Source organism: Pseudomonas sp. TE36184, assembly GCF_054060055.1.
This window is the reverse complement of record NZ_JBSSCU010000001.1, coordinates 3524887-3582557: the sequence shown is the minus strand read 5'-3', so window position 1 is coordinate 3582557 and position 57671 is coordinate 3524887. Positions and strand designations below refer to the sequence as shown.

Here is a 57671-nt window from a genome sequence, read left to right as displayed (position 1 = left end):
GCTGGAAGCTCCAAAGCACGTCGTCGGCGTTCAGGTTGCGCGTGGGTTTGAAATAGTCGGTGGTGTGGAACTTGATGTCGTCACGCAGGTGGAAGGTGTAGGTCAGGCCGTCGGCGCTGATTTGCGGGAGGTCTTTGGCCAGCGCGGGGACCACTTCGGTGGTGCCGGGCTTGAAGTCCACTAGGCGGTTGAACATAGTTTCGGCGGCGGCGTCGGCGGTGACGGCCGTGGTGTACAGGACCGGATCGAAACCTTCCGGACTGGCTTCGGTGCAGACCACCAGCGGTTTGGCCGAAATGCCGACCGCCACGCTCAACAGCGCAGCGGCAATGGCAGCTTGTAACGGGAGCATGTTCATTCGGAGCCCTCTGCAATCGATGGGACCAGACGAGCATAGAGGGCGGGCTCGTCCTGAGCCCGCCGTCTACCTGGCGCTGATTAAAGGATGTTGAACGGGATGGTGGTGACCAAACGGAACTCTTTGATGCTGCCGTCGGACTGGAACTCACTGCCACGGTGCTCAACGTAGGTCGCACGAATGGCCGTGGCTTTGAGTGGGCCGCTCTGGATTGCGTAAGAGGCGCCTACACCGTATTCCTGGTGTTTTTCGCCGTCTTGGCTCTGGATGCCGTCATAGGCGAACTTGGCCCGACCACCATTGCCGGTGTAGTGGGTGCCGTCGATGCCCCAGCCGCGCGCCGAGTAAGCGTTGAACTTCAGGCCTGGCACGCCGTATTCGGCCATGTTGATGGCGTAGGCGATCTGGAAGGACTTCTCGTTCGGGCCGTTGAAGTCCGAGGTCAGGGAGTTGGCCAGGTAGATGCCGTTGGTTTCGTGCAGGTAGTCGAAGTACTCGTTACCGTTCACTGCCTGGTACGCGAAGGTCAGGCTGTGCGCCTGGTGGGTCAGGCCGAGCGACAGCGAGTAGGTGTCGTTGTCGATTTCGCCCATCAACTTTTTGCCTTCGTCGACGGTCTTGTAGTAGTTCAGGCCGGTGGTCAGGCCCAATACCGAGCTGTCGCCCAGTTCATGGGTCGCGCCGAAGTAGTACTGGTTCCAGAAGTCTTTGACGTTGGCGGCGAAGATGCTGGTTTTCAGGCTTTTCAGCGGCTGGTAGTTCAGGCCCAGGGTCGACACCTTGTCGGTTTCAGCGCCGTTGCCGTATTCACTGCGGAATTTCGACAGGCTCTGTTCGGTACGTGGCGAAACGCGGTCGAACACGCCGCCCTGGAACGACAGGTTGCTGAACTCTTCGCTGTTGAAACTCACCCCTTCGAAGCTCGAAGGCAGCGCACGGTTGCCGATGGTATCGACGATGCCGCTGCTGAAGTTCTGGCGACCGGCGGTCAGGGTGGTGTTGGAGACGCGGAACTGCACGTTGGCCAGGCCCAGTTTGCTCCACTGGTCGACTGCATCGCCGTTGGAGTCGGCCAGGGTACGGTTGGAGCCGCCCTTGATGTCACGCTTGCTGCGGTCCAGGACCAGTGCGTTGTAGACCGCCAATTCGGTCTTGACGCCCACGGTACCCTGGGTGAAACCCGAGCTGGCGTTGAGGATGGTGCCCTGTACCCAGTTGGTACGATTGCGGTCGGTGCGGGTTTCGCCGTGCTTCTTGTACTCGAAGGTGCCCCCACGGTACTTGCTTTCATGGGAGTACCAGTTACGCGTGGTGCCGCCCAGGCTGAAGTCCTCGATAAAACCCTTGGCTTCGCTTTGAGCGCTGGTGCCGGCCAGTGTGGTGGGAACGAAGTCCTGGCTCTGGGTTTCCGCGTAAGCGGTCACCGTGATGCTGCTGATGGCCAGGGCCAGAAGCGCTTTGCTGCTCAGTTTCATGGGTGAAGCTCCTTTGGTTCTCTTTTTTTATGCCGGTCTTTTAGGTGATCCGGCTATTGGTGTGTAACTCGTTCAAGCATTTGCAAACGTTTGCTGTAGGAAATTTCCCAACAGAAGGCTGCAAGTTTGCCGGAGAGTGTTATCCACTCCCCGCAATCCGGTTATTTTCTTATGGGGTGATACTGACGCCCGAGAACACGTTGCGGCCGAAGGGGCTCACTTGGAAACCTTCGACTTTGGCGCTTAACGGTTGGTTGACCGTCGAGTGGGCGACTGGCGTGATCGGCACCTGCGCTTTGAGCAGTTGCTGTGCCTGTTTGTACAGAACAGTCCGTTGTTCGCGGTCGGTGACGACCTTGGCTTGCTTGATCAGCTTGTCGTATGCCGGGTCGCACCACATGGAGTAGTTGTTCCCGCCGATGGCGTCGCAGCTGTAGAGGGTGCCCAACCAGTTGTCCGGGTCGCCGTTGTCGCCGGTCCAGCCGATCAGGCTGATATCGTGCTCACCGTTCTTGGTGCGCTTGATGTACTCGCCCCACTCGTAGCTGACGATCTTGACCTTGAGGCCGATCTTGGCCCAGTCGTTCTGCAGCATCTCGGCCATCAGCTTGGCGTTGGGGTTGTACGGCCGTTGTACCGGCATCGCCCACAGGGTGATCTCGGTGCCTTCCTTCACGCCGGCGGCCTTGAGCAGTTCCTTGGCTTTTTCCGGGTTGTAGGCGGCGTCTTTGATGCTGTCGTCGTAAGACCACTGCGTCGGTGGCATGGCGTTGACCGCCAGTTGCCCCGCGCCCTGGTACACGGCGTTGAGGATGCTCTGCTTGTTCACCGCCATGTCCAGCGCCTGACGTACTTCGAGCTGGTCGAACGGTTTGTGGCGCACGTTGTAGGCGATGTAGCCGAGGTTGAAACCTGGCTTGGTCAGCAGTTGCAGCTTGGGGTCGGCCTTGAGAGCGTCGACATCCGCCGGACGCGGATGCAGGGTGATCTGGCATTCGCCGGCCTTGAGCTTTTGCACGCGCACCGACGCGTCGGTGTTGATGGAGAAGATCAACTGGTCGAGCTTGACCCGGCTCGGGTCCCAGTACTGTTTGTTGCCGGCGTAACGGATCTGCGAGTCTTTCTGGTAGCGCTGGAAGACGAACGGGCCAGTGCCGATCGGCTTCTGGTTGATGTCGCTGGGCTTGCCCTGCTTGAGCAACTGCTCGGCGTATTCGGCCGACAGAATGGAGGCAAAGCTCATGGCGATATTCTGCACGAACGCCGCGTCGACCGTGTTCAGGGTCATCACCACGGTGTACGGGTCGTTTTTCTCGACCTTGGCGATGTTCTTGTTCAGGCTCATCCCGTTGAAGTACGGAAACTCGGTGGGGTAGGCCTTGCGAAACGGATGGTCGGGGTCAAGCATGCGGTTGAAAGTGAACAACACGTCGTCGGCGTTGAAGTCCCGCGTGGGCTTGAACTCTTTATTGCTGTGGAATTTCACCCCTTCGCGCAGGTGGAAGGTGTAGGTCAGGCCATCTGGCGAAATATCCCACTTGGTTGCCAGCCCCGGTACGACGCTGGTCGCGCCCTTTTCAAACTCAACCAGGCGGTTGTACAGCGGCTCGGCCGCATCGTTGTCGGTGGCGGTGGTGTACTGCGCGGTGTCAAAGCCCGCCGGGCTGCCTTCAGAGCAAAACACCAGGCTCTTTTTTTCGGCGGCGTGGCCCATCGTGGCCACAGCCAGCAGGCTGGTGCCAAAAATTGCGGATAGAACGGTGGTATGGCGCATGACGATCCCGATCCTTGTTTGTAGTTGTCATCAGCGAGCAATCCCCCCGGCATACGGCCAGGGGGACATCACTGATTCCACGCACAGCAAGTGCCCATCAGATTGGAGCCTCTGCTGTCCTACGACGTTAGGGGTCGAGGACTTCGCAGTAAATGCGCAAAATCTGACTGACCTTGTAGGCAACGGAGCCGCGAATCGAAGTTCATTGCCGTAGGACGGCAGCGAGCGCGAATGTGGTCTGTTTCCTACTGGCCTGGCGGATGCAATAACGGCGACGTTATGAAACGTCGCCGCCATCGTTCCTTACTTGCCGCTCACGCTCACGCCGTAGAACGAGTTCAGGCCAAACGGGCTGATCTTGAAGTCCTGTACGGTGTTGCGCATGGGTTGATACACCGTCGAGTGCGCGATAGGTGTCATCGGGACTGCATCTTTGAGGATGTGTTGCGCCTGCTTATACAGCTCGGTGCGTTTGGCCACATCCGAAGTGGCCTTGGCTTCTTTCACGATGCCGTCGAATTTCTTGTCGCACCATTTGGAGAAGTTGTTACCGGACAGCGAGTCGCAGCCGAACAGCACGTTCAGCCAGTTGTCCGGGTCCCCATTGTCGCCGCTCCAACCAATGATCATGGCTTGGTTCTCGCCGCCTTTGGAACGCTTGATGTACTCGCCCCATTCGTAGCTGACGATGTTGACCTTCAGGCCGATCTGTTTCCAGTCGTTCTGCAGCATCTCGGCCATCAGCTTGGCGTTCGGGTTGTACGGACGCTGGACCGGCATGGCCCACAGGGTGATCTCGGTGCCGTCCTTGATCCCGGCTTCCTTGAGCAGTTCCTTGGCTTTGGCCACGTCGTGCGGGGCATCTTTGATGGTGGTGTCGTAGGACCACTGGGTCGGCGGCATGGCGTTGACCGCCAATTGGCCCGCGCCTTGGTACACCGAGTCGATGATCTGCTGCTTGTTCACCGCCATGTCCAGCGCCTGGCGCACGCGCAGGTCGGACAGCGGGTTAGGCGCGGTCTGGCCCTTGAGCACCGGCATGACGTTGTAGGCGATGTAGCCCAGGTTGAAACCGGCCTGGTGCGGCAGTTTCAAGTCCTTGTCGTCGCCCAGTGCCTTGAGGTCGGCCGGACGGGGGAACAGGGTGATCTGGCATTCGTTTTTCTTGAGCTTCTGGATACGTACCGACGGGTCGGTGGTGATGGCGAAGATCAGGTTGTCGATCTTCACGTCTTCAGGTTTCCAGTAGTCCTTGTTGCCGGTGTAACGAATGTTCGAGTCTTTCTGGTAGCTCTTGAACACGAACGGGCCGGTGCCGACAGGTTTCTGGTTGATGTCCTGCGGCGTGCCGTTTTTCAGCAGTTGCGCGGCGTACTCGGCCGACTGGATCGACGCGAAGCTCATCGCCAGGTTCTGGATGAAGGCGGCGTCCACGGTGCCAAGGGTGAACTTGACGGTGTGGGCATCGACTTTCTCGATGTTCTTGATGTTGGTGTCCATCCCCATGTCCGTGAAGTACGGGAACTCGGTGGGGTAGGCCTTACGGAACGGATCGTCTTTGTTGATCATCCGGTTGAAGGTGAACAGTACGTCGTCGGCCGAGAACTCGCGAGTGGGCTTGAAGTACGGGGTGGTGTGGAACTTGACGCCTTCGCGCAGGTGGAAGGTGTACGTCAGGCCATCCGGGGACACGTCCCAGCTGGTGGCCAGGCCAGGAACGACGGCGGTGCCGCCACGTTCGAACTGGCTCAGACGGTTGAACATGGTTTCGGCCGAAGCATCGAAGTCTGTTCCGGTGGTGTACTGGCCTGGATCAAAACCGGCCGGGCTCCCTTCGGAGCAGAACACCAGGTTAGTCGCCGCTTGGGCGAAAGGCGCTGCGGCCATAAGGCCAGCGCTAACAAGTAACGGAATGACTGCGTGTTTAAGCATGTTGGCCTCATGATTTGTTGTCATTTTTGGTAGTGAGGGCGACCTCGTGAGTCGGCCTGCGGATACTTATGCAGGGGCCATACCCATTGCAAGATGCTGAACGGTTGCAAGGATGAAAGAGTGGTACGAACGTACAGGAATGTCGCAAATATGAAAGTTTCGACATAAATGCGTACATTTGGAGGGCTTTTTCGGTGCCGCACGAGCACCAAAAAGGCCCAATCGAGGCGTGTCATGCACTCGATTGGGGCGTTGCTGTTACTTATCGAGACTCACGCCGTAGAACGGCGTCAGGCCAAAGGGGCTGATTTTGAAGTCCCGCACTTCCTTGCGAAGTGGCTGGAAAACCGTCGAGTTCGCAATAGGCGTTATAGGTACTTGTTCTTTAAGGATTTTTTGTGCCTGCTGATACCACTTGATACGCTGCTCGCGGTCGCTGCTGACCTTGGCCTGTTGCACCAGCTTGTCGTAGGCCGGGTTACACCATTTGGCGTAGTTGCTGCCCTTCACCGCGGCACAGCTGTAGAGCACGCCGAGCCAGTTATCCGGGTCGCCGTTGTCGCCGGTCCAGCCGTAAATCATCGCATCGTGCTCGCCATTCTTGGCGCGCTTGATGTATTCGCCCCACTCATAGCTGACGATGTTGGCCTTGATGCCGATGTTGGCCCAATCCTGTTGGATCATTTGTGCCGACATTCGCGCATTCGGATTGGACGCGCGCTGTACGGTCATCGCCCACAAGTTGATGGTCGTACCGGGTGCAACCCCTGCTTCTTTTAGTAGCGCCCGCGCTTTGGCCGGGTCGAACGGGGCATCCTTGATCGTCGGGTCATAAGACCACTGCGCCGGAGGCAAGGCGTTCTGCGCCAGTTGCCCGGCGCTCTGGTACACGGCCTTGATGATCGCCGGTTTATCGATGGCCATGTCCAGGGCCTGGCGCACCTTGAGTTGATCCAGCGGCGGATGCGTCACGTTGTAGGCCAGGAAACCCAGGTTGAACCCTGCTTGCTGCAACACGCGCAGGTTGGGGTCTTGTTTCATCACCTCGATGTCGGCAGGGCGCGGGTAACCGCTGACCTGGCATTCGCCGGCCTTGAGTTTCTGCAGGCGCGACGCGGCGTCCGGGGTGATCGCGAACACCAGGTTGTCGAGCTTCACATCCTCGGGTTTCCAATACTGTTTATTGGCGACGTAGCGAATCTGCGAGTCCTTTTGGTAACGCTTGAACACAAAAGGCCCGGTGCCCACCGGTTTTTGGTTGATGTCTGCGGCGTTGCCGGTCTTCAGCAGTTGCGCGGCGTACTCGGCCGATTGCACTGAGGCGAAACTCATTGCCAGGTTCTGTACGAACGAGGCATCGACGTTGTTCAGGCTGAAGCGCACGGTGTGCTCGTCCAGTTTGTCGACGCTTTTGATCGTGGTGTTCAAACCCATGTCGGTGAAATACGGCGACTCGGACGGGTAGGCCTTGCGAAACGGGCTGTCGGCATCCAGCAGGCGGTTGAAGGTGAACAACACGTCATCGGCGTTGAAGTCGCGGGTGGGCGTGAAGAAGTCGGTGGTGTGGAACTTGACGCCATCACGCAGGTGGAAGGTGTACGTCAGGCCGTCGTTGGAGACCTCCCAACGGGTCGCCAGGCCGGGTTCGACCTCGGTGCCGCCGCGCTTGAACTGGGTCAGGCGGTTGAACACGGTTTCGGCGGAGGCATCGAAATCGGTGCCGCTGGTGTACTGGCTGGGGTCGAAGCCGGCGGGGCTGGCTTCGGAGCAGTAGACCAGGGTGCTGGCCGCCTGGGCCATGGGCATAAAGGCCAGCAGGCCGGCAGCGAGGAGCAGCGGTTTGAAGATGGTTCTTTCCATGGAGACCCCTGAAGTGGCGGCATATGGCTGCCCAAACGAAAACGACGGTCCCCGAGGTTACCGCCGTTCAGGTTTATCAGGTAGGGGCTCACTTATATATGTGTTGGCGTCGACACTTCAATCAGGGTTGGCGCGGACGGGGCGATGGTGTAAGTGTCACCACTCAGTTCATTACTTTCACGTATCGTGAATGCCCGCGTGCTGGTGATATCCAAGTCTCGATTAGGTACTGTGCCGTCTTCGGTTCTGAGTTTAAGAACCCATTTGGTCGTGGCCTTGACAGTGTGCGTATTCAGTGAGGGATCATACTCTATGATGAAATGTTTTTGACCTGCCGAAACACCGTAGTTGTCTTTAAGCTGCGGTGGCATTAATTCCAGATAGGCTGGATGCGTGGCGCCTTGGTGAGCCACCTCTGAAATACGCGCTCTCAGATCAGCGTCGGGAATAGTCTCTTCAAGTACGGCCAGCCTGCTTTGTATGGTTTCATGTGCTTCGCCTCCCCTGAAATCAAGTTCGGTTCGCACGATATGACCATTCTCTCTTTTTATGATGGAGTAAATTTCTCGGTTCAAGTCAGGCGCAAAACTTTCGGAGTATCCAGTGTCAGGTTTGGCTCTCTCTCCTTCGGTGACGGCGAAATTACCGTCGTCGATTGTCCAGGAAACAGACAGTTTTCTTTTTATGTTTGAGCCTTCTTCGTACACGTCGTCGTAGAATCGGTAGTTTTTGCTTTCGTCCAGGTTCAAGTAGTCGTCAAACTTCTCGGCGCCGAGAATTTTCGAGCCCTTATCATCAACAAAGCGCTCTGAGAACTTGGGGGTGGATGTTGATTCGGTGCTGGGGGTTGGCGAAGGCGAGCGCTGCCATGGCCATTTCACTCCGCCATCGCCACTCGCGGACTTCCACTGCCCAGCACCTGCAGCATGGACCGTCAGCACGGGTTTGCGAGTGCCTGGGTTAATGACTTGCACATAATTGTCGCTGAGTTTGAAATCGCTTCTGATCTCATACACGTTGCTCGAACCTGTGCCGTCGGTATAGCGGATAAACCATTGATCCTCACCGCTGGTTTCATTCTTGACCTGATAAATACCTTTCGCATTGGGTTGGATATGTTCAATGAGTTGCTCACCGTTCGGCATTGCATGCTCGCTGATATTCTCCGATTCGCTGGGGCGCAACAAGTTGACCTCAGGCTCTAGAGTATGGGGCCGCGGAACTTCAGCGTCATTGCTCGATACCTTGGGGGTTCGCACCAAATCAATGTCGTTCGAACGCTCGTTATATTCCCAGCTGTAGCGTTCAACGACCGGGGTCTTGCCTAAACCAGACTCCAGCCCTATTGTCGCAAGTTCGTGTCCCAGTTGCAGAGTTGATATCACCGCTGCGGCAGTGCCGCCAACCCGATCATTGGCGGTCATGCCATAGATCGAGTCATGGGCGCCGAAAAAAATATTGCCTGCGTTGCCGACGACGGGGATGTAACCGAAAGTATTACCCCAAAAGTCCTTCGCAGCCTTCCAGCTTTGTTGCGTGAAACCAAACACCTCAGTTTGGTCGGACCATACCGAATTGTTTGTGTTCACCTCTTGGTATTTACCTGCAAGACCCGAATCCAGATTGCCGTATTTCAACCGGTAATCGCCACCTCGCGATTCGGTATAGTTGAATGTCTCTGCCACTGGCACGGCTTTATCGGCGAAAATACTGGAATACCCTGGGTAGGTTGCATGAGGGTCGACAATCAAATTGTTGAGTACGTCCCCCGCCTTGGGCCAATGTGCATCTGTGCCGCCTTGCCGGTCGCTGGCGTTGAAACTGCGCTGCACATTTTCCTGGTTGTCTTTTGCCCAGTTGGCAAAATCCGCATCGCCGTGTATTTCACGAACTGCGCCGTTCTTCAAATCAAGCATCAAACCCTTGTTGGGCCGATGCTCATAATTGCCGTCAAAAGGGGTATGAGGAATAAATGCATAGCCTGCCAGTGGATAGCCGTAGATGTTGGGAATAATGACTTGTGCATTATTTTCTAATGTACGCTTTACGGCCGCTTGGCTGGCAGGCGTGAGTTTTTCAAAACTGTCTTTATTATTCGCCAGGCTCTGCAAGGTGCCCCGTACAACATAGGCGTCTGCTTTCCCTGAACGTATCGCCAGTGCTCCCGACTCGTGGCTCATGGGCTTGGCTATTTCATGTGTCCAATGATTTTGAAGATTCTGCCCGTGCAATTCCAAGTCGGCGACCTTGCTGCGGTCTTGTGGCGCGATCTCCATGAACTGGAAGTTGAGCGGGCCTCCTCGCTGCACTTTGTCGTGCGCAAAAGCACCCGCCGCGATTTCCCATGCAAAGTAAGTGCGTTTTTCGGTGTCGGTCAGCACCTCGGGTTTTCCGACCCCTTTGTAGGAGGTGAACGTCACTGTGATTTTTTCATGCGGGTCGTACCCGGCCGCCATTAACCCTCCGCTAAAGTAACCGGCAGGTTCGAGGAACTGGCGAGTCTTCTGAAATTTGATGTTGCGTTCGCCTTCGTTACCACGTTCTATCGTATTTGTCTGCGTGACGACGCGCCCGGCATAGGCATCAATGCGCTGCGTGCGCTCCCGCTGCGTATAACTCGCCGTTGGTGGAGAAGGGGAGACTGATCCAAAAATGACTTGCTTGGAAAAATCAAATTCGTTTTCAGGCGTAGGACCTTTAATCGGTGTGTCGCCCGCTGAAACGCCAAGCGTTCCCTGAGGCGTATTAGTTTGTGACGAAGTTGAGGTCTCAACTTCTCGTTTTTGACGATTATGTACAGGAGTAGGCGGGATAAACGGAGCGTTGGTAGTGACGGCAAGTGGCGGTAGGGATGACGGACACATATTTATTCTCGGCTGATTTTATTCATGAGTTTCATGAGGTTAATTATCTGGCGCGAAGCAATAGCATTCGATACGCGACACTGCTTTATGGCGCCTTTCAGTGGTTTGGTTTTTCTCTAAGTGCTGTTGAGTTACATGAGTGCTGTAGGGCGGCGGATGAAGTCTTTATAACTGGGTGGCGGCATGGCTACTAAAGGTTCCCATGCCTGCTTTATGCTCCGTGACGTAATGACAGTAGCTTTATGGGGGGGCTACAACTTTAGAAAGAAGTCTTATGCCAAGATATGAGCGACCCACTTCTGATTCAAAATGTTTAGATGAGTTGAATGAAACTGCGCGCGAAAAAAAACGGCGCCAGCCTTGTCGGGCCGCGCCGTTTTTTTGTTGATAAGACTTATTGCAAGACTTCGATGACCCCGTCGGCGCTCATGCTCACTTGACTGGTCCCCGCCTCAACTTCCGGCGTCGGCGCCGAATCCATCATGGCGGCTTTCATCATCATCCCGCCGCGTGCGTAAGGTTGTGGATAACCATTGGTGTTGAAGTTCAGGTTGACGATCTTATAACCCTTGCCGCCCAACGCATCGGTGGCCAGTTGGGCGCGAGCCTTGAATGCGCTGACCGCGTCCTTGAGCAGGGCGTCTTCGCTGGACCTGCGCGTGGTGTCAGCGATGGCGAATTCCATGTTTTGCATTTTCAGGGTGTTGAGCAACTCGCCGGTGAGCTTGGACAGCGCCGGGAAGTCTGCGCTCTCCAGGCGTAGTTCGGCGCGTTCACGCCAGCCGGTGATCTTCTGGTTCTTATTGTCGTAGATCGGGTAGCTGTTGCGGCTGCCCTGACGCAGGGTCACGGCCTTGACTTCGCGGGCCTGGCCCAGGGCCTGGTTCATGGTGGTGGTGATGTCGGCGGCGAGCTTGGCGGGGTCGGCGTTCTGGGATTCGGTATAGAGCGTCACGATCATCTTGTCGCGGGCCACTTCCTGGCTGACTTCGGCGCGCAGGGCGATCTGGTTGTAATGCAACTCATCGGCGGCGACGGCCGGGAGGCTGGCCAGGGTGCTGGCGCTGAGGGTGAGAGCGGCTGCGTTGCGAATGAAACGGGACATGGAAGCTCCTTGGATTGTTCGTATCGGTATGACTGTAGACGGTGGTGCCGGGTTCTTCGGGTTTACACATTCACTACAAGTTGTCGCAGTGCCGACGAACGGTCATTCAGCGCGCCTGCGTCAAAGAGCCACACGCGCCGTGTCTGCCGGTCGGCTTCGTTTATACTCCTGCCGATCCGCCTGCAGCGCTCACCGGGAGAGCTCATGCTCGCCGCCGTAAAACTGACTTCCGCCACCCGCCAGAACCTCTGGCGCCTGACGTTCATTCGCACCTTGGTATTGGCCGCGCAGGCCGGTTCCGTCGGGCTTGCCTATTGGTTCGACCTGCTGCCGCTGCCGTGGCTGCAACTGAGCGTGACCCTGGGTTTTTCCACCGTGTTATGTGCGTTTACCGCCATCCGGTTGCGTACCACCTGGCCGGTGACCGAGCTGGAATACGCCCTGCAGTTGGCCTGCGACCTGTTTATCCACAGTGTGTTGCTGTATTTCTCTGGTGGTTCCACCAATCCGTTCGTTTCGTATTACCTGGTGCCCTTGACCATAGCGGCCGTGACCTTGCCGTGGCGCTACTCGGTGATACTCTCCGGCATTGCCCTGACCCTGTACACCTTGCTGCTGGCACAGTTCTACCCGTTGCAGACGTTCCCCATCGCCCGGGAAAACCTGCAGATCTACGGGATGTGGCTGAGCTTCGCGCTGTCCGCCGCAGTCATCACCTTTTTTGCCGCGCGCATGGCCGAAGAACTGCGCCGCCAGGAAGAATTGCGCGCCATCCGCCGCGAAGAAGGCCTGCGCGACCAGCAACTGCTGGCCGTCGCGACCCAGGCCGCCGGTGCGGCCCATGAGTTGGGCACGCCCCTGGCGACCATGAGCGTGCTGCTCAACGAAATGACCCAGGACCATCACGATCCGGCGCTGCAAGAAGACCTCGGCGTGCTGCGCGAACAGGTCAAGCAGTGCAAGCAAACCTTGCAGCAACTGGTGCGCGCCGCCGAAGCCAACCGCCGCCTGGCGGTGGAGATGCAGGACGTGACCCAGTGGCTCGACGAAGCCCTGAACCGCTGGCACCTGATGCGCCCCGAAGCCAGTTACCGTTTCCACCTGCTGGGGCAGGGCAGCGTGCCGCGCATGGCGCCGCCGCCGGACCTGACCCAGGCCCTGCTCAACCTGTTGAACAATGCCGCCGATGCCTGCCCCGAAGGCCTGGAAGTGCAGCTGGACTGGGACACGGAAAACCTCACCATCAGCATTCGTGACCACGGCGCAGGCGTGCCGCTGGCTATTGCCGAGCAGATCGGTAAACCTTTCTTTACCACCAAGGGCAAAGGCTTCGGCCTCGGCCTGTTTTTGAGCAAGGCCAGCGTGACCCGCGCGGGCGGCTCAGTGAAGCTCTATAGTCATGAGGAAGGCGGCACGCTCACCGAGCTGCGCCTGCCCCGTGTCGCACGAGGAGATATCGATGAGTGATGAGATCCAAGTCGAAGGCGAAGAACTGCCGCACCTGTTGCTGGTAGATGATGACGCTACCTTTACCCGCGTCATGGCGCGTGCCATGAGCCGTCGCGGTTTCCGCGTCAGCACCGCGGGTTCCGCGGAAGAGGGCCTGAGCATCGCCCAGGCCGACCTGCCGGACTACGCCGCGCTCGACCTGAAAATGGACGGCGACTCCGGCCTGGTGCTGCTGCCCAAGCTGCTCGAACTCGATCCGGAAATGCGCGTGGTGATTCTCACTGGTTATTCCAGCATTGCCACCGCTGTCGAAGCCATCAAGCGTGGCGCCTGCAACTACCTGTGCAAACCGGCGGACGCCGACGACGTGCTGGCCGCCTTGCTCTCCGAGCATGCCGACCTCGACACCCTGGTGCCGGAAAACCCGATGTCGGTGGACCGCCTGCAGTGGGAACACATCCAGCGCGTGCTGACCGAGCATGAAGGCAATATCTCGGCCACCGCCCGCGCGCTGGGCATGCACCGGCGTACCCTGCAACGCAAGCTGCAGAAGCGCCCGGTACGGCGCTGAACGCCGGCTGAACAATCTACTTCAGGCCGCACGGCGCCTTGAACCGATGCTCTATGATCGGTTCAAACGCCTGCCATCTATTTCCTACCGAGCCTGAACGATGAATCAGAACGCTGAGTATTCCGCGGTCAACGACGCGGTGCGTGGGCACTTTTTTCGCCGAACCTGGGCGATGATCACGCCCTATTGGCGCAGTGAAGAAAAGGGCAAGGCATGGTTGCTGTTGTTGGCGGTGATTGGTTTGTCGCTGTTCAGCGTCGCGATCTCCGTGTGGATCAACCACTGGTACAAGGATTTCTACAACGCCCTGGAACATAAGGACACGGCGGCCTTCTGGCAACTGATCGGCTATTTCGGCGGCATCGCTGCGGTGGCCATCCTCGGTGCGGTGTATCGCTTGTACCTGACCCAGATGCTGACCATCCGCTGGCGGGCCTGGTTGACCGAAAAACACTTCGCACGCTGGCTCAGCGACAAAAACTACTACCAGCTGGAGCAGGGCGGTTACACCGATAACCCGGACCAGCGGATCTCCGAAGACCTCAATAACTTCACCTCCAGCAGCTTGAGCCTCGGCCTGGGCCTGCTGCGCAATGTGGTCAGCCTGGTGTCGTTTTCGATCATCCTGTGGGGTGTGTCGGGCAGCATCGAAGTGTTCGGTATCACCATTCCCGGCTACATGTTCTGGTGTGCATTGCTCTATGCCGCCGTGGGCAGTTGGCTGACGCACCTGATCGGGCGTCGCTTGATCGGGCTGAACAATCAACAACAACGCTTCGAGGCGGATTTGCGCTTCTCGATGGTCCGGGTGCGCGAGAATGCCGAGAGCATTGCCTTGTACAACGGCGAGCCCAACGAAAATCGCCGTTTGAGCCAACGCTTCGGCCGGGTCTGGCATAACTTCTGGGACATCATGAAAGTGTCCAAGCGCCTGACTTTCTTCACCGCCGGCTACAGCCAGATCGCAATCATCTTCCCGTTCATCGTCGCCGCGCCGCGCTACTTCACCGGCAAGATCGAGCTGGGCGAGCTGATGCAAATCAACTCGGCGTTCGGCAACGTCCAGGATAACTTCAGCTGGTTTATCGGCGCGTACACGGAGCTGGCCAGTTGGCGCGCCACCAGTGATCGTCTGCTGAGTTTCCAGCAGGCCATGGGCGATAACGAGCAGCGCCCTGCGGCCATCGACGTGCGCCCGGAAGGCGAGCGCCTGGTGGTAGAGAAGCTCGGCATGGACCTGGCCGATGGCCGCCACTTGCTCGCCGGCGCCGACATGGTCGTCGAGCCGGGCCAGCGCCTGATGCTCAGCGGGCGTTCCGGCAGCGGTAAAAGTACGTTGCTGCGTGCCATGGGCCAGCTGTGGCCGGCGGGCCATGGCAGCATCCGCCTGCCGGAGGCGCGTTACCTGTTCCTGCCGCAGAAGCCGTATCTGCCGATCGGCACGTTGAAGGCCGCGCTGAGTTATCCACAGGACGACGGCGTGTACATGGACGAACGTTATGCACAGGTCCTGGAAACCTGCCGCTTGCCGCATCTGGTCGCGCGGCTGGACGAAGCCAACCACTGGCAGCGCATGCTCTCTCCCGGCGAGCAACAGCGCCTGGCCTTTGCCCGTGCGTTGTTGTTCGCACCGCAGTGGCTGTACATGGACGAAGCGACATCGGCCATGGATGAAGAGGATGAGGCGACGTTGTACCAGGCGTTGATCGATGAGCTGCCGGGGCTGAGCATCGTCAGCGTCGGCCATCGCAGCAGCCTCAAGCGCTTCCATGGGCGGCATGTGCGGATCGAAAGCGGCCACCTGCAAGAACAACCCGTGTCCTGAGGCCGGACTCGGTCAGTGTGGGAGGGAGCTTGCTCCCGATAGCAGTGTGTCAGTCAGCCTATATATCAACTGATCCGCCGCTATCGGGAGCAAGCTCCCTCCCACAATGGCATCCCCGCTGGTCTGGAGATTGAGGCCCAACAAAAAGCCCGGCTGATCATCGATCAGCCGGGCTTTTTTACAGCGCCTGAAAAGACTTACTTCTTCAAGCCGTAATGCTCATCCAGCATGCCAGGGGCGTTCGGCGTTTTTGGCGCGTAGTCCCGTGGCGGCTCCTGGTTTTCCCGTGGCGGGGTCAGGCGTTCCCGTGGAGTTTGCGGTGCATCGGAATGCAGCGCGGCCAGCAGGCGCTGACGGGTGATGTCGTCGAGCGCCAGGCGGTTGGCGCCGTCGGCGAGGTGATCCTGTACTTCCTGGTAGCTCTGGGTGAGCTTCTTGACCAGGGTCGCGGTGCTGTTGAAGTGGGTAACAACCTCGTTCTGATAACTGTCAAAACGTTCCTGAATGTCATCCAACTGACGCTGCGTGCGGTTAGGCGCGGCATTCGGCAGCAAGCGAGCAACCAGGAATCCAATGGCGACACCGGCAACCAGGGCAAGAGTCGGCAACAACCAAACTAAGAGCGAGTGTTCCACGAGTCCTTCCTCTATAAACGGCTTTGCTTTACGTTAACGGCTCGGACCTGCGCTGTATACCGCGATTAAGCTCGCAATGATGCCATGCACAGACTTTTAGCTAGACGAGTCGACCCTTTGAGAGGTCACGGAGTTCATTCCTTGCTCATGCGTGAAACCCCTGTTTTGATCGATGGCCCGGTAGGCCAATTGGAAGCCCTGTACCTGGATCAGCCCGCGCCACGTGGCCTGGCGCTGATCTGCCACCCTAACCCGGTGCAGGGTGGGACCATGCTCAATAAAGTTGTTTCGACCCTGCAACGCACCGCCCGCGATGCCGGTTTGATCACCTTGCGATTCAATTACCGTGGCGTCGGTGCCAGCGCCGGCACCCATGACATGGCCAGCGGTGAAGTGGACGATGCCGAAGCGGCCGCCACCTGGTTGCGCAAGAAACACCCCGACCTGCCGATCACCTTGCTCGGTTTTTCGTTTGGTGGCTATGTCGCCGCCAGCCTCGGCGGTCGTCTGGAAGCCAAGGGCGAAAAGCTCGCGCACCTGTTCATGGTCGCCGCCGCGGTGATGCGCCTGGGCGATGCCGACCTGCTGCCGCAGAACTGCCCGCTGACCCTGATCCAGCCGGAAACCGACGAAGTGGTCGACCCGCAATGCGTCTACGACTGGTCCGCCGCCCTGAAACGCCCCCATGAGCTGCTGAAAGTGGCAGAATGCGGACACTTTTTTCATGGCAAGCTCACCGATCTCAAGGATCTGGTGCTGCCGCGCCTCTCGAATTGATAGCAGTCTGATAAGCGATTACCCATGACGACTCGTACCCGTATCCTCACCGGCATCACCACCACCGGCACGCCGCACCTGGGCAACTACGCCGGTGCGATCCGCCCGGCGATCCTTGCCAGTCAGGACGCCAATGCCGACTCCTTCTACTTCCTGGCCGACTACCACGCCCTGATCAAATGCGATGACCCGCAGCGCATCCAGCGCTCGCGTATGGAAATCGCCGCGACCTGGCTGGCCGGTGGCCTGGATGTGAACCGGGTGACGTTCTATCGCCAGTCCGACATTCCCGAGATCCCCGAGCTGACCTGGCTGCTGACCTGCGTCGCCGCCAAGGGCCTGCTCAACCGCGCCCATGCCTACAAGGCGTCGGTGGACAAGAACGTGGAAAACGGCGAAGACCCGGATGCGGGCATCACCATGGGCCTGTACAGCTACCCGGTGCTGATGGCGGCGGACATTTTGATGTTCAACGCGCACAAGGTGCCGGTGGGCCGCGACCAGATCCAGCACGTGGAAATGGCCCGCGACATCGGCCAGCGCTTCAACCACCTGTTCGGCAACGGTAAAGAGTTCTTCACCCTGCCCGAGGCGGTGATCGAAGAAAGCGTCGCCACCTTGCCGGGCCTGGACGGTCGCAAGATGTCGAAGAGCTACGACAACACCATCCCGTTGTTCACCAGCGCCAAGGACATGAAAGACGCGATCTCGCGGATCGTCACCGACTCCCGCGCGCCCGGCGAAGCCAAGGACCCGGACAATTCGCACCTGTTCACCCTGTACCAGGCGTTTGCCAGCAAGGCCCAGGAACAGGAATTCCGCGCCGAGTTGCTGCAAGGCCTGGGCTGGGGCGAGGCGAAGAACCGTCTGTTCCAACTGCTGGACGGGCAACTGGGTGAAGCCCGTGAGCGTTACCACCAATTGATGTCGCGCCCGGCGGACATGGAAGACCTGCTGCTGATCGGCGCCCAAAAAGCCCGCGCCGTGGCCGCGCCGTTCCTCGCCGAGCTGCGTGAGGCCGTTGGCCTGCGTTCGTTCGTCAACCAGGCCGCGGCGCCGGTCAGTACCAAGAAAAAGGCCGCGAAAGCCGCGCGCTTCGTGAGTTTCCGCGAAGACGACGGCAGCTTCCGCTTCCGCCTGCTGGCGGCCGATGGCGAGCAACTGCTGCTGTCGCGCAACTTTGCCGACGGCAAGGCGGCGGGCGCGGTGACCAAGCAATTGCAAAGCGGCGCCGCGCTGGACGTGCGCCCTGAAGCCCTGAGCTTCAGCGTATGGCTGGACGACGCTGCGGTTGCCGACAGCGCGCCATTCGCCGACACCGCGTCGCGCGATGCCGCCATCGCCGCCTTGCGCGTTGCGCTGACCCCCCTCGAGGATTAACCCGACCAAGGGTTGATTGCCATTATCCAGGGCCGTCGTTACAGTGACGGCCCGTTTTTGTTGCCTTGCTAACGAAATTATGACGCCCCTAGAACGATATCAAGCTGATCTGAAACGCCCTGAATTCTTCCATGACGCGGCCCAGGAAACGGCGGTGCGTCATTTGCAGCGTCTGTACGAAGACCTGGTCGCGGCCTCGCAGAGTAAGCCAGGGATGCTCGGCAAGCTGTTTGGCAAGAAAGATCGCACGCCGGTCAAGGGCCTGTACTTCTGGGGCGGCGTGGGTCGCGGCAAGACCTACCTGGTGGACACCTTCTTCGAAGCGCTGCCGTTCAAGGAAAAGGTCCGCACGCACTTCCACCGCTTCATGAAGCGCGTCCATGAAGAGATGAAAACCCTGCCGGGCGAGAAAAACCCGTTGACCATCATCGCCAAGCGGTTCTCCGCAGAGGCGCGGGTGATCTGCTTCGATGAGTTCTTCGTCTCCGACATCACCGACGCCATGATCCTCGGCACCCTGATGGAAGAGCTGTTCAAGAACGGCGTGACCCTGGTCGCCACCTCGAACATCGTGCCCGATGGCCTGTACAAGGACGGCCTGCAACGCGCGCGCTTCCTGCCAGCCATTGCGCTGATCAAGCAGAACACCGAGATCGTCAACGTCGACAGCGGCGTCGATTACCGCCTGCGGCACCTGGAGCAAGCGGAGTTGTTCCACTTCCCGCTCAACGACGCGGCGCAAGATAGCCTGCGCAAAAGCTTCCGCGCCCTCACGCCGGAATGCACCCAGGCGGTGGAAAACGACAAGTTGATCATCGAAAACCGCCAAATCATCGCGCTGCGTACCTGCGATGACGTGGCCTGGTTCGACTTCCGCGAACTGTGCGACGGCCCGCGCAGCCAGAACGACTACATCGAACTGGGCAAGATCTTCCACGCCGTGATCCTCAGTGGCGTGGAGCAGATGAGCGTCAGCACCGACGACATCGCGCGCCGCTTTATCAACATGGTCGACGAGTTCTATGACCGCAACGTCAAGTTGATCATCTCGGCGGAAGTCGAGCTCAAGGACCTCTACACCGGCGGTCGCTTGAACTTCGAATTCCAGCGCACCCTGAGCCGCCTGCTGGAGATGCAATCCCACGAGTTCCTGTCGCGGGCGCACAAACCCTAAGCACGACGCAGTAAAAAGTGTGGGAGGGGGCTTGCCCCCGATAGCGGTGTATCAGTGCCAGATGTACTGACTGATACACCGCTATCGGGAGCAAGCTCCCTCCCACATTTTGTCTCTGTACAGCCCTGATTACGCGGCTTGCTGGAATTGCTGGCGGTATTGGTTCGGTGACAGTTCGGTGTGCTGCCTGAACAGCCGCGCAAAGAAACTCGCATCGTCGTAGCCCACCTCATAACTGATGGTCTTGATGCTCTTGCGGCTGCCCGAGAGCAGCCCTTTCGCCGTCTCGATGCGCAAGCGTTGCAGGTAATGCAGCGGCTTGTCGCCGGTGGCGGTCTGGAAGCGGCGCATGAAGTTGCGGATGCTCATGCCGTGCTCCCGGGCCACGTCCTCGAAGCGGAACTTGTCGGCGAAATGCTCTTCGAGCCAGTGCTGGATCTGCAGGATGATCACATCCTGGTGCAGCTTCTGCCTCCGCCGAAACCGATCCGTCCCGGCGAATAGTTGCGCTGCACTTCGTAAAGAATATCGCGGGCCACGGCCTGGGCGATGTTGGCGCCGCAGAAGCGTTCGATCAGATAGATATAGAGGTCGCAGGCCGAGGTGGTGCCGCCGGCGCAGTACAGGTTGTCGGCGTCGGTCAGGTGCTTGTCCTGGTTGAGCTGGACCTTGGGGAAGCGCTCGCTGAAGGCAGTGAAGAAACGCCAGTAGGTGGTCGCCTCCTTGCCATCGAGCAGCCCGGCTTCGGCCAGCCAGAACACCCCGGTCGCTTCGCCGCAGAGCACCGCGCCGCGGGCGTGCTGTTCGCGCAGCCACGGCAGCACTTGCGGGTAGCGCGTACTCAGGGCATCGAAGTCATCCCAGAAGGCCGGCAGCACGATGATGTCGGCGTCTTCCAGGCCGCCGTCCACCGGCATGATCACATCACTGAAGCTGCGCACCGATTGCCCGTCGGGGCTGACCAGGCGCGTTTCGAACGCTGGGGTCAGGCCCAGGCCTTGTTGTTTGCCGTAACGCAGGCTGGCGAGGTGGAAGAAATCCTTGGCTTGCATGAGGGTGGAAGCGAACACCCGATCAATGGCCAAAATGCTGACGCGCCGCAAGGGCGTGGAGATTTGGTTAGACATAATTTCATTTATTCTTATAGGGGAAAGTGGTCACCAGACGGCTGGATCGTCTTATTTTTTGTCGCATGTGTCCAGTGTCCTGTGACGCCTTCGCGGCATAGGCTCTGTGGTTCGTCTTTGTCCGACAATCCACGCAGGTGACCTCATGATCCCCAGAACGTTGTTCAGCCCGGAACACGAACTCTTCCGCCAGAGCGTGCGTACCTTCCTTGAAAAAGACGCTGCGCCGTTCCATGCGCAATGGGAGAAGCAGGGCTATATCGACCGTGCGCTGTGGAACAAGGCCGGCGAGGCGGGGATGTTGTGTTCCCATCTGCCGGAGGAGTACGGCGGCCTGGGCGCGGACTTTCTCTACAGCGCGGTGGTGATCGAAGAGATCAGCCGCCTGGGCCTGACCGGCATCGGTTTCTCCCTGCATTCGGACATTGTCGCGCCGTATATCCTGCATTACGGCAGTGAAGCGCTGAAGCACCAATACCTGCCCCAATTGATCTCCGGCGAGAAGGTCACGGCCATCGCCATGACCGAGCCGGGCGCCGGGTCCGACCTGCAAGGGGTCAAGACCACGGCGGTGCTGGACGGTGATGAGTATGTGATCAACGGCTCCAAGACCTTTATCACCAACGGTTTTCTCGCCGATCTGGTGATCGTGGTCGCCAAGACCGACCCCAAGGCCGGCGCCAAGGGCACCAGCCTGTTCCTGGTGGAGGCCGCTACGCCGGGCTTCGACAAGGGCAAGCGCCTGGAGAAGGTCGGCATGAAGGCCCAGGACACTTCGGAGCTGTTCTTCCAGGATGTCCGTGTGCCCAAGGAAAACCTGCTGGGCCAGGCGGGCATGGGCTTCGCCTACTTGATGCAGGAGCTGCCGCAGGAGCGCTTGACCGTGGCGATTGGCGCGCTGGCGTCAGCCGAAGCGGCGCTGCAATGGACCCTCGATTACACCCGTGAGCGCAAGGCCTTCGGCAAGGCGATTGCCGATTTCCAGAACACCCGCTTCAAACTGGCGGAGATGGCCACCGAGATCCAGATCGGCCGCGTGTTCGTCGATAAATGCCTGGCGTTGCACCTGGAGGGCAAGCTCGACGTGCCCACCGCCGCGATGGCCAAGTACTGGGCCACGGACCTGCAATGCAAGGTGCTCGACGAGTGTGTGCAATTGCACGGCGGCTACGGCTTCATGTGGGAATACCCGGTCGCCCGCGCCTGGGCGGATGCGCGGGTGCAGCGGATTTATGCGGGGACCAATGAGATCATGAAGGAGATTATCGCGCGGGCGCTTTGATTTCGATGGTGTGGCTGAGAGCCTCATCGGGGGCAAGCCCCCTCCCACGTTTTACTGGGTTCACACGGCTAAGTGTGGGAGGGGGCTTGCCCCCGATAGCGGTCTAGCGATCAATCAAGGTGCTGGATTAGGATGATCCTTCTGAATCGCCTCAATCCCCTCCAGCACCTCTTTCGACAGTTTCAGGTCAGCGCTGGCAAGGTTGCTGTCCAGTTGCTCCAGGCTCGTCGCACCAATGATGTTGCTGGTCACGAACGGCTGTTGCGTGACGAACGCCAACGCCATCTGCGCCGGGTCCAGGCCGTGTTCGCGGGCCAGGGCCACATAACGGCTGCACGCTGCTTCCGACTGCGGGTTGAAATAGCGGCTGAAGCGGCTGTATTCGGTCAGGCGGGCTTTTGCCGGGCGCGCACCGCCTTCGTATTTGCCGCTGAGCATGCCGAATGCCAGGGGCGAATAAGCCAGCAGACCGCACTGTTCGCGAATGGCGATTTCCGCCAGGCCCACTTCAAAGCTGCGGTTGAGCAGGTTGTAGGGGTTCTGGATCGACACCGCGCGGGTCCAGCCGCGGGCTTCGGCCAGGGCGAGGAACTTCATGGTGCCCCACGGCGTTTCGTTGGACAGACCGATGTGGCGGATCTTGCCGGCCTTCACCTGCGCGTCCAGCGCTTCGAGGGTTTCCTCCAGCGGCGTCAGGTCGTCTTCGTCCTTGTGCTTGTAGCCCAGCTGGCCGAAGAAGTTGGTGCTGCGCTCCGGCCAGTGCAACTGGTAGAGGTCGATCCAGTCGGTCTGCAGGCGCTTGAGGCTCGCATCCAGGGCTTCGACGATGTGCTGGCGGTTGTGGCGCAGGTGGCCGCCGCGGATATAGTCGATGGTGTTGCCGGGGCCGGCGATCTTGCTGGCGAGAATCCAGTCGGCGCGGTCGCCGCGGCTTTTGAAGTAATTCCCGATGTAGCGCTCGGTGGTGGCATAGGTGTCGGCCTTGGGTGGCACCGGGTACATTTCCGCCGTGTCGAGGAAGTTGATCCCCGCGGCCTTGGCCCGTTCGATCTGCGCGAAGGCCTCTGCCTCGCTGTTCTGCTCGCCCCAGGTCATGGTGCCCAAGGCTATCGCGCTTACGTGCAGATCGGTACGGCCCAGCTGTCGATAATCCATCGGGTGCTCCTTCGGGGAAAACAATCATAAAAGCAGGTTGAATTTTTTTTCGCAATCTGCATAATTGCCCACCTCTTTCTGCAGTGGAAGTGATGCGCCGCCTGCCGAAGAATCTTGCCGTTGAACGGACGCGCCGACCCGAGCCCCCGATAGCGTCTGTATCCGGCTGCCTTTGACTTGTCAAAGTACGCACTATTCAGTAAGATCCGCCGTCTAATTTACAGGGCGGCCCCTGAGGCTATTAAAGAATGACAACTTTTACTGCAAAACCGGAAACAGTTCAGCGCGACTGGTTTGTCGTCGACGCCGCTGGTCAGACTCTGGGTCGTCTGGCCACTGAAGTCGCCAGCCGTCTGCGTGGCAAGCACAAGCCTGAATACACCCCTCACGTTGACACCGGTGACTACATCGTGATCATCAACGCTGAGCAGGTACGTGTTACCGGCAACAAAGCGCAAGACAAAATGTACTACCGTCACTCCGGTTTCCCAGGCGGCATCAAGTCTTCCAATTTCGAAGGTCTGATCGCCAAGAAGCCTGAGGCCCCGATTGAAATCGCGGTTAAAGGCATGCTGCCGAAGGGCCCACTGGGTCGCGATATGTTTCGCAAGCTGAAAGTCTATGCGGGCGCTGCTCACCCTCATGCTGCTCAGCAGCCCCAAGAACTGAAGTTTTAACGGAATAGTTCATTATGTCGGCGACTCAAAATTACGGCACTGGCCGTCGCAAAACCGCAACCGCACGCGTTTTCCTGCGTCCGGGCACTGGTAACATCTCGATCAACAACCGCACTCTGGACAACTTCTTCGGCCGCGAAACTGCCCGCATGGTAGTTCGTCAGCCGCTGGAATTGACCGAGACTGTTGAAAAGTTCGACATCTACGTCACCGTTATCGGTGGCGGTGTAAGTGGTCAAGCTGGCGCAATCCGCCACGGTATCACTCGCGCTCTGATGCAGTACGACGAAACCCTGCGTGGCGCTCTGCGCAAAGCTGGCTTCGTGACTCGTGATGCTCGTGAAGTTGAACGTAAGAAAGTCGGTCTGCGTAAAGCGCGTAAGCGTCCGCAGTACTCGAAGCGTTAATTCGCTTTACGTTGCACAAAAACGCCCAGCCTCCTTACGGAGCTGGGCGTTTTTTATTGCCTGCTATTTATGCATAAATTTCGGCGTGACAACTTGCCACAGCCGTAGACCCCCTATACTACAAGGCTTGGAGCTGGAGCTCCGGGTAATTCCCTTGTCAGGGGTGGGGCTTTTCATTACCATTCGGCAAAATTTTTATAAGTTCAGATTTAATACTTAGTAGACGCCTGATTTAACAGGCCAAAAAGCTGATGGGAGAGGACTGAATGAGCAATGACGGCGTGAATGCAGGCCGGCGTCGCTTCTTGGTAGCAGCCACATCCGTGGTGGGTGCTGCAGGAGCGGTGGGGGCTGCGGTCCCGTTCGTGGGGTCATGGTTTCCCAGTGCCAAGGCGAAAGCCGCAGGTGCACCGGTGAAGGTGAATATCAGCAAGATCGAGCCAGGCCAGCAGATGATTGCTGAGTGGCGCGGTCAGCCGGTCTTCATTGTTCGTCGAACGGAGGAAATCCTGGGAAATCTGAAAAAGATCGAAGGCCAGTTGTCTGACCCCAAATCTGAGTTTTCCGACCAACCCGCCTACGCCAAAAACGAAGCACGTTCGATCAAGCCAGAGATTCTGCTGCTGGTCGGGCTGTGTACCCACCTGGGATGCTCACCTACTTTCCGCCCTGAAGTGGCGCCGGTCGACCTGGGCAAAGATTGGGTCGGCGGCTATTTCTGCCCCTGCCACGGTTCGCACTACGACCTGGCCGGACGCGTCTACAAGTCGCAACCTGCTCCACTGAACCTACCCGTGCCTCCGCATAACTACGAATCTAACGACATCATTGTCATTGGCCTCGACAAGGAGAACGCGTGATGAGTAAGTTCATGGATTGGGTGGATGCGCGCTTCCCCGCCACCAAAATGTGGGAAGACCATCTCAGCAAGTATTACGCGCCAAAAAACTTCAACTTCTTCTACTTCTTCGGCTCCCTGGCACTGCTGGTGCTGGTCAACCAGATCGTCACCGGCGTCTGGCTGACCATGAGCTACACCCCTTCGGCGGAGGAGGCATTCGCTTCCGTCGAATACATCATGCGTGACGTCGAGTACGGCTCGATCCTGCGCCTGTTGCACTCCACCGGCGCCTCGGCGTTCTTCATCGTGGTCTACCTGCATATGTTCCGTGGTTTGCTCTACGGTTCGTACCAGAAGCCTCGTGAGCTGGTGTGGGTGTTCGGCATGCTGATCTACCTGGCGCTGATGGCTGAAGCCTTCATGGGCTACCTGCTGCCGTGGGGCCAGATGTCGTACTGGGGCGCCCAGGTGATCATCTCGCTGTTCGGCGCGATCCCAGTGATCGGCAACGACCTGACGCAGTGGATCCGTGGTGACTACCTGATCTCGGGCATCACCCTGAACCGCTTCTTCGCCTTGCACGTAGTGGCCTTGCCGATCGTGATTCTCGGCCTGGTGGTGCTGCACATCCTGGCGCTGCACGAAGTGGGTTCCAACAACCCCGACGGTGTGGACATCAAGAAGCACAAGGACGAGAACGGCATCCCGCTGGATGGCATCCCGTTCCACCCGTACTACACCGTGAAAGACATTGTCGGTGTCGTCGTGTTCCTGTTCGTGTTCTGCTCGATCGTGTTCTTTTTCCCGGAGATGGGTGGTTATTTCCTGGAAAAACCTAACTTCGAACAGGCCAACGCCTTCAAGACACCTGTGCATATTGCCCCGGTCTGGTACTTCACGCCGTTCTACGCGATCTTGCGGGCGATCCCCGACAAGCTCATGGGCGTAATCGCCATGGGTGCGGCCATCGCGGTGCTGTTCGTGCTGCCTTGGCTCGACCGAAGCCCGGTCAAGTCCATGCGCTACAAGGGCTGGCTGAGCAAGATCTGGCTGTGGGTGTTCTGCATTGCGTTCGTGATCCTGGGTGTACTGGGCGTCCTGGCGCCAACCCCTGAGCGCACGTTGCTGTCGCAGGTCTGCACCTTCCTGTACTTCGCCTACTTCATTCTGATGCCGTTCTATACCCGGCTAGAGAAGACCAAACCGGTTCCGGAAAGGGTGACTGGCTGATGAAAAAATTATTCGTTGCATTGATGCTTGCGGCGCTGCCGCTACTGTCCTTCGCTTCCGAGCAAGGCCCTGAGTTGGAAAAAGTCGCTATCGACGTGTCTGACAAAGCGGCCATGCAGGACGGCGCACGCACGTTCGCCAACTATTGCATGGGTTGCCACAGCGCCAAGTTCCAGCGTTACGAGCGTGTTGCCGATGACCTGGGCATCCCGCACGAGGTGATGCTCGACAAGCTGGTGTTCACCGGCGCCAAGATTGGCGACCACATGAATATCGGCATGCAGCCAGCGGACGCCAAGAACTGGTTCGGCGCTGCGCCGCCCGACCTGACTTTGGTGGCGCGGGTTCGCGGCACCGATTGGCTCTACGGCTACCTGAAATCCTTCTACGAAGACCCTGCGCGTCCATGGGGCGTGAACAACGTGGTGTTCCCGAACGTCGGTATGCCTAACGTTCTGGTCGGCCTGCAGGGTCGCCAAGTGATAGGATGCAAGCAGGTTCAGGTAGTCGAGGGCGGCAAGAAGCAATTTGACCCGTTGACCGGCACGCCGCTGACACATGAAGCGTGCGATCAACTGACCATCGTGCCCAAGTCCGGCGCGCTGAACGAAGAGCAGTTCGACGAGAAGGTCAAGAATCTCGTGACCTTCCTGGCCTACTCGGCCAACCCGGTCAAACTGCAGCACCAGCGCATTGGTACGTATGTCTTGCTGTACCTGGCTTTCTTCTTCGTATTCGCTTATCTGCTCAAGCGCGAATACTGGAAGGATGTGCATTGATCCAACCGTAAGCAATTGCTGTTAATCTTGCGCGCCCAGCGGCATCTCTAACCCGTAGCGACCTGGTCATCAGGTACTACTGAGATGCTCTCTGGGCGCGCTCGTTTTTGAGCTTTCGATAATTTCAACAAGCGAGGAGGACCGCCATGGGCGTGACCAATCGGTTGGCCTGTTACTCCGACCCCGCCGACCACTATTCCCACCGAGTACGCATCGTGCTCGCAGAGAAGGGTGTCAGCGCCGAGATCATCAGTGTGGAGGTGGGTCGTCACCCGCCGAAGCTGATCGAAGTGAACCCTTACGGCAGCTTGCCCACCCTGGTCGATCGTGACCTGGCGTTGTGGGAGTCAACCGTGGTGATGGAATATCTGGATGAGCGTTACCCGCATCCGCCTTTGCTGCCGGTGTACCCGGTGGCGCGTGCCAACAGCCGCCTGCTGATCCATCGGATTCAGCGCGACTGGTGCGGGCTGGTGGATTTGATTCTGGATTCGCGCAGCAAAGAGGCGGCCCGTGTCGTGGCGCGCAAGGAATTGCGCGAGAGCCTGACGGGCGTTTCGCCATTGTTCGCCGACAAGCCTTTTTTCCTCAGTGAGGAACAAAGCCTGGTGGATTGCTGCCTATTACCCATACTCTGGCGCTTGCCGATTATGGGCATTGAACTGCCGCGGCCGGCCAAGCCGCTGCTTGATTACATGGAGCGCCAGTTTGCGCGTGAGGCTTTCCAGGCGAGTCTGTCTGGTGTCGAACGCGATATGCGCTAAGGCTTAAGGAGCCGTTGATGAACTCCAGTCGACCCTACCTGGTTCGCGCGCTCTATGAGTGGATTGTGGACAACGATTGCACCCCGCACATGCTGGTCAATTCCGAGTTTCCTGCGGTTCAGGTTCCGCAGGGTTTTGCCAGCGACGGGCAGATTGTGCTGAACGTATCGCCCAGCGCAGTGCGCCACCTGCACATGGACAACGAGGCCGTCAGCTTCGAAGGGCGTTTCGGCGGTGTGCCGCATACGCTGTACGTGCCGATTGGTGCCATCCTCGGGATCTACGCCCGGGAAAATGGCCAAGGCATGGTGTTCGATCTGGAGTCGCCTTTCGAGGATGACGAAGCGATCGACGGGGAAGACGGCGATGATGTGCCGCCACCGGATACCGAGCCACCGCGTCCAAGCGGCCGGCCGAGTCTGAAAGTGGTGAAGTAAGCGGCTTTTGCCTTCGGGCGCGGCTGAAAAATGCCTCGGCGGTTGCCGGGGCATTTTTTTGCCTGGCCGTTGTAGATGAAAGTCATGCCTGGAACGGTGATCGTACAACCGCCATGGGCTATGATGCCTGTTCAGTTCACCAAGAAAGATGACCCAACATGGAAAACACCAACACCGCCCCTCGTCTTCCCCGCAAGCGCCGCAGCCTTGCCCAGGAATTGGTCACGGTGTTGTCCGAGCAGATCCGCGACGGCCAACTCAAGCGTGGCGACAAACTGCCTACCGAATCGGCGATCATGGACGCCCATGGCGTCAGCCGCACGGTGGTGCGTGAAGCCATCTCACGCTTGCAGGCGGCGGGGCAAGTGGAAACCCGCCACGGTATCGGCACCTTTGTCTTGGATACGCCAAGCCCCAGCGGTTTCCGCATTGACCCGGCCACCATCGTGACCCTGCGCGATGTGCTGGCGATCCTGGAGCTGCGTATCAGCCTGGAAGTGGAATCCGCGGGCCTGGCCGCGTTGCGCCGCAGCGACGAACAACTGGCCGGCATGCGTGCCGCCCTCGACGCCTTGAATGAAAGCGCCGCCCATGCCGGCGATGCGGTGGCGTCGGACTTCCAGTTCCACCTGCAGATTGCCCTGTCCACCGGCAACCGTTACTTCACCGACATCATGACGCACCTGGGCACCAGCATCATTCCGCGTACCCGCCTGAACTCGGCACGCCTGGCCCAGGATGACCAGCAGCACTACATGAAGCGCTTGAGCCGCGAGCACGAAGAAATCTACGAAGCGATCGCGCGCCAGGATTCGGACGCGGCGCGGGCGGCGATGCGCTTGCATTTGACCAACAGTCGCGAGCGGCTGCGCCATGCTCACGAAGAAGCAGAGGCGCAACGGGGTTAAGGGTAGGTCACGACCTCAAGCGCCACATCAGTGATGGGCTCGTTAAGATCGAACGGGACGGTGAGGAATCGTTTAACTACCTCGTATTGGGTAGCGGCACCTTCAAATTCGAGAATGTCTCCTTTGTAAATCACGCCATCAAAGGTGATCTGCTTTTTTTTGCCGTCCGGCATATTGAGCTCGTATTTCATGGTCTTCACACGCCAGTGTTGAAAGGTGGAGTGTTGCTTTATCTGCATGCGCAAACGGCCGTGAATACCGGTCCAGACACGTCCCCGGGGCAGGTCTGGTGCCTGCGACGAGAGCGATGCGGTGCGGATAAGCGCTGTGTCACTGCAAGACCGTTATCATCAACGGATCAGAATAGAACCTTCCCGATTCGCTGTTTATCGCGTATCGCACCTGCACCGTTTGGTTGACGAATTTCTTCAAGTCATCGGCAGCGATATCGAGCTTGAGATTCGACTCCTTCACGTAATCTTCCTTGTTGGGGTCGTACTGTCCGGCGTTCTTTTCCTGCCCTTCAGCTTCCGGGGACTCGGGGTCCGGTCCTACGATGATAGATACCTGGGCGCTTGCGGAAACCTCATTGGGCTCGGGGATGGAAAACTCTATGCGTGCGCCGCTTGCCAGGCTCACTTGAGCCGGGCAAGAAGCGTCGCCGCCGACAAGGCTTGGGGCTTTAATGGCCATGATTGAGTGCTCCTTTGCACAGAAGCCAGAGAGCCTGGCTCCTATGCGGGGTTATCGCCCTCGTTGAAAATCGGCGTAACTGTTAGAAATCACAGTCACGACAAACGGTACGGCTCAAGCCGGCGTATTGGGTGTGTAGTCCTTCAGCAGCAAGTACGTACTCCACCCCCACCAATCAGCGGTCCAGTGTTTGTCGTTCAGGTCATTCACGTCCTTGCGGCGCAGTACCTTGTCGCCTTCCATCTTGAACAGCGGCGAAAAGTTATTCGCCGGGTTCTGTGCTGCATTCAGGTCCGGCACATACAGCGGCGCCTTGAAGGTGGCCGGGGAGGGCGCGACACCGCTGATAAACGCGTCGAAGACCTCATCGGCCGACGCCTGCACGGCGCGTTTGACCTGCGCCCGGTTGGCCGCGTCGCCGGCGTCGAAATAGCGTTTATCGCCGTAGGCATGCCATTCGTCACCGACTGCATTGCGCACCTTGAGCCCGAACTTGCTGTCTTCATCGTGCATGAAGCGACTGATCAGCGAGCCCAGCTCCCCAGGCGTCACCACGGCGGCCAGCTGTTTGCGCGGCACGCGCAGGTGGCCGGCGGAAAACAGATCGGTCAAGAAGTGATCGGCAAAACTGTTCATCGCATAGGCCAGCTCCAGCGCCTGGTCGGTGCCGCTTTGATGGGCGATGACGGCTTGTTGCAGCGCCGCCGTATGCCCGGCCAGGTAAGCCGACAACGCCCATTCGCCAAAGTGGTCGGCGTTGTCCGCCGCCAGCTTCAAGTAGCGGCCCAGGGGGAACAGTGCCGAGACCGCGCTGCCGCCGCCGGTGATGCGGTTCCACTCTTCAGACAACGTATCTCCGAGCAAGGCGTAGGCGTCGTGGGCGGATTTGCCGTCCTTGATCGCCTGGTTGACCGCGTTGATCTCCTTTTGCATCACCGCCAGGATCTTGTGTGCTTCCTCCCGTGACGCCGGCAGTCCTGCCAGTGAGTTGAATGCGGCGTTAAAGCGTTGCACGCGTTCGGCAGGCGAGGCGCCATCACTGATGGGTTGGCCGGGGATGCCATAAAAGTCACCGCCCAGGGCGATCACTTGCCCGTAAGTCAGCGCCAGGCCGTTGGGCAGGTGCAGCTCGACGAGTCGGGCGGCAATCGCCGGGGCGTCTTTGGCGAAGCGCAACAGTGTGTCGTCGCCGATGGCAGTGTGTTCACCGCCTTCGAAACGCAGGGAAGGTAGGTTTTTTGCGGGTGCTGCGAGTTCAAGACCGGACATGTTAGCTCCTTGCTATGTCGTAGGAATCTTCCTTTATTGCTGTATGCATATACAGCTATTCGAACATAGAGGAAAAAACTCCTACGTCAATGCGCTCTCTCTCAACAGGCGGTTCGATGAATTGCAGTTGACGAAATATTTTATAGTTGTACGATGACGTATGACATAAGCAAAACCAACAACAACCTTTCGCCAGAAAGTCTTTGCCCAGGGTGTTCGAATAATGAATCCACAAGAACTGAAGTCCATCCTCTCTCACGGTCTGCTGTCTTTTCCCGTGACCGATTTCAACGCCCAGGGTGATTTTCACCAGGCCGGCTATATCAAACGTCTGGAGTGGCTGGCTCCCTACGGCGCCACTGCGCTGTTCGCCGCCGGCGGCACCGGTGAGTTTTTCTCCCTCGCGGCCAGCGAATATTCCCAGGTTGTGAAGACCGCGGTGGATACCTGCGCCACCAGCGTGCCGATCCTCGCCGGTGTCGGCGGTTCGACCCGCCAGGCCATCGAATACGCTCAGGAAGCCGAGCGTCTCGGTGCCAAAGGCTTGCTGCTGCTCCCGCACTATTTGACCGAAGCCAGCCAGGACGGGGTTGCCGCCCACGTGGAAGCGGTGTGCAAGTCGGTCAAGATCGGCGTGGTGGTTTACAACCGCAACGTCTGCCGCCTGACTGCGCCTTTGCTGGAGCGCCTGGCCGAACGTTGCCCGAACCTGATCGGCTACAAGGACGGCCTGGGTGACATTGAATTGATGGTGTCGATCCGCCGTCGTCTGGGCGACCGTTTCAGCTACCTGGGCGGCCTGCCGACTGCAGAGGTTTACGCCGCTGCCTACAAGGCCCTGGGCGTGCCGGTGTATTCCTCGGCGGTGTTCAACTTCATCCCGAAAACTGCGATGGATTTCTATCACGCCATCGCCCGCGACGATCACGCCACCGTCGGCAAGATCATCGATGACTTCTTCCTGCCGTACCTGGACATCCGTAACCGCAAGGCCGGCTACGCGGTGAGCATCGTCAAGGCGGGCGCCAAAATCGTCGGCTATGACGCCGGCCCGGTTCGCACGCCACTGACCGATCTGCTGCCGGAAGAATACGAAGCCCTGGCCGCGCTGATCGACAAGCAAGGCCCGCAATAACTTATCTATAAGGCCGCTGAGCAATCAGCGGCCTTTTGCGTCAGGAGAAGATTCGTGTCCCAAGCCAAACGTTTTGAAAACTACATCAACGGCCAATGGGTGGCTGGCGCTGATTATTGCGTCAACCTCAACCCGTCGGAGTTGTCCGATGTCATTGGCGAATATGCCAAGGCGGATGTCGTCCAGGTCAACGCTGCCATCGATGCCGCCCGCGCTGCGTTCCCGGCCTGGTCGACGTCCGGTATCCAGGCTCGCCACGACGCACTCGATAAAGTCGGCAGCGAAATCCTCGCCCGGCGCGAAGAGCTCGGCACGCTGCTGGCTCGGGAAGAGGGCAAGACCCTGCCTGAAGCCATTGGCGAAGTGACCCGCGCCGGTAATATCTTCAAGTTCTTCGCCGGCGAGTGCCTGCGCCTGTCCGGCGACTACGTGCCGTCGGTGCGACCGGGCGTCAATGTCGAAGTCACCCGCGAAGCCCTCGGCGTGGTCGGCCTGATCACCCCGTGGAACTTCCCGATTGCCATCCCCGCGTGGAAAATCGCTCCGGCCCTGGCCTACGGCAACTGCGTGGTGATCAAGCCGGCGGAGCTGGTGCCGGGCTGTGCCTGGGCCCTGGCAGAAATCATCTCCCGCGCCGGTTTCCCCGCCGGTGTGTTCAACCTGGTGATGGGCAGCGGGCGGGTGGTGGGCGATGTGTTGGTCAACAGCCCGAAAGTCGACGGCATCAGCTTCACCGGTTCGGTCGGCGTCGGGCGTCAGATCGCGGTCAGCTGTGTCTCGCGCCAGGCCAAGGTGCAGTTGGAAATGGGCGGCAAGAACCCGCAGATCGTTCTCGATGACGCCGACCTCAAGCAAGCCGTCGAGCTGTCGGTACAGAGCGCGTTCTATTCCACCGGCCAGCGTTGCACCGCCTCCAGCCGCTTGATCGTCACCGCTGGTATTCACGATCAGTTCGTCGCGGCCATGGCCGAGCGCATGAAGTCGATCAAGGTCGGCCACGCGTTGAAAAGCGGCACCGACATCGGCCCGGTCGTCTCCCAGGCCCAGTTGGACCAGGACTTGAAATACATCGACATTGGCCAGAGCGAAGGTGCGCGGCTGGTGAGCGGTGGCGGCCTGGTGACCTGCGACACCGAAGGCTACTACCTGGCGCCGACGCTGTTCGCCGACAGCGAGGCGGCCATGCGGATCAGCCGCGAAGAGATCTTCGGCCCGGTGGCCAACGTGGTGCGCGTGGCGGACTACGAGGCGGCGCTGGCCATGGCCAACGACACCGAGTTCGGTTTGTCGGCGGGCATCGCCACCACCTCGCTGAAATACGCCAACCACTTCAAGCGCCACTCCCAGGCCGGGATGGTGATGGTCAACCTGCCGACTGCCGGCGTGGATTATCACGTTCCGTTCGGTGGCCGTAAAGGTTCATCCTACGGTTCGCGTGAGCAAGGTCGCTATGCGCAAGAGTTCTACACCGTGGTGAAAACCAGCTACATCGGTTCGTAACACTGTAGGAGCGAGCTTGCTCGCGAAAAATTTCAACGAATACGCAGGCATTCAGAGGGCACGCGGTGCCTTTGAGTTTTTCGCGAGCAAGCTCGCTCCTACAACGTTCCGTTCGGTGGTCGTAAAGGTTCATCCTACGGTTCGCGTGAGCAAGCTCGCTATGCGCAAGAGTTCTACACCGTGGTGAAAACCCGCTACATCGGTTCGTAACACTGTAGGAGCGAGCTTGCTCGCGAAAAATTTCAACGAATACGCAGGCATTCAGGGGGCACGCGGTGCCTTTGAGTTTTTCGCGAGCAAGGTCGCTATGCGCAAGAGTTCTACACCGTGGCGAAAACCAGCTACATCGGTTCGTAACACTGTAGGAGCGAGCTTGCTCGCGAAAAATTTCAACGAATACGCAGGTATTCAGGGGGGCACGCGGTGCCTTTGAGTTTTTCGCGAGCAAGCTCGCTCCTACAGGGGCGGCGTCCAGCGACACATAAATATCACCCGCAAAAAAAATAATTAGTGGGAGTACTTCTACATGCAAGCGACCAAGCCGACCCATGTCCGCTATTTGATCCTGCTCATGCTGTTTCTGGTGACCACGATCAACTATGCCGACCGGGCCACCATCGCAATTGCGGGTTCCAGCCTGCAAAAAGACCTCGGCATCGACGCGGTCACCCTCGGTTACATCTTCTCTGCATTCGGTTGGGCCTACGTGGCCGGGCAAATCCCCGGCGGCTGGCTGCTCGATCGGTTCGGCTCGAAAAAAGTCTATGCCCTGAGCATCTTCACCTGGTCACTGTTCACCATATTGCAAGGCTATGTCGGTGAGTTCGGTGTCTCCACGGCAGTCGTGGCGCTGTTCATGCTGCGCTTTATGGTGGGCCTGGCCGAAGCGCCGTCCTTCCCGGGTAACGCGCGCATCGTGGCCGCCTGGTTCCCCACCGCCGAACGCGGCACGGCCTCGGCGATCTTCAACTCGGCGCAGTACTTCGCCACGGTGCTGTTCGCGCCGCTGATGGGCTGGATCGTCTACAGCTTCGGCTGGCAGCACGTGTTTATCGTGATGGGCGTGATCGGCGTCCTGTTCTCGCTGGTCTGGCTGAAAGTTATCCACAGCCCGCGCCAGCATCCGCTGATCAACGAAGCCGAGTTCAATCACATCGCGGCCAACGGTGCGATGGTCGATATGGACCAGGACAAGGGCAAGGGTAAGAAAACCGACGGTCCGAAGTGGGATTACATCCGCCAGTTGCTGACCAACCGCATGATGCTCGGCGTGTACCTGGGCCAGTACTGCATCAACGGCATCACCTACTTCTTCCTGACCTGGTTCCCGGTGTACCTGGTGCAGGACCGCGGCATGACTATTCTCAAGGCCGGGTTCATTGCCTCATTGCCGGCGATCTGCGGGTTTATCGGCGGTGTATTGGGCGGGGTGATCTCCGACTACCTGCTGCGCAAAGGTCATTCCCTGACCTTCGCCCGCAAGGCGCCGATCATTGGCGGCCTGCTGATCTCCAGCAGCATCGTGGCCTGCAACTACGTGGATATCGAGTGGATGGTGGTGGGCTTCATGGCCTTGGCCTTCTTCGGCAAAGGCGTTGGCGCACTGGGCTGGGCGGTGGTGTCCGACACCTCGCCGAAACAGATCGCCGGGCTCAGTGGCGGCCTGTTCAACACCTTCGGTAACCTGGCGTCGATCACCACGCCGATTGTCATCGGTTACATCATCAGCACCACCGGTTCGTTCAAATGGGCGCTGGTGTTTGTCGGCGCGAACGCGCTGGTGGCCGTGTTCAGTTACCTGGTGATTGTCGGCCCGATCAAACGCGTGGTGCTCAAAGAGCCGCCAAGCCAAGGGCCTGAGTTGACCAACCTTACCCAAGCGCATTCCTGAAGGGGCCGTGTGATGCAGTTGATTGAACATGCCGACTCGCCGCGCTCGATTCGTTTGCACGAGCGCGACAACGTGGTGATCGTGGTCAATGACCAGGGTGTACCGGCCGGGACCGAGTTCCCGGACGGCCTGGTGACCGTGGATTTCATTCCACAAAGCCACAAAGTGACCCTCGAAGATATCCCCGAAGGCGGTCGGATCATTCGCTACGGCCAAACCATCGGTTACGCCCTGGCGCCGATTCCACGCGGCAGTTGGGTGCAGGAAGATCAACTGCGCATGCCCACCGCGCCGCCGCTGGACAGCTTGCCGCTGTCCACCGAGGTGCCAGCGGCCCAGGCGCCGCTGGAAGGCTTTACCTTCGAGGGCTATCGCAATGCCGACGGCACCGTGGGCACGCGCAATATCCTCGGCATCACCACCACCGTGCAGTGCGTCACCGGTGTGCTGGACCATGCGGTCAAGCGCATCAAGGACGAGTTGCTGCCCAAGTACCCGCATGTCGATGACGTGGTGGCGCTGACCCACAGCTACGGCTGCGGGGTGGCGATCACCGCGACGGATGCGTATATCCCGATCCGCACCGTGCGCAACCTGGCGCGCAACCCGAACCTGGGGGGCGAAGCCCTGGTGATCAGCCTGGGCTGCGAGAAATTGCAGGCCGGGCAGGTGATGCACGACAACGACAGCTCCGTCGACCTGAGCGAGCCGTGGCTGTATCGCCTGCAGGATTCCAGCCACGGGTTTAGCGAGATGATCGAGCAGATCATGGCCCTGGCCGAGGTGCGCCTGAAGAAGCTCGACCAGCGCCGCCGGGAAACCGTGCCGGCGTCCGAGCTGATCCTGGGTATGCAGTGCGGCGGCAGTGATGCGTTTTCCGGCATCACCGCCAATCCGGCGCTGGGGTTCGCTTCGGACTTGTTGCTGCGAGCGGGGGCGACGGTGATGTTTTCCGAAGTCACGGAGGTGCGTGATGCCATCTACCTGCTGACTTCTCGTGCGCAAACCAAGGAAATCGCCGAGGAACTGGTACGGGAAATGGACTGGTACGACCGTTATCTGGCCAAGGGCGAGGCGGATCGCAGCGCCAATACCACGCCGGGGAACAAGAAGGGCGGGTTGTCGAACATTGTCGAGAAGTCCCTGGGCTCCATCGTCAAGTCCGGCAGCAGCGCGATCAACGGCGTGCTCGGCCCGGGTGAACGCTTCAAGGGCAAAGGCCTGATCTTTTGCGCCACGCCGGCCAGCGACTTCGTGTGCGGCACCTTGCAACTGGCGGCGGGGATGAACCTGCATGTGTTCACCACCGGGCGTGGCACGCCTTACGGGCTGGCGATGGCGCCGGTGGTGAAGGTCTCGACCCGCACGGAGCTGGCGCAGCGCTGGCCGGACCTGATCGATATCGACGCCGGGCGCATCGCCACCGGGCGTGCGAGCATTGAGGAGTTGGGGTGGGAGTTGTTCCACTTCTACCTGGATGTAGCCAGCGGCAGGAAGCAGACGTGGGCGGAGCAGCACAAGCTGCATAACGACATTACGTTGTTCAACCCGGCGCCGATTACCTGAGACCGAGTCGCCGTTATCGGGGGCAAGCCCCCTCCCACATAGGGTCTGCGGTGTTCATCCGTTGTGTGTCTGACGCAGATTCAGTGTGGGAGGGGCGGTGCGACGACTCGACTTGCCCCCGATAGCGGCGACCCTATGTGGGAGGGGGCTTGCCCCCGATAGCGGTCTATCAGGCGCCATTGGGCCGTATGGCTTATCATTAGCCCCCTAACGACGCCCACCAAGGTTCTCCCCGGCATGCTGGCTATCTTCCTTACCACCCTCACCATCACCGCGCCGGTGTTTGCCATGTTGTTCCTCGGTGTGCTGCTCAAGCGCATCAACTGGATCAACGACAGCTTTATCCACACGGCATCGTCCCTGGTGTTCAACGTCACCATGCCGGCGCTGCTGTTTCTCGGCATCCTGCATGCCGATCTGCATTCGGCGCTCAAGCCGGGTTTGCTGATCTACTTCGCCGTCGCCACGCTGTTGAGCTTTGCCCTGGCCTGGGGCTGGGCGATTTTGCGCTGCAAGCGTGAAGACCGGGGCATCTACACCCAGGGCGCGTTTCGCGGCAACAACGGGGTGATCGGCCTGGCGCTGGCGGCCAGTATGTACGGTGATTACGGCATCTCCCTCGGCGCGATCCTCGCGGCGCTGGTGATCCTGTTCTACAACACGCTGTCGACCATTGTGCTGGCGGTGTACAGCCCGGTGATCAAGTCCGACCCGTGGAGCATCTGCAAAAGTGTGCTGGCCAACCCGCTGATCATCAGCGTGATTGCGGCCGCGCCGTTCGCCTATTTCCAGATCGGCTTGCCGGGCTGGCTGGAAAAATCCGCGCAGTACCTGGCCGACATGACGTTGCCGTTGGCGCTGATCTGCATCGGCGGCACCTTGTCGCTGGCGGCGTTGCGCAAGAGCGGCAACATGGCGCTGAGCGCGAGCTTGATGAAGATGGTCTGGCTGCCGGTGGTCGCCACCCTGGGGGCGTGGTTGCTCGGGTTTCGCGGGCCGGAACTGGGGATTCTGTTCCTGTACTTCGGCGCACCGACGGCGGCCGCGAGCTTTGTGATGGCCAGGGCGGCGCAGGGGAATCATGAGCTGGCGGCGGCGATTATCGTGATCACCACCTTGATGGCGGCGGTGACCACGAATATCGGGATTTTTGTGTTGCAGGCGGGCGGGTGGATCTGAGCTGTGCCGGTGATAGCTACCTGACCATCACTGCTTGTCCGCCTGATACGCCTCAATCACTTCCTGCGCCGCGCGAAACGCCTCGATCGCCGCCGGCACACCGGCATACACCGCGCAATGCAGCAGCGCTTCGCGGATTTCTTCGACGGTGCAGCCATTGTTCAGCGCGCCGCGCACATGGCCTTTGAGTTCCTGCGGGCACTTGAGCGCGGTGAGGGCGGCGAGGGTGATCAGGCTGCGCGTCTTCAGCGGCAAGCCTTCGCGGTTCCACACGCTGCCCCAGGCATGTTCGTTGACGAAGTCCTGCAGCGGCTGGGTGAATTCGGTGGCGTTGCCCAGGGCGCGATCGACGAACGCATCGCCCATCACCTGACGACGCATTTCAACTCCGGGCTTTTTCTGATCGGTCATTGCGATTCCCTCTTGTGTTGGCGGCGCCAGGCTCGCAGCGTGCTGAACAACAGGAAAGCCACCAGCACTGGCAGGACGTAATACAGCATCAGTTGTTCAAGTTTGTTGGCCAGGCCCATGCCGGTGGTGAACGCCATCACATGCAGCCCATACGCCAGGTACAAGCCCAGCAGCACCAGGCCTTCGGCACGGGTCACGCGGTAGCCGGTATAAAACACCGGCAGGCACAACACCACCACGCCGAGCATCACCGGCAGGTCGAAATCCAGGGCATTGGGCGACACCGACAGCGGCGAGGGCGCGAGCAGGGCGGTCAGCCCCAGTACGCCCAGCAGGTTGAACAAGTTGCTGCCGATCACGTTACCCACGGCGATATCCCGCTGACCGCGCAGGGCCGCGATCAGCGAGGTGGCCAGGCACGGCAGTGAAGTGCCGACGCCGATCAGCGTCAAGCCGATGATGCGTTCCGACAGGCCCAGGTCGCTCGCCACATCCACCGCCGCACCCAGCAACAAATGCCCGGCCAGCACCAGCACCAGCAAGCCGCCGAACATCAGCAATACGCTGCTCAACCAGGGCGCCTTGGCCACCGTGTCCAGTGTGCGCGGGCGCCGTGAATGGCGGGTCTGGTAGTGCAGCACGCCGAGGTAGGCCAGCAGGGCCGCGAGCAGCAGCGAACCGTCGAGTGGCGTCAGTTCTTCATTGGCCGCCAGGGTAAACACCAGCAGGCCGGCGAGGATCATCACCGGGATATCCAGGCGCACCAGTTGCCGCGAGACCCGCAGCGGAATGATCAGCGCCGACAGGCCCAGGGTGACGAGGATGTTGAAAATGCTGCTGCCGATCACGCTGCCCACGGCAATGTCGGTATTGCCGGCGAGGGTGGCTTGCAGGCTGACGGTCATCTGCGGCGCACTGCTGCCGAAGGCGACGATCGTCAGGCCGATGATCAGCGGGCGGACCTTGAGGCTGGCAGCCAGGCGCACCGCGGCGCGCACCAGGATTTCGGCGCCGACGATCAGCAGCAGCAGGCCGCTGATCAATTCGATCAGGCTCCAGGGCGAGAGGGCGGTTAATCCGAAAATGGCCAGGGCTCCGTCGTCAAATGCTCAGGGCTTGCACACGAACCCGTGCGGTGCCGCTGCTCAGCATGCCCAGTTGCGCGGCGGCCTGGCGCGACAGATCGATCAGCCGCCCACGGGTGTGCGGGCCGCGATCATTGATACGTACCACCACGGACTTGTCGGTATCGAGATTGGTCACCTTGACCTGCGTGCCGAAAGGCAGGCGCCGATGGGCGGCGGTCAGGGCGTTCTGGTTGAAAGGTTCACCGCTGGCGGTTTTTTTGCCATGGTGCTTGGCGCCGTAGTAAGACGCGGTGCCGGTTTCGTCGTAGCCGTTGGGGTCGATGAGGCTGCTGGCGCAACCGGCCAGCAAAGAGAACACGGCTAAAAGGCCAAGTAAGCGCTTCATTCAAGGTATCCCCTTATCAAATGTGGGAGGGGGCTTGCTCCCGATAGTGGTGTGTCAGTCATTGGTGTTTTGACTGAATCACCGCTATCGGGAGCAAGCCCCCTCCCACAGGAGGTCCGAGTCGAGCATGAAATCTCACTCGGCCCTTTCATCGCGATCAGCCTTCGAGCTTGCTTTTCAGCAGTTCGTTCACCTGTTGCGGGTTGGCTTTGCCCTTGGAGGCTTTCATGGCCTGGCCGACAAAGAAGCCGAACATCTTGCCGCGCTTGGCTTCGTCTGCCGCGCGGTACTGTTCGACCTGCTCCGCGTTGGCCGCGAGCATTTCATCGAGCACCGCCGAGATGGCGCCGCTGTCGGTGACTTGCTTGAGGCCGCGCTTCTCGATGATCTCGTCGCTGCTGCCCTCACCGCTGGCCATGGCTTCGAACACAGTCTTGGCGATTTTGCCGGAGATGGTGTTGTCTTTGATGCGCAGCAGCATGCCGCCCAACTGCTCGGCCGAGACCGGTGCTTCGTCGATTTCCAGGCCCTGTTTGTTCAGCAGGCTGCCCAATTCCACCATCACCCAGTTGGCCGCCAGCTTGGCGTCCCCGGCGATGCTCACGACTTTTTCAAAGTAGTCGGCTTGCTCACGGCTCGACGCGAGGACGCTGGCGTCGTAGACCGACAGGCCGAACTGCGCCTGGAAGCGCTCGCGTTTCTGCGGCGGCAATTCCGGCAGGGTGGCGCGCACGTCATTGAGGAACGAGTCCTCGATGACCACCGGCAACAGGTCCGGATCGGGGAAGTAACGGTAGTCGTTGGCTTCCTCTTTGCTGCGCATGGCGCGGGTTTCGTCTTTGTTCGGGTCGTACAGGCGGGTTTGCTGGATCACCTTGCCGCCGTCTTCGATCAGTTCGATCTGGCGACGCACTTCGGTGTTGATCGCCTTCTCGATGAAACGGAACGAGTTGACGTTCTTGATCTCGCAGCGGGTGCCGTACTCGACCTGGCCCTTTGGCCGGACCGACACGTTGCAGTCGCAGCGCAGCGAGCCTTCGGCCATGTTGCCGTCGCAGATGCCCAGGTAGCGCACCAGCGCGTGGATCGTCTTGACGTAGGCCACGGCTTCCTTGGCGCTGCGCATGTCCGGCTCGGACACGATCTCCAGCAACGGCGTGCCGGCGCGGTTCAGGTCGATGCCGGTGGCACCGTTGAACTCTTCATGCAGGCTCTTGCCGGCGTCTTCTTCCAGGTGCGCGCGGGTTACGCCGACACGCTTGATGGTGCCGTCTTCCAGCGGGATATCCAGGTAGCCTTTGCCGACAATCGGCAACTCCATCTGGCTGATCTGATAGCCCTTGGGCAGGTCCGGGTAGAAGTAGTTCTTGCGCGCGAACACGCTGTGCTGGCCGATCTCGGCGTCAATCGCCAGGCCGAACATCACCGCCATGCGTACCGCTTCCTGGTTCAGCACCGGCAACACACCGGGCATGCCCAGGTCTACCAGGCTCGCCTGGGTGTTGGGTTCTGCGCCGAACGTGGTGGCGCTACCGGAGAAAATCTTCGATTGGGTGGCGAGCTGGGTATGAATCTCCAGCCCGATCACGACTTCCCATTGCATAGTGTTCTCCTCAGAAGCCGGTAGGGGTGCGAGTGTGCCAGTCGGTGTTCAACTGGTACTGGTGCGCCACATTGAGCAGGCGGCCTTCCTGGAAATACGGGGCAAGCAATTGCACGCCGACCGGCAGGCCATCGACGAAACCGGCGGGCATGGACAAGCCTGGCAAGCCCGCGAGGTTGGCGGTGATGGTGTACAGGTCTTCCAGGTACTCGGCGATCGGGTCGCCGGTCTTGGCGCCGATCTTCCAGGCCGGGTTCGGCGTGGTTGGGCCGAGGATCACGTCGACTTCTTCGAACGCCGCCATGAAGTCGTTCTTGATCAGGCGACGGATTTTTTGCGCCTTGAGGTAGTACGCGTCGTAGTAACCGGCCGACAGGGCGTAGGCACCGACCATGATCCGGCGCTGCACTTCGGCACCGAAGCCTTCGCCACGGGAACGTTTGTACAGGTCGTTGAGGTCTTTCGGGTTTTCGCAGCGGTAACCGAAACGCACGCCGTCGAACCGCGACAGGTTGGAGGACGCTTCGGCCGGCGCGATCACGTAGTACGCCGGAATCGCGTGCTGGTTGTTCGGCAGGCTGATTGGCTTGATCACGGCGCCGAGCTTTTCCAGCTCCTTGACGCTGTTGTGGACCAGTTCGGCGATACGCGGGTCGAGGCCGGCGCTGAAATATTCGTTCGGTACGCCGATGCGCAGGCCTTTGAGCGAGGTATTGAGGCTGGCGCTGTAGTCCGGCACCGGCTCGTCGACGCTGGTGGAGTCCTGTGCGTCGAAGCCTGCCATACCTTGTAACAATATTGCGCAGTCTTCGGCAGTGCGTGCCAGGGTACCGCCCTGATCAAGGCTGGAGGCGTAGGCGATCATGCCCCAGCGGGACACGCGACCGTAGGTCGGCTTCAGCCCGGTGAGGTTGGTGAACGCGGCGGGCTGGCGGATCGAACCGCCGGTGTCGGTGGCCGTGGCCGCCGGCAGGAAGCGCGCGGCAACCGCCGCCGCCGAACCACCGGACGAGCCGCCTGGCACGCAGTCCAGGTTCCACGGGTTTTTCACCGCGCCGTAGTAGCTCGACTCGTTGGCCGAGCCCATGGCGAATTCGTCCATGTTGGTCTTGCCCAGGGTCACGGCCCCGGCGGCGGCCAGCTTGGACACCACGGTGGCGTCGTAGGGCGCCTTGAAGTTGTCGAGCATCTTCGAGCCGCAGCTGGTGCGAATGCCCTGGGTGCAGAACAAGTCCTTGTGGGCGATCGGTGCGCCCAGCAGCGCGCCGTTCTCACCGTTGGCGCGACGTGCGTCGGCGGCCTTGGCCTGGCTCAAGGCCAGCTCCTCGGTGATGCTGATGAAGCTGTTGACCTTGGGGTCGAGCTCGGCGATACGCGCCAGCAAGGTCTTGGTCAGCTCTTCGGAAGAAAACTTTTTGTCGGCGAGACCGCGGGCGATCTCGGCCAGAGTCATGTGATGCATGAAAGGCTCTTTCCCTTTAGTCGATGACTTTCGGAACCAGATACAGGCCGTTTTCGACCGCTGGCGCGATGGACTGGTAGGCCTCGCGATGATTGACTTCGGTCACGACGTCTGCGCGCAGGCGCTGGGTGGCTTCCAGCGGGTGAGCCAGGGGCTCGATGCCGTCGGTATTCACGGCCTGCATTTGGTCAACCAGCCCGAGAATGCTGTTCAGGGCTGCGGTGGTCTGTGGAAGATCGGCATCATTCAGGCCAAGCGAGGCCAGATGTGCGATTTTTTCCACGTCGGAGCGTTCAAGCGCCATGGGATTCTCCAGTGGAAAACAGAACGGAGGGCGTCCGTGTGTTAGATTGTCGGAACACTACCGCATTTCTACGGTCATATGGCCGCGATTGTGGGGGTTGGTGCGTAGAAAGTCGGCCAATTTAGCACATTGGCGCCTTGCCCAAAATCCCTGTCGTTGTTAGAGTTTGCCGCACTTTTTTACCCACGCGTTGCCTAGGGTCCTTTCCCCATGTTCAAGAAACTGCGTGGCATGTTTTCCAGCGATCTTTCCATTGACCTGGGCACTGCCAACACCCTTATTTACGTGCGCGAGCGCGGTATCGTCCTGAATGAGCCATCGGTTGTGGCTATTCGGACCCATGGTAATCAGAAAAGTGTCGTTGCCGTCGGCACCGAGGCCAAGCGCATGCTCGGCCGAACACCAGGCAATATCGCGGCCATTCGTCCGATGAAAGACGGCGTGATCGCCGACTTCAGTGTCTGCGAGAAGATGCTGCAGTACTTCATCAACAAGGTTCACGAAAACAGTTTTCTGCAGCCCAGCCCTCGTGTGCTGATCTGCGTACCGTGCAAGTCCACCCAGGTGGAGCGTCGTGCCATCCGTGAATCGGCCCTTGGTGCCGGTGCCCGTGAAGTGTTCCTGATCGAAGAGCCGATGGCTGCTGCGATCGGTGCCGGCCTGCCGGTTGAAGAAGCGCGCGGTTCGATGGTGGTGGATATCGGTGGTGGTACCACTGAAATCGCCCTGATTTCCCTGAACGGTGTGGTGTATGCCGAATCCGTCCGTGTGGGCGGTGACCGCTTCGACGAAGCGATCATCACTTATGTGCGTCGCAACTACGGCAGCCTGATCGGCGAATCCACCGCCGAGCGCATCAAGCAGGAAATCGGTACCGCTTATCCGGGCGGCGAAGTGCGCGAAGTTGATGTGCGCGGTCGCAACCTGGCCGAAGGCGTGCCACGTGCCTTCACCCTGAACTCCAATGAAGTGCTCGAGGCTCTGCAAGAGTCCCTGGCCACCATCGTTCAGGCGGTGAAGAGCGCGCTGGAGCAATCGCCGCCGGAGCTGGCTTCCGATATCGCCGAGCGTGGCCTGGTACTGACCGGTGGTGGCGCCTTGCTGCGCGACCTCGATAAGTTGCTGGCCCAGGAAACCGGCCTGCCGGTGATCGTCGCCGAAGACCCGCTGACCTGCGTCGCCCGTGGCGGTGGCCGTGCACTGGAAATGATGGATAAACACACCATGGACCTGCTCTCCAGCGAATAAGTGATTGCTGGTAAGCCCATGTTTCGCCCGCAGGCAGCACTTTGCAGTGCTGCCTGTTGGCGTTTATCTTCTTCAATCTGCATCCAGGCCGGTTAGATGCCGTATGAATAGAGAGAACATTTGCCTGGGAGGAGCGGCCTATTAAACCGCTTTTCGCCAAAGGCCCCTCATTGGGCGTGCGCTTATTGGTGCTGGTCGTGCTTTCGGTCGCGCTGATGGTGGTCGATGCTCGCTTTGCACTGCTCAAGCCCGTGCGTAGCCAGATGTCGCTGGTGTTGATGCAGACTTACTGGATCACCGACCTGCCGCAACGTCTCTACCAGGGCGTGGCCAGCCAATTCGGCAGCCGCACCGAGCTGGTCGCCGAGAACGAAAAACTCAAGACTGAAAACCTGCTGCTGCAGGGGCGCATGCAAAAGCTGGCGGCCCTCACCGAGCAGAACGTTCGGCTGCGCGAGTTGCTCAACTCCTCCGCTCTGGTCAACGAGAAGGTCGAAGTCGCCGAGTTGATCGGCATGGACCCCAACCCCTTTACCCATCGCATCATCATCAACAAGGGTGAGCGCGACGGTGTGGTTCTTGGTCAGCCGGTACTCGATGCCCGTGGCCTGATGGGGCAGGTGGTCGAGTTGATGCCCTACACATCGCGGGTATTGCTGCTGACGGACACTACCCACAGCATTCCGGTGCAGGTCAACCGCAACGGCCTGCGCGCGATTGCCAGCGGTACGGGTAACCCGGAGCGGCTGGAACTGCGTCATGTGGCCGACACCGCCGATATCAAGGAAGGCGACCTGCTGGTCAGTTCCGGCCTGGGTCAGCGCTTCCCGGCGGGTTATCCGGTGGCGACGGTCAAGGAAGTGATCCACGACTCCGGCCAGCCTTTCGCGATTGTCCGCGCCGTGCCGACGGCCGCGCTGAACCGCAGCCGCTACCTGTTGCTGGTCTTCAGCGACAACCGCACCCCGGAAGAGCGCGCCAACGACGCCGCTCAGGCCCAGGAAGCGGAAGACAAACGCAACGGCACCGCGCCGATCATCCCGGCGACCGTACCCAAGCCCGCGCCAGCCACACCGCCTGCAACAGCGCCGGCGGTGACTGCGCCCGTGGCCACGCCAGCCAAGCCGGCCGCTCACAGCGCTCGCCCGGTGAAACCGGCGGCGACCAAACCGCCGGCCGCCGCGCCTGCGCCCGCGACGCCCGCCGCCCGGGCAACCACGCGGCAGAGGGAGGAATAATGGCCGGTACTCATTCGCGCAATGGCTGGATCGTCTGGCTGACCTTTGCTCTCGGCTTGCTGCTCAGTGTTTCGCCGCTGCCGCAGTTCATGGAAATCCTGCGTCCGCTCTGGCTGGCCCTGCTGCTGGCATTCTGGTCGCTGAACCTGCCGCATAAAGTGGGCATGGTCACCGCAATGTTTCTGGGCTTGGCGGAAGATGTGCTCTATGGCACCTTGCTGGGGCAGAACGCGTTGATCCTGACCTTGATCACCTTCCTGGTGCTCTCATTGCAGCAGCGCCTGCGCATGTTCCCGATGTGGCAACAGTGCCTGGTGATCCTGGTGATCTTCGGCCTGGCGCAGTTGGTGCAGCTGTGGCTCAGTGCCTTGACCGGCAACCGACAGCCGACCTTGGCACTGGTGTTGCCGGCCCTGGTCAGCGCGTTGCTGTGGCCGTGGGTCAGTTTCGGTCTGCGCGGGTTATGTCGCCGCTATAAAATCAATTGAATGGATTGCGAGGCTCTGCCTGGTTATCGAACCCCACAGGGAGAGTCTGCAATGAATTCGCTTTATCTGGCCTCGGGCTCCCCAAGGCGGCGTGAACTGCTGACCCAGATCGGTGTGCCGTTCACCGTGGTCAGCGCCGCGATTGATGAAACGCCTCTTACCAACGAATCTCCCGTTTCCTACGTCGAGCGTCTGGCGCGCGCCAAGGCCGCGGCGGGTTTCGCTGCCCTCGGGGAAACCTCCGGGGCCTGTGTGCTGGGCGCCGACACGGCGGTGATCGTCGGCGGCCAGATCCTTGGCAAACCGGTGGATCAGGCCGACGGCCTGGCCATGTTGCTGGCGCTGGCAGGGCGTGAACATGAAGTGCTGACGGCCGTTGCTCTCACGGACGGTCAGCGCTGTGACACCCGATGTGTAAGCAGTCGCGTACTTTTTCGTGGGATTTCTGTCGAGGAGGCTACAAGCTACTGGCACAGTGGCGAACCTCAGGACAAGGCCGGGGGTTATGCTATCCAGGGGCTGGGCTCGGTGTTCGTGGCCGGGCTCAATGGCAGTTATTCCGCCGTGGTCGGCTTGCCGGTGTGCGAAACCGCGCAGTTGCTTGGCCAATTCGGCATACCCTGTTGGCAAAACCTTACCGCGCGCTGAACGCCGTACACCAGCGCCCAGCCTTAAGCGATCGGCCACTATTGTGAAAACGCCTGAACGAGACCCAGCCATGAGTGAAGAGATTCTGATCAATATCACGCCGATGGAATCGCGCGTGGCGGTGGTAGAGAACGGTGTTCTGCAGGAAGTTCACGTCGAGCGCACCCAGAAGCGCGGGATCGTCGGCAACATCTATAAAGGCAAGGTCGTGCGCGTATTGCCCGGCATGCAGGCCGCCTTCGTCGATATCGGCCTGGACCGCGCCGCGTTTATCCATGCCTCGGAAATTTCCCTGCGTGAAGGCCCGGCGGTGGAAAGCATCAGCGCCCTGGTGCATGAAGGGCAGAGCCTGGTGGTGCAAGTCACCAAGGACCCCATCGGCTCCAAAGGTGCGCGGCTGACCACGCAACTGTCGATTCCTTCGCGCTACCTGGTGTACATGCCGCGCACCGCCCATGTCGGCATTTCCCTGAAGATTGAAGACGAAGCCGAGCGCGAGCGTCTGAAAAAAGTGGTCAGCGACTGCGTTGCCGCCGAGGGCATCAAGGAAGCGGGTGGGTTTATCCTGCGCACCGCCGCCGAAGGCGCCGGTGCCGATGAAATCCTCATGGATATCCGCTATCTGCGGCGCCTGTGGGACCAGATCGGCACACAGATCAAGACCGTCGGCGCCCCCAGCGTGATCTATGAAGACCTGGGCCTGGCCCTGCGCACCTTGCGTGACCTGGTCAGCCCCAAGATCGAGAAAATTCGCATCGACTCGCGGGAAACTTTCCAGCGCACCACGCAATTTGTTGCCGAACTGATGCCGGAAATTGCTGACCGCCTGGAGCATTACCCTGGCGAGCGGCCGATCTTCGACCTGTATGGCGTCGAAGACGAAATCCAGAAAGCCCTCGAACGCAAAGTGCCGCTCAAGTCCGGTGGCTACCTGGTGGTGGATCCTGCCGAAGCCATGACCACCATCGACGTCAACACCGGTGCGTTCGTGGGGCACCGCAACCTTGAAGAGACCATCTTCAAGACCAACCTCGAAGCGGCCACTGCGATTGCCCGCCAATTGCGCCTGCGCAACCTGGGCGGGATCATCATTATCGACTTCATCGACATGGAAGATGAAGAACACCAGCGTCAGGTGCTGCGCACCCTCGAGAAGCAGCTGGAACGTGATCACGCCAAGACCAACATCATCGGCATCACCGAGCTGGGCCTGGTGCAGATGACCCGCAAGCGCACCCGCGAAAGTCTCGAGCAAGTGCTGTGCGAGCCGTGCAGCAGTTGCCAGGGGCGCGGTAAATTGAAGACCCCTGAAACGGTTTGCTACGAGATTTTCCGGGAAATCCTACGAGAGGCACGAGCCTACCAGGCTGAAGGTTATAGAGTGCTTGCCAACCAGAAAGTGGTCGACCGCTTGCTGGATGAAGAGTCCGGTAACGTAGCTGAACTGGAAGGGTTTATCGGGCGCACCATTCGTTTTCAGGTCGAAACCATGTACTCCCAGGAACAATACGACGTGGTGCTGCTCTGATTTTCATTCATTGGCTTTCCCTGAACCCGACAGACCTGGATCTGCGGTCCGACTACTGCCTGAGGGTCGCTTGACATGGAGCGTCTGACACGCTTTTTTGCCGCTTTGACCCGCTGGGGCCTGGGCCTGTGCGCCCTGCTGCTGGTATTGGCGGCGGTGTACGTGAGCCTGGGGCGTGAATTGACCCCGCTGGTCGCCGAATACCGTGCAGAAATCGAAGCCAAGGCCCAGGCCGCGGTGGATATGCCGCTGCAGATCGGTCGCCTTGAAGGCCGCTGGAGCGGTTTCGCCCCTGTGTTGCTGGCCCATGACGTGATGGTGGGCGAGGGCAGCAATGCCTTGCGCCTGGACCAGGTGCAGGTGGTGCCGGACATCTGGGCCAGCCTGATGGCGCGCGACGTGCGTATTGCCCACCTGGAAGTCAGCGGCCTGCAACTGAGCGCCAGGGAAGACAAGGATGGCCACTGGGCGCTGCAAGGCCTGCCGGTGCAGGACGACCAGCCGCTGGACCCGGAACAGTTGCTCAAGCGCATGCAGAGTGTCCAGCGCGTGTCGTTGCTGGATAGCCAGGTCACGTTGCAGCCGTTCGACCAGGCGCCGCTGACCTTCACGTATGTGGGCCTGAGCTTGCAAACGGGCGCGACCCGCCAACGCCTGGACGCCCGCCTGACCCTGCCGGATGGCCAACCCCTGGCCCTGAGCCTGCGCACGCAGATCCGCGCCAGTGCCTGGAAAGACGCTGAGGTCCAGGCCTACCTGAGCCTGCCCCAGAGCGATTGGGCCAAATGGGTTCCGGCCAGGTTGACCCAGCAGTGGAAACTCACGCAGTTCAAGGCTGGCGGTGAATTCTGGCTGACCTGGGCCAAAGGCACCGTGCAAAGCGCGGTGGTGCGCCTCAACTCGCCGCAAGTGAAGGGCAGCTATGCTGACCGCAAGCCGGTCCACATTGAAAACCTCGCCCTGACCGCCTACCTGCAACGCAGTGAGAGCGGCCTCAAGGTGCTGTTCGATTCGTTGGCGATGAACATCGGCGATAGCCGTTGGGAATCGCGTCTGCAATTGCAGCAACGCCTGGCCACCGACAAGGCGCAGGAAGTCTGGAACCTGCAGGCCGACCGCCTCGACCTGACCCCGATCACCCCGTTGCTCAATGCCTTGGCGCCGTTGCCGGAAGGCTTCGCCAAGACGATCGAACACCTCAAGGCCACCGGCCTGCTGCGCAATGTGCTGGTGGATTTTCGTCCGCAGGACACGACCGATCAGAAAGTCAGCTTTGCCGCCAACCTCGAGCGGGTGGGCTTCGACGCCTACTTCGGCGCTCCTGCCGCACGTAACGTTTCCGGCAGCATCAGCGGCGACCTGGGGCAGGGCGAGCTGCGCATGGACAGCAAGGACTTTTCCCTGCACCTCGACCCGATCTTCGCCAAGCCCTGGCAGTACATCCAGGCCAATGCGCGCCTGACCTGGAAGCTCGATCAGCAAGGTTTCACCCTGATCGCGCCGTATATCAAGGTGCTGGGCGAGGAAGGCAAGGTCGCCGCCGACTTCCTGATTCGCCTGCATTTCGACAATAGCCAGGAAGACTACATGGACCTGCGGGTCGGCATGGTCGATGGCGATGGACGTTTCACGCCTAAATACCTGCCGGCGGTGCTGAGCCCGGCGCTGGATGAATGGCTGCGTACCGCGATTCTCAAAGGCGCGGTCGATGAAGGCTTCTTCCAGTACCAAGGCTCGCTGAATCACGGTGCGTTGCCGGCTTCGCGCAATATCAGCCTGTTTTTCAAGGTGCATGACGCTGAGTTGGCGTTCCAGCCGGGCTGGCCCCATGTGAGCAAGGTCAACGGCGAAGTGTTTGTCGAGGAGAGCGGTGTCCGCATCCTGGCCAGCAAGGGCCAACTGCTCGATACCGGCGTCAAGGACATCTACGTCAATATCCCCCACGCGCCCGCGGGCAAGGACAGCCACTTACTGCTCACCGGTGAGTTTGCCGGCGGCCTGGGTGATGGCGTGAAAATCCTCCAGGAAGCGCCGATAGGCACCGCTTCGACCTTTGCCGGTTGGAAAGGCGAGGGCGATCTACAGGGCAAGCTGGACCTGGATATCCCGCTGGCCAAGGGCACCGAACCGAAGATCGTGGTGGATTTCCAGACCGACAAGGCGCGCCTGCAATTGGCTGAGCCGCCACTGGACCTGAGCCAGCTCAAGGGGGATTTCCGCTTCGACAGCGCCAAGGGCCTGAGTGGGCAGAACATCACGGCGCAAGCCTTCGATCGGCCGATCACCGCGCAGATCTTCGCGGATGGCAAGCCGGGCAGTATCAGCACCCGCGTTACCGCCAAAGGCCAGGTCACGGTCAAGCGCCTGACGGACTGGTTGAAAATCAGCCAGCCGCTGCCGGTGTCCGGTGATATTCCGTACCAGTTGCAGCTCAATCTGGACGGTGCCGACAGCCAGTTGAGGGTCAGCTCCAACCTCAAAGGCGTGGCCGTGGACCTGCCGGCACCGTTCGGCATGGCGGCCAGTCAGGGCCGTGACAGCGTGTTCCGCATGACCTTGCAGGGCGCCGAACGCCGCTACTGGTTCGATTACGGCGACCTGGCGAACTTCACCTTTGCTGCGCCGCCGGATAAATTCAGCGACGGCCGCGGCGAGTTGTTTCTCGGCGATGGCGATGCGCTGCTGCCCGGTGGCAAGGGCCTGCGCATTCGCGGTGTGCTGTCGGAACTGGACATCGATCCGTGGAAGAAACTCATTGATCGCTACGCGGGCAACGACCCGGGAGGCAGCGCGAAACAGCTGTTGAGCGGCGCCGACTTCAAGGTGGGCAAGTTGACTGGCTTTGGGCAGCAGTTCGACCAGGTCAGCCTCCAGCTTGACCGCAAGCCCTCGGCTTGGGGCCTGCAGTTCGACAGCCAGCAGGCCAAGGGCACGGTCAACCTGTCGGATGCCAAGGGCGCCCCCATCGCGGTCAACCTGCAGTACGTGAAGCTGCCGGCGGTGGACCCGACGGTACAGGCGGATGAAAATGCGCCGGACCCATTGGCCGACATCGATCCCAAGGATATTCCAGCGCTGGACATCAGCATTGATCAGCTGTTCCAGGGGCCGGACCTGATCGGCGCGTGGTCGCTGAAGATCCGACCGACCGCCAAGGGCCTGGCCTTCAACAACCTGGACCTGGGCCTCAAGGGCATGCTGCTCAAGGGCGCTGGTGGTTGGGAAGGCGCGCCGGGCGACAGCAGCAGTTGGTACAAAGGGCGCCTGGATGGCAAGAACATCGCCGATGTCCTCAAGGGCTGGGGCTTTGCGCCTACCGTGACCAGTGAAGATTTCCACCTGGACGTGGACGGTCGTTGGCCGGGCTCCCCCGCCTGGGTCGGGCCCAAGCGTTTTTCCGGCAGCCTGGATGCAACATTCCGCAAAGGCCAGTTCGTTGAAGTGGAAGGTGGCGCCCAGGCGCTGCGGGTGTTCGGCCTGCTTAACTTCAACTCCATCGGCCGTCGGTTGCGCCTGGACTTCTCCGACCTGCTCGGCAAAGGCTTGAGTTATGACCGGGTCAAAGGCTTGCTCGCGGCCAGCAACGGGGTGTTTGTGACCCGCGAGCCGATCACCCTGACGGGGCCGTCGAGCAACCTGGAGCTTAATGGCACCATGGACCTGGTGGCTGATCGCGTGGATGCCAAGTTGCTGGTGACATTGCCGGTGACCAACAACCTGCCGATCGCTGCGCTGATTGTCGGCGCGCCGGCCATTGGCGGCGCGCTGTTCCTGATCGACAAGCTGATCGGCGACCGGGTTTCGCGGTTTGCCAGCGTGCAGTACAAAGTCGAAGGGCCATGGAAAGACCCGAAAATCAGCTTCGATAAGCCATTTGAAAAACCAAACTGAGAGCCTGTGGAGTAGCATGGCTGCATGCCATTTATGGAGTGTCGGCCCATGTCCTTTGCGGTAATTCAAATGGTCAGCCAGAGCGATGTGCTGGCCAACCTGGCCCAGGCCCGGCGCCTGCTGGAGCAAGCGGCGGCAAAGGGGGCGCGGCTGGCGGTGCTGCCGGAAAACTTCGCCGCCATGGGCCGCCGCGATGTGGCTGACATCGGCCGCGCCGAGGCGTTGGGTGAAGGACCGATCCTGCCATGGTTGAAACAGACCGCCCGCGACCTCACCTTATGGATAGTGGCTGGCACTTTGCCGCTGCCGCCCAAGGATCAACCGAACGCCAAGGCTAACGCCTGCTCGTTGCTGATCGATGAGCATGGCGAGATCGTCGCCCGCTACGACAAGCTGCATTTGTTCGATGTCGACGTGGCGGACGCGCGCGGTCGCTATCGTGAATCCGATGACTATGCTTTCGGGAGCAACGTTGTGGTGGCGGATACGCCGGTCGGCCGCTTGGGCCTGACGGTGTGTTACGACCTGCGCTTCCCGGAGTTGTACAGCGAGTTGCGCGCGGCGGGGGCGGAACTGATTACCGCGCCCTCGGCCTTCACCGCGGTCACCGGCGCCGCCCATTGGGATGTGTTGATTCGCGCGCGGGCCATCGAGACCCAGTGTTATCTGCTGGCGGCCGCCCAGGGCGGGGTGCATCCGGGGCCACGGGAGACTTATGGCCACGCGGCGATTGTCGACCCCTGGGGGCGCGTACTGACGCAACAGGATCAAGGCGAAGCGGTGTTGCTGGCCGAACGCGACAGCAGTGAACAGGCGTCGATACGGGCGCGCATGCCGGTGGTCAACCACCGGCGCTTTTTCTCGCAGGGCGCGCAGCGGCCTGCTTCAGAACGATGAATTTAAGGCCAAACCTATGAGCGAGTTGTTGTCCTCAGTCAGCGAACATCTCCTGGCACCCGGTGGCGTGACCATCGAAAGCCTGCAAACCGTGCTGGGCGATCTGGCCGGGCCGGGCATCGACGCGGCCGACCTGTATTTCCAGGGGCAGATTTCCGAGTCGTGGGCTTTGGAAGACGGGATCGTCAAGGAAGGCAGTTTCAACCTCGACCAGGGTGTCGGCGTGCGCGCGCAATCCGGTGAGAAAACCGGTTTCGCCTACAGCAACGCGATCACCCTGGAAGCCTTGGGCCTGGCCGCCCGGGCTGCCCGTTCGATTTCCCGCGCCGGCCAGAACGGTACGGTGCAGGCATTCAGCACCCAGGACGTGGCCCAGTTGTACGCGCCGGATAACCCCCTGGAAGTGATCAGCCGCGCAGAAAAAGTCGATCTGCTCAAGCGTATCGATGCCGCGACCCGCGCCCTCGACCCGCGTATCCAGCAAGTCACGGTGAGCATGGCCGGGGTGTGGGAACGCATCCTGGTGGCGTCCACCGACGGCGGCCTGGCGGCGGATGTGCGGCCGCTGGTGCGTTTCAACGTCAGCGTGATCGTCGAACAGAACGGCCGCCGCGAGCGCGGTGGGCACGGCGGCGGCGGGCGTACCGACTACCGTTATTTCCTCGCCGAGGACCGCGCCATGGGTTATGCCCGTGAAGCGCTGCGCCAGGCGCTGGTCAACCTGGAAGCCATCCCCGCACCGGCTGGCACCTTGCCGGTGGTGTTGGGCTCGGGCTGGTCTGGCGTACTGCTCCACGAAGCCGTGGGCCATGGCCTGGAAGGCGACTTCAACCGCAAGGGCAGTTCGGCCTACAGCGGGCGCATGGGCGAGATGGTCGCCTCCAAGCTGTGCACCATTGTCGATGACGGCACCCTGGCCGGTCGCCGTGGCTCGTTGAACATCGATGACGAAGGCACGCCGACCGAATGCACCACGCTGATCGAAAACGGCGTGCTCAAGGGTTACATGCAAGACAAGCTCAACGCCCGCCTGATGGGCGTGGCGCGTACCGGTAACGGCCGTCGCGAATCCTACGCGCACCTGCCGATGCCGCGCATGACCAACACTTACATGCTCGCTGGCGAAAGTGACCCGGCGGAAATCATCGCCTCGGTCAAACGCGGGATCTACTGCGCCAACCTCGGCGGCGGCCAGGTGGACATCACCAGCGGCAAGTTCGTGTTCTCCACCAGCGAGGCGTACCTGATCGAAGACGGCAAGATTACCGTGCCGGTCAAAGGCGCGACGTTGATTGGTAACGGGCCGGAAGCGATGAGCAAGGTGTCGATGGTCGGTAACGACCTGGCACTGGACAGCGGCGTGGGTACGTGCGGCAAGGATGGGCAGTCGGTGCCGGTGGGCGTGGGTCAGCCAACCTTGAAAATTGATGCGATCACCGTGGGTGGCACGGGGTCGTAAGAGCGGGAGCTTCGGGTGGCGAAGACCGCCACCCGGGGAAGAGGATCAACGCAGGCCGCGTTGAGTCTCGTCCAGCTCACGGATGTACTTGAAGATTTTACGGCTGGTGGCCGGCGCCTTGTTTTGCGCCAGTTCGTGCTGGGCCTGACGGATCAGGGAGCGCAGTTGCTGGCGGTCCGCGTCCGGGTAGTCCAGTACGAATTTCTCCAGCACCGCGTCATCGCCCGAGATCAGGCGGTCACGCCAACGTTCCAGGTTGTGGAAGCGTTCGTTGTACTGGCGAGTGGAGGCATCGAGTTGATCGAGCAGGGTCAGAATCGCGTCAGTGTCCTGATCGCGCATCAGCTTGCCGATGAACATGATGTGCCGTTTACGCGCGATATTCGCGGTGTGCTTGGGTGCATCCGCCAGAGCCCGGCGCATTTCGTCGGTCAGAGGCAGTTTTGCAATCAAGTCCGGCTTGAGCGTTGTAAGGCGCTCGCCGAGGTCAACCAGAGCATGCAGCTCGCGTTTGACCTGGGTTTTGCTTTTCTCCCCATCGAGGGAGTCGTCGTAAGAATCAACCATGGTGGCAGTCCGCAAAGAAACGCCGCCATGATAACCAGTCGGGGGCCGCTTGTCCGGCCCGGTCGCTCGATGGCCTTAACCGAAAGCAGAATTTGAGTGGAGAAAACCATGAGTGCAGCCCAAAGCGTCGGTCCGCAAGCGTTACCGGCACTGCAGGAACAAGTCGAGCAGATCCTTGCCGAGGCCAAGCGCCAGGGGGCCAGTGCCTGCGAGGTGGCTGTGTCCCTGGAGCAGGGGCTGTCGACGTCGGTACGTCAGCGGGAAGTCGAAACCGTCGAATTCAACCGCGACCAGGGGTTTGGCATCACCTTGTACGTCGGCCAGCGCAAAGGCTCGGCCAGCACCTCGGCGAGTGGGCCGGAAGCGATTCGCGAGACGGTGGCCGCCGCATTGGCGATTGCCAAGCACACGTCCGAGGATGAAAGCTCGGGCCTGGCCGACAAGGCGTTGATGGCCAAGGATCTGCAGGATTTCGACCTGTTCCATGCCTGGGACATCACCCCGGAACAAGCCATCGAACAAGCGCTGACCTGCGAAGCTGCGGCGTTCGATGCCGACCCGCGGATCAAGAATGCCGACGGCACCACCTTGAGCACCCACCAGGGCTGCCGCGTGTACGGCAACAGCCATGGTTTTATCGGCGGTTATGCGTCGACGCGCCACAGCCTGAGTTGCGTGATGATCGCCGAAGCCAACGGCCAGATGCAGCGCGATTACTGGTACGACGTGAACCGTCAGGGCGAGTTGCTGGCCGACCCGGTCAGCATTGGCCGGCGTGCCGCGCAACGTGCCGCGAGCCGCCTGGGCGCGCGCCCGGTGCCGACCTGTGAAGTGCCGGTGCTGTTTTCGGCGGAGCTGGCCGGCGGTCTGTTCGGCAGTTTCCTGGGGGCGATTTCCGGCGGCAACCTGTACCGCAAATCGTCGTTCCTCGAAGGTGCGATTGGCCAGAAGCTGTTTCCGCAGTGGCTGACCATCGACGAGCGTCCGCACCTGATGCGGGCCATGGGCAGTTCGTCGTTCGACGGCGATGGCCTGGCGACCTATGCCAAGCCGTTCGTCGAAAACGGTGAGTTGGTTTCCTACGTGCTGGGCACGTATGCCGGGCGCAAACTGGGCCTGCCGAGCACCGCGAACGCTGGCGGCGTGCATAACCTGTTCGTGACCCACGGCGAGGAAGACCAGGCGGCGCTGTTGCGACGCATGGGGCGTGGCCTGCTGGTGACTGAATTGATGGGTCAGGGCTTGAACATGGTCACCGGTGATTATTCCCGTGGCGCGGCGGGTTTCTGGGTAGAAAACGGTGAGATTCAGTTTGCTGTCCAGGAAGTGACCATCGCCGGCAATATGCGCGACATGTTCAAGCAGATCGTTGCCGTGGGTAACGACCTGGAACTGCGCAGCAATATCCGCACAGGTTCGGTCCTGATCGAGCGGATGACAGTCGCCGGCAGTTAATCCTTCCGACGCTTCACCAAAAGGCGCGCCATCTGCAGGATGGCGCGCCTTTTTTTGTGGCTGCATTCCCGGTTGATTGGCTTGCCACTCTTGTGTTGATTATCAATATCATTTAATAATAAATATCATTATCGAATGAGTGCGGATCATGAATGCTGTCCTGCATGAGGACCCCTACCTGGAAAGCTGGCGTTGGATGAGTCGTCAGATTCGCTGCTGCCTCGAGCCCAATGAACCGCGCCTGATCGAACATTACCTCAATGAAGGTCGATACCTCGCCTGTTGCACCGCGACTCATCCATGGACGATCGCTGAAACGGCTTTCCGCCTGCTGATCGACACCGCCACGGACATTGCCTTGCCGTGGCATTGGCGGTCCCAGTGCCTGGACCAGGCCTGGCGCCCGCTGCGCGACCTGGAAACACTCTCCCACTGTGCCTGCCGCCTCAAGCGCTGGCAGGCCTTTGCCTGGCAATTGGCGACGTGCGAATTGCTGCCTTCGATTTCCGTTTCTGACTGGGTGCAAGGATCTTCCGATGAGTAATAACCGTATCGAACGCGACAGCATGGGTGAACTGCAAGTCCCCGCCGAGGCCTTGTACGGCGCGCAAACCCAGCGCGCGGTGAACAACTTTCCGATCAGCCACCAGCGCATGTCGGCGCCGTTCATTCGTGCGTTGATCCTGGCCAAAGTGGCAGCGGCCAAGGTCAACGTCGACCTCAAGCAGATCAGCGAAGGGCAGGGCAAGGCCATTGTCGATGCTGCCCTGGGCTTGCTGGACGGTGACTTCATGCCGCACTTTCCGGTGGATATCTTTCAGACCGGTTCCGGCACCAGTTCCAATATGAACGCCAACGAAGTGATCGCGACCCTGGCCAGCCGTTTGCTCGGTGAGGCGGTCAACCCCAACGATCACGTGAACTGTGGCCAAAGCAGCAACGACATCATCCCGACCACCATCCACGTCAGTGCGGCGTTG

At 60.2% G+C, this 57671-nt stretch carries 50 protein-coding genes and 1 pseudogene (2 of these 51 only partly in view); 31 read left to right on the top strand and 20 right to left on the bottom strand.

The features are described 5' to 3' along the window. The 7 genes from ACVWZP_RS16065 to ACVWZP_RS16035 all read right to left on the bottom strand — a co-directional run. Window positions 1–358 carry the 5' end (the start) of an ABC transporter substrate-binding protein gene (locus tag ACVWZP_RS16065; protein ID WP_177031524.1) on the bottom strand. Its footprint begins 1241 nt before the window's first position, so only the first 358 of its 1599 coding nucleotides appear in the window; it begins with the start codon at window positions 356–358; its stop codon lies beyond the left edge, outside the window. 80 nt (window positions 359–438) lie between these two features. Beyond that, the gene (locus ACVWZP_RS16060; protein WP_457369928.1) at window positions 439–1833 is read right to left on the bottom strand and encodes an OprD family outer membrane porin; all 1395 of its coding nucleotides are present in this window, start codon (window positions 1831–1833) and stop codon (window positions 439–441) included. Between the two features lie 169 nt (window positions 1834–2002). After that, entirely contained in the window at window positions 2003–3547 is a 1545-nt protein-coding gene (locus ACVWZP_RS16055) for an ABC transporter substrate-binding protein (RefSeq protein WP_457370395.1), read from the bottom strand. A gap of 363 nt (window positions 3548–3910) precedes the next feature. Then, on the bottom strand, window positions 3911–5539 hold the full coding sequence (locus ACVWZP_RS16050; protein WP_046384706.1) for an ABC transporter substrate-binding protein: 1629 nt from the start codon (window positions 5537–5539) through the stop codon (window positions 3911–3913). A 258-nt stretch (window positions 5540–5797) separates the two neighbouring features. Continuing rightward, the gene (locus ACVWZP_RS16045) at window positions 5798–7399 is read right to left on the bottom strand and encodes an ABC transporter substrate-binding protein (protein WP_046384705.1); all 1602 of its coding nucleotides are present in this window, start codon (window positions 7397–7399) and stop codon (window positions 5798–5800) included. A gap of 92 nt (window positions 7400–7491) precedes the next feature. Then, window positions 7492–10263: a hypothetical protein gene (locus ACVWZP_RS16040; protein ID WP_457369927.1), complete on the bottom strand. Its 2772-nt coding sequence runs from the start codon at window positions 10261–10263 to the stop codon at window positions 7492–7494. A 394-nt stretch (window positions 10264–10657) separates the two neighbouring features. Then, entirely contained in the window at window positions 10658–11368 is a 711-nt protein-coding gene (locus tag ACVWZP_RS16035) for an SIMPL domain-containing protein (RefSeq protein WP_017845432.1), read from the bottom strand. 204 nt (window positions 11369–11572) lie between these two features. Here ACVWZP_RS16035 and ACVWZP_RS16030 point away from each other — a divergent pair, with 204 nt between their 5' ends. The 3 genes from ACVWZP_RS16030 (at window position 11573) to ACVWZP_RS16020 (ending at window position 15213) form a co-directional block, all read left to right on the top strand. Next, complete coding sequence (locus ACVWZP_RS16030; RefSeq protein WP_017845431.1) at window positions 11573–12835, top strand: ATP-binding protein; 1263 nt, start codon at window positions 11573–11575, stop codon at window positions 12833–12835. Beyond that, window positions 12828–13388, top strand: a complete 561-nt coding sequence (locus ACVWZP_RS16025) for a response regulator transcription factor (RefSeq protein ID WP_004372278.1) — start codon at window positions 12828–12830, stop codon at window positions 13386–13388. The genes ACVWZP_RS16030 and ACVWZP_RS16025 overlap by 8 nt, the downstream gene beginning before the upstream one ends. Window positions 13389–13488: 100 nt before the next feature. After that, window positions 13489–15213 (top strand): ABC transporter ATP-binding protein/permease, encoded by a 1725-nt coding sequence (locus tag ACVWZP_RS16020; RefSeq protein WP_126587526.1) that lies wholly within the window; start codon window positions 13489–13491, stop codon window positions 15211–15213. A gap of 197 nt (window positions 15214–15410) precedes the next feature. Here ACVWZP_RS16020 and ACVWZP_RS16015 read toward each other — a convergent pair whose 3' ends face one another. Beyond that, window positions 15411–15848: a YhcB family protein gene (locus ACVWZP_RS16015; RefSeq protein ID WP_003171734.1), complete on the bottom strand. Its 438-nt coding sequence runs from the start codon at window positions 15846–15848 to the stop codon at window positions 15411–15413. A gap of 147 nt (window positions 15849–15995) precedes the next feature. Between ACVWZP_RS16015 and ACVWZP_RS16010 the strand changes: the two genes are divergently transcribed. From ACVWZP_RS16010 to zapE, 3 genes are all read left to right on the top strand, one after another. Continuing rightward, a complete protein-coding gene (locus ACVWZP_RS16010) occupies window positions 15996–16625 on the top strand; it encodes an alpha/beta hydrolase (RefSeq protein ID WP_026139827.1) in 630 nt (209 codons plus the stop codon). A gap of 24 nt (window positions 16626–16649) precedes the next feature. After that, the gene (locus ACVWZP_RS16005) at window positions 16650–18005 is read left to right on the top strand and encodes a tryptophan--tRNA ligase (RefSeq protein WP_046384702.1); all 1356 of its coding nucleotides are present in this window, start codon (window positions 16650–16652) and stop codon (window positions 18003–18005) included. A 79-nt stretch (window positions 18006–18084) separates the two neighbouring features. After that, the gene (zapE, locus tag ACVWZP_RS16000; RefSeq protein WP_046384701.1) at window positions 18085–19179 is read left to right on the top strand and encodes a cell division protein ZapE; all 1095 of its coding nucleotides are present in this window, start codon (window positions 18085–18087) and stop codon (window positions 19177–19179) included. Between the two features lie 129 nt (window positions 19180–19308). Here zapE and ACVWZP_RS15995 read toward each other — a convergent pair. Beyond that, window positions 19309–20231: pseudogene (locus tag ACVWZP_RS15995) on the bottom strand (GlxA family transcriptional regulator). Window positions 20232–20451: 220 nt separating this feature from the next. Between ACVWZP_RS15995 and ACVWZP_RS15990 the strand changes: the two are divergent. After that, window positions 20452–21588 carry an acyl-CoA dehydrogenase family protein gene (locus ACVWZP_RS15990; RefSeq protein ID WP_457369926.1) on the top strand — a complete coding sequence of 379 codons (1137 nt, stop codon included), beginning with the start codon at window positions 20452–20454 and terminating at the stop codon, window positions 21586–21588. A 114-nt stretch (window positions 21589–21702) separates the two neighbouring features. Here ACVWZP_RS15990 and ACVWZP_RS15985 read toward each other — a convergent pair whose 3' ends face one another. Beyond that, window positions 21703–22743 (bottom strand): NADP(H)-dependent aldo-keto reductase, encoded by a 1041-nt coding sequence (locus ACVWZP_RS15985; protein ID WP_102617140.1) that lies wholly within the window; start codon window positions 22741–22743, stop codon window positions 21703–21705. Between the two features lie 248 nt (window positions 22744–22991). On the opposite strand from ACVWZP_RS15985, the gene rplM reads away from it, so the two are divergent. The 8 genes from rplM to ACVWZP_RS15945 all read left to right on the top strand — a co-directional run bounded on the left by rplM (window position 22992) and on the right by ACVWZP_RS15945 (window position 28786). Continuing rightward, a complete protein-coding gene (rplM, locus tag ACVWZP_RS15980; RefSeq protein WP_010568039.1) occupies window positions 22992–23420 on the top strand; it encodes a 50S ribosomal protein L13 in 429 nt (142 codons plus the stop codon). Between the two features lie 14 nt (window positions 23421–23434). Next, a complete protein-coding gene (rpsI, locus tag ACVWZP_RS15975) occupies window positions 23435–23827 on the top strand; it encodes a 30S ribosomal protein S9 (protein WP_003171743.1) in 393 nt (130 codons plus the stop codon). Window positions 23828–24093: 266 nt separating this feature from the next. Beyond that, window positions 24094–24687 carry a ubiquinol-cytochrome c reductase iron-sulfur subunit gene (petA, locus tag ACVWZP_RS15970; RefSeq protein ID WP_026139825.1) on the top strand — a complete coding sequence of 198 codons (594 nt, stop codon included), beginning with the start codon at window positions 24094–24096 and terminating at the stop codon, window positions 24685–24687. Continuing rightward, window positions 24687–25898 carry a cytochrome b gene (locus ACVWZP_RS15965; RefSeq protein WP_017845421.1) on the top strand — a complete coding sequence of 404 codons (1212 nt, stop codon included), beginning with the start codon at window positions 24687–24689 and terminating at the stop codon, window positions 25896–25898. Before petA ends, ACVWZP_RS15965 begins: the two co-directional genes overlap by 1 nt. Next, window positions 25898–26677 (top strand): cytochrome c1, encoded by a 780-nt coding sequence (locus ACVWZP_RS15960; RefSeq protein ID WP_046384697.1) that lies wholly within the window; start codon window positions 25898–25900, stop codon window positions 26675–26677. Before ACVWZP_RS15965 ends, ACVWZP_RS15960 begins: the two co-directional genes overlap by 1 nt. 146 nt (window positions 26678–26823) lie before the next feature. After that, window positions 26824–27441: a glutathione S-transferase N-terminal domain-containing protein gene (locus tag ACVWZP_RS15955; RefSeq protein ID WP_010568030.1), complete on the top strand. Its 618-nt coding sequence runs from the start codon at window positions 26824–26826 to the stop codon at window positions 27439–27441. A gap of 17 nt (window positions 27442–27458) precedes the next feature. Next, entirely contained in the window at window positions 27459–27878 is a 420-nt protein-coding gene (locus tag ACVWZP_RS15950; protein WP_017845419.1) for a ClpXP protease specificity-enhancing factor, read from the top strand. Between the two features lie 158 nt (window positions 27879–28036). After that, the gene (locus ACVWZP_RS15945) at window positions 28037–28786 is read left to right on the top strand and encodes a FadR/GntR family transcriptional regulator (protein ID WP_017845418.1); all 750 of its coding nucleotides are present in this window, start codon (window positions 28037–28039) and stop codon (window positions 28784–28786) included. On the opposite strand, the gene ACVWZP_RS15940 is transcribed toward ACVWZP_RS15945, so the two are convergent. The 3 genes from ACVWZP_RS15940 to ACVWZP_RS15930 form a co-directional block, all read right to left on the bottom strand. After that, on the bottom strand, window positions 28783–28977 hold the full coding sequence (locus ACVWZP_RS15940; protein WP_032804233.1) for a hypothetical protein: 195 nt from the start codon (window positions 28975–28977) through the stop codon (window positions 28783–28785). The two genes, ACVWZP_RS15945 and ACVWZP_RS15940, sit on opposite strands and share 4 nt — an antisense overlap. A gap of 139 nt (window positions 28978–29116) precedes the next feature. Then, entirely contained in the window at window positions 29117–29479 is a 363-nt protein-coding gene (locus tag ACVWZP_RS15935; RefSeq protein WP_457369925.1) for a hypothetical protein, read from the bottom strand. Window positions 29480–29593: 114 nt separating this feature from the next. Continuing rightward, window positions 29594–30748, bottom strand: a complete 1155-nt coding sequence (locus ACVWZP_RS15930; RefSeq protein ID WP_288074612.1) for a phospholipase — start codon at window positions 30746–30748, stop codon at window positions 29594–29596. Window positions 30749–30971: 223 nt separating this feature from the next. Between ACVWZP_RS15930 and kdgD the strand changes: the two genes are divergently transcribed. The 5 genes from kdgD (at window position 30972) to ACVWZP_RS15905 (ending at window position 38019) form a co-directional block, all read left to right on the top strand. Continuing rightward, window positions 30972–31883, top strand: a complete 912-nt coding sequence (gene kdgD / locus ACVWZP_RS15925; RefSeq protein WP_017845414.1) for a 5-dehydro-4-deoxyglucarate dehydratase — start codon at window positions 30972–30974, stop codon at window positions 31881–31883. 54 nt (window positions 31884–31937) lie between these two features. After that, on the top strand, window positions 31938–33383 hold the full coding sequence (locus ACVWZP_RS15920; protein WP_457369924.1) for an aldehyde dehydrogenase family protein: 1446 nt from the start codon (window positions 31938–31940) through the stop codon (window positions 33381–33383). A gap of 526 nt (window positions 33384–33909) precedes the next feature. Continuing rightward, window positions 33910–35274 carry an MFS transporter gene (locus tag ACVWZP_RS15915; protein WP_046384693.1) on the top strand — a complete coding sequence of 455 codons (1365 nt, stop codon included), beginning with the start codon at window positions 33910–33912 and terminating at the stop codon, window positions 35272–35274. Window positions 35275–35286: 12 nt separating this feature from the next. Then, window positions 35287–36840, top strand: a complete 1554-nt coding sequence (gene garD / locus ACVWZP_RS15910) for a galactarate dehydratase (protein ID WP_046384692.1) — start codon at window positions 35287–35289, stop codon at window positions 36838–36840. Window positions 36841–37077: 237 nt separating this feature from the next. Beyond that, a complete protein-coding gene (locus tag ACVWZP_RS15905; protein WP_046384691.1) occupies window positions 37078–38019 on the top strand; it encodes an AEC family transporter in 942 nt (313 codons plus the stop codon). A 27-nt stretch (window positions 38020–38046) separates the two neighbouring features. On the opposite strand, the gene ACVWZP_RS15900 is transcribed toward ACVWZP_RS15905, so the two are convergent. The 6 genes from ACVWZP_RS15900 to gatC form a co-directional block, all read right to left on the bottom strand. Beyond that, window positions 38047–38430: a carboxymuconolactone decarboxylase family protein gene (locus ACVWZP_RS15900; protein ID WP_017845409.1), complete on the bottom strand. Its 384-nt coding sequence runs from the start codon at window positions 38428–38430 to the stop codon at window positions 38047–38049. Further along, window positions 38427–39473: a calcium/sodium antiporter gene (locus ACVWZP_RS15895; protein WP_057004248.1), complete on the bottom strand. Its 1047-nt coding sequence runs from the start codon at window positions 39471–39473 to the stop codon at window positions 38427–38429. The genes ACVWZP_RS15900 and ACVWZP_RS15895 overlap by 4 nt, the downstream gene beginning before the upstream one ends. 58 nt (window positions 39474–39531) lie before the next feature. Then, the gene (locus ACVWZP_RS15890; protein ID WP_457369923.1) at window positions 39532–39903 is read right to left on the bottom strand and encodes a septal ring lytic transglycosylase RlpA family protein; all 372 of its coding nucleotides are present in this window, start codon (window positions 39901–39903) and stop codon (window positions 39532–39534) included. Window positions 39904–40060: 157 nt separating this feature from the next. Beyond that, a complete protein-coding gene (gatB, locus tag ACVWZP_RS15885; RefSeq protein ID WP_017845406.1) occupies window positions 40061–41506 on the bottom strand; it encodes an Asp-tRNA(Asn)/Glu-tRNA(Gln) amidotransferase subunit GatB in 1446 nt (481 codons plus the stop codon). A 10-nt stretch (window positions 41507–41516) separates the two neighbouring features. After that, the gene (gene gatA, locus ACVWZP_RS15880; protein WP_017845405.1) at window positions 41517–42968 is read right to left on the bottom strand and encodes an Asp-tRNA(Asn)/Glu-tRNA(Gln) amidotransferase subunit GatA; all 1452 of its coding nucleotides are present in this window, start codon (window positions 42966–42968) and stop codon (window positions 41517–41519) included. Between the two features lie 16 nt (window positions 42969–42984). Next, entirely contained in the window at window positions 42985–43272 is a 288-nt protein-coding gene (gatC, locus tag ACVWZP_RS15875; RefSeq protein ID WP_017845404.1) for an Asp-tRNA(Asn)/Glu-tRNA(Gln) amidotransferase subunit GatC, read from the bottom strand. Window positions 43273–43482: 210 nt separating this feature from the next. Here gatC and mreB point away from each other — a divergent pair, with 210 nt between their 5' ends. The 8 genes from mreB (at window position 43483) to tldD (ending at window position 54669) form a co-directional block, all read left to right on the top strand. Continuing rightward, window positions 43483–44520, top strand: coding sequence for a rod shape-determining protein MreB (mreB, locus tag ACVWZP_RS15870; protein ID WP_002555108.1), 1038 nt, complete (start codon window positions 43483–43485; stop codon window positions 44518–44520). A 140-nt stretch (window positions 44521–44660) separates the two neighbouring features. Next, window positions 44661–45758: a rod shape-determining protein MreC gene (mreC, locus tag ACVWZP_RS15865; RefSeq protein ID WP_079442865.1), complete on the top strand. Its 1098-nt coding sequence runs from the start codon at window positions 44661–44663 to the stop codon at window positions 45756–45758. Beyond that, on the top strand, window positions 45758–46246 hold the full coding sequence (gene mreD, locus ACVWZP_RS15860; protein ID WP_046384686.1) for a rod shape-determining protein MreD: 489 nt from the start codon (window positions 45758–45760) through the stop codon (window positions 46244–46246). Before mreC ends, mreD begins: the two co-directional genes overlap by 1 nt. Before the next feature lie 51 nt (window positions 46247–46297). Further along, on the top strand, window positions 46298–46894 hold the full coding sequence (locus ACVWZP_RS15855; protein WP_288080973.1) for a Maf family protein: 597 nt from the start codon (window positions 46298–46300) through the stop codon (window positions 46892–46894). A 70-nt stretch (window positions 46895–46964) separates the two neighbouring features. Then, window positions 46965–48422, top strand: a complete 1458-nt coding sequence (gene rng, locus ACVWZP_RS15850) for a ribonuclease G (protein ID WP_046384684.1) — start codon at window positions 46965–46967, stop codon at window positions 48420–48422. Window positions 48423–48497: 75 nt separating this feature from the next. Then, the gene (locus ACVWZP_RS15845; RefSeq protein WP_457369922.1) at window positions 48498–52313 is read left to right on the top strand and encodes a YhdP family protein; all 3816 of its coding nucleotides are present in this window, start codon (window positions 48498–48500) and stop codon (window positions 52311–52313) included. A 48-nt stretch (window positions 52314–52361) separates the two neighbouring features. Beyond that, window positions 52362–53210, top strand: coding sequence for a carbon-nitrogen hydrolase family protein (locus ACVWZP_RS15840; RefSeq protein WP_017845994.1), 849 nt, complete (start codon window positions 52362–52364; stop codon window positions 53208–53210). A 16-nt stretch (window positions 53211–53226) separates the two neighbouring features. After that, complete coding sequence (gene tldD / locus ACVWZP_RS15835) at window positions 53227–54669, top strand: metalloprotease TldD (protein WP_046384681.1); 1443 nt, start codon at window positions 53227–53229, stop codon at window positions 54667–54669. 45 nt (window positions 54670–54714) lie between these two features. Here the strand turns inward: tldD and yjgA are convergent, their stop codons facing one another. Further along, a complete protein-coding gene (gene yjgA / locus ACVWZP_RS15830; RefSeq protein ID WP_010567685.1) occupies window positions 54715–55236 on the bottom strand; it encodes a ribosome biogenesis factor YjgA in 522 nt (173 codons plus the stop codon). A 108-nt stretch (window positions 55237–55344) separates the two neighbouring features. Here yjgA and pmbA point away from each other — a divergent pair, with 108 nt between their 5' ends. From pmbA to ACVWZP_RS15815, 3 genes are all read left to right on the top strand, one after another. Beyond that, window positions 55345–56691: a metalloprotease PmbA gene (pmbA, locus tag ACVWZP_RS15825; protein WP_017845992.1), complete on the top strand. Its 1347-nt coding sequence runs from the start codon at window positions 55345–55347 to the stop codon at window positions 56689–56691. A 148-nt stretch (window positions 56692–56839) separates the two neighbouring features. Continuing rightward, a complete protein-coding gene (locus tag ACVWZP_RS15820; protein WP_057004254.1) occupies window positions 56840–57235 on the top strand; it encodes a hypothetical protein in 396 nt (131 codons plus the stop codon). Beyond that, window positions 57228–57671: the 5' end (the start) of a class II fumarate hydratase gene (locus ACVWZP_RS15815; RefSeq protein ID WP_457369921.1), read on the top strand. The gene runs 933 nt beyond the window's last position; only the first 444 of its 1377 coding nucleotides appear in the window; it begins with the start codon at window positions 57228–57230; its stop codon lies off the right edge, out of view. The genes ACVWZP_RS15820 and ACVWZP_RS15815 overlap by 8 nt, the downstream gene beginning before the upstream one ends.

Bases quoted from the DNA above. Each gene is read 5' to 3' on its own strand.
- ACVWZP_RS16060 (WP_457369928.1), bottom strand. From the start codon at position 1,833: ATGAAACTGAGCAGCAAAGCGCTTCTGGCCCTGGCCATCAGCAGCATC.
- ACVWZP_RS16055 (WP_457370395.1), bottom strand. From the start codon at position 3,547: ATGGGCCACGCCGCCGAAAAAAAGAGCCTGGTGTTTTGCTCTGAAGGC.
- ACVWZP_RS16050 (WP_046384706.1), bottom strand. From the start codon at position 5,539: ATGCTTAAACACGCAGTCATTCCGTTACTTGTTAGCGCTGGCCTTATG.
- ACVWZP_RS16045 (WP_046384705.1), bottom strand. From the start codon at position 7,399: ATGGAAAGAACCATCTTCAAACCGCTGCTCCTCGCTGCCGGCCTGCTG.
- ACVWZP_RS16040 (WP_457369927.1), bottom strand. From the start codon at position 10,263: ATGTGTCCGTCATCCCTACCGCCACTTGCCGTCACTACCAACGCTCCG.
- ACVWZP_RS16035 (WP_017845432.1), bottom strand. From the start codon at position 11,368: ATGTCCCGTTTCATTCGCAACGCAGCCGCTCTCACCCTCAGCGCCAGC.
- ACVWZP_RS16030 (WP_017845431.1), top strand. From the start codon at position 11,573: ATGCTCGCCGCCGTAAAACTGACTTCCGCCACCCGCCAGAACCTCTGG.
- ACVWZP_RS16025 (WP_004372278.1), top strand. From the start codon at position 12,828: ATGAGTGATGAGATCCAAGTCGAAGGCGAAGAACTGCCGCACCTGTTG.
- ACVWZP_RS16020 (WP_126587526.1), top strand. From the start codon at position 13,489: ATGAATCAGAACGCTGAGTATTCCGCGGTCAACGACGCGGTGCGTGGG.
- ACVWZP_RS16010 (WP_026139827.1), top strand. From the start codon at position 15,996: ATGCGTGAAACCCCTGTTTTGATCGATGGCCCGGTAGGCCAATTGGAA.
- ACVWZP_RS16005 (WP_046384702.1), top strand. From the start codon at position 16,650: ATGACGACTCGTACCCGTATCCTCACCGGCATCACCACCACCGGCACG.
- zapE (WP_046384701.1), top strand. From the start codon at position 18,085: ATGACGCCCCTAGAACGATATCAAGCTGATCTGAAACGCCCTGAATTC.
- ACVWZP_RS15990 (WP_457369926.1), top strand. From the start codon at position 20,452: ATGATCCCCAGAACGTTGTTCAGCCCGGAACACGAACTCTTCCGCCAG.
- ACVWZP_RS15985 (WP_102617140.1), bottom strand. From the start codon at position 22,743: ATGGATTATCGACAGCTGGGCCGTACCGATCTGCACGTAAGCGCGATA.
- rplM (WP_010568039.1), top strand. From the start codon at position 22,992: ATGACAACTTTTACTGCAAAACCGGAAACAGTTCAGCGCGACTGGTTT.
- rpsI (WP_003171743.1), top strand. From the start codon at position 23,435: ATGTCGGCGACTCAAAATTACGGCACTGGCCGTCGCAAAACCGCAACC.
- petA (WP_026139825.1), top strand. From the start codon at position 24,094: ATGAGCAATGACGGCGTGAATGCAGGCCGGCGTCGCTTCTTGGTAGCA.
- ACVWZP_RS15965 (WP_017845421.1), top strand. From the start codon at position 24,687: ATGAGTAAGTTCATGGATTGGGTGGATGCGCGCTTCCCCGCCACCAAA.
- ACVWZP_RS15960 (WP_046384697.1), top strand. From the start codon at position 25,898: ATGAAAAAATTATTCGTTGCATTGATGCTTGCGGCGCTGCCGCTACTG.
- ACVWZP_RS15955 (WP_010568030.1), top strand. From the start codon at position 26,824: ATGGGCGTGACCAATCGGTTGGCCTGTTACTCCGACCCCGCCGACCAC.
- ACVWZP_RS15950 (WP_017845419.1), top strand. From the start codon at position 27,459: ATGAACTCCAGTCGACCCTACCTGGTTCGCGCGCTCTATGAGTGGATT.
- ACVWZP_RS15945 (WP_017845418.1), top strand. From the start codon at position 28,037: ATGGAAAACACCAACACCGCCCCTCGTCTTCCCCGCAAGCGCCGCAGC.
- ACVWZP_RS15940 (WP_032804233.1), bottom strand. From the start codon at position 28,977: ATGAAATACGAGCTCAATATGCCGGACGGCAAAAAAAAGCAGATCACC.
- ACVWZP_RS15935 (WP_457369925.1), bottom strand. From the start codon at position 29,479: ATGGCCATTAAAGCCCCAAGCCTTGTCGGCGGCGACGCTTCTTGCCCG.
- ACVWZP_RS15930 (WP_288074612.1), bottom strand. From the start codon at position 30,748: ATGTCCGGTCTTGAACTCGCAGCACCCGCAAAAAACCTACCTTCCCTG.
- kdgD (WP_017845414.1), top strand. From the start codon at position 30,972: ATGAATCCACAAGAACTGAAGTCCATCCTCTCTCACGGTCTGCTGTCT.
- ACVWZP_RS15915 (WP_046384693.1), top strand. From the start codon at position 33,910: ATGCAAGCGACCAAGCCGACCCATGTCCGCTATTTGATCCTGCTCATG.
- garD (WP_046384692.1), top strand. From the start codon at position 35,287: ATGCAGTTGATTGAACATGCCGACTCGCCGCGCTCGATTCGTTTGCAC.
- ACVWZP_RS15905 (WP_046384691.1), top strand. From the start codon at position 37,078: ATGCTGGCTATCTTCCTTACCACCCTCACCATCACCGCGCCGGTGTTT.
- ACVWZP_RS15900 (WP_017845409.1), bottom strand. From the start codon at position 38,430: ATGACCGATCAGAAAAAGCCCGGAGTTGAAATGCGTCGTCAGGTGATG.
- ACVWZP_RS15890 (WP_457369923.1), bottom strand. From the start codon at position 39,903: ATGAAGCGCTTACTTGGCCTTTTAGCCGTGTTCTCTTTGCTGGCCGGT.
- gatB (WP_017845406.1), bottom strand. From the start codon at position 41,506: ATGCAATGGGAAGTCGTGATCGGGCTGGAGATTCATACCCAGCTCGCC.
- gatA (WP_017845405.1), bottom strand. From the start codon at position 42,968: ATGCATCACATGACTCTGGCCGAGATCGCCCGCGGTCTCGCCGACAAA.
- gatC (WP_017845404.1), bottom strand. From the start codon at position 43,272: ATGGCGCTTGAACGCTCCGACGTGGAAAAAATCGCACATCTGGCCTCG.
- mreB (WP_002555108.1), top strand. From the start codon at position 43,483: ATGTTCAAGAAACTGCGTGGCATGTTTTCCAGCGATCTTTCCATTGAC.
- mreD (WP_046384686.1), top strand. From the start codon at position 45,758: ATGGCCGGTACTCATTCGCGCAATGGCTGGATCGTCTGGCTGACCTTT.
- ACVWZP_RS15855 (WP_288080973.1), top strand. From the start codon at position 46,298: ATGAATTCGCTTTATCTGGCCTCGGGCTCCCCAAGGCGGCGTGAACTG.
- rng (WP_046384684.1), top strand. From the start codon at position 46,965: ATGAGTGAAGAGATTCTGATCAATATCACGCCGATGGAATCGCGCGTG.
- ACVWZP_RS15845 (WP_457369922.1), top strand. From the start codon at position 48,498: ATGGAGCGTCTGACACGCTTTTTTGCCGCTTTGACCCGCTGGGGCCTG.
- ACVWZP_RS15840 (WP_017845994.1), top strand. From the start codon at position 52,362: ATGTCCTTTGCGGTAATTCAAATGGTCAGCCAGAGCGATGTGCTGGCC.
- tldD (WP_046384681.1), top strand. From the start codon at position 53,227: ATGAGCGAGTTGTTGTCCTCAGTCAGCGAACATCTCCTGGCACCCGGT.
- yjgA (WP_010567685.1), bottom strand. From the start codon at position 55,236: ATGGTTGATTCTTACGACGACTCCCTCGATGGGGAGAAAAGCAAAACC.
- pmbA (WP_017845992.1), top strand. From the start codon at position 55,345: ATGAGTGCAGCCCAAAGCGTCGGTCCGCAAGCGTTACCGGCACTGCAG.
- ACVWZP_RS15820 (WP_057004254.1), top strand. From the start codon at position 56,840: ATGAATGCTGTCCTGCATGAGGACCCCTACCTGGAAAGCTGGCGTTGG.